Source organism: Vibrio sp. MOR3 (assembly GCF_001557775.1).
Lineage (GTDB): Bacteria > Pseudomonadota > Gammaproteobacteria > Enterobacterales > Vibrionaceae > Vibrio > Vibrio jasicida.
The window spans coordinates 458241-515911 of the sequence record NZ_LNRD01000003.1 but is presented as its reverse complement, the minus strand read 5'-3'; the positions used below and the strand labels follow the sequence as shown (position 1 = coordinate 515911).

The following is a 57671-nucleotide window of genomic DNA, read 5'->3' as shown; positions in this document are numbered from 1 at the left end:
GTCTAGAGTCTTCATTCGTAGCGGAAGTTAAATCTGACCTAATGGGTGAGCAAACTATCCTATGTGGCATGCTACAAGCCGGTTCTATCGTGTCTTACGAGAAGATGATTGCTGACGGTATCGACCCAAGCTACGCAGGTAAACTTCTACAATACGGTTGGGAAACAATCACTGAAGCTCTTAAGTTTGGTGGTATCACTCATATGATGGACCGTCTATCAAACCCAGCAAAAGTAAAAGCATTTGAGCTTTCTGAAGAGCTAAAAGAGCTAATGCGTCCACTATACAACAAGCATATGGACGACATCATTACGGGTGAATTCTCCAGTACTATGATGGCTGACTGGGCAAACGACGATGCAAACCTACTAGGCTGGCGTGAAGAGACGGGTGAAACCGCTTTCGAAAACTACCCTGCAGGCGACATCGAAATCTCTGAACAAGAGTACTTCGACAACGGCATTCTACTGGTAGCTATGGTTCGTGCTGGTGTTGAGCTAGCATTCGAAGCAATGACAGCATCAGGCATCATCGATGAGTCTGCATACTACGAGTCACTGCACGAGCTACCGCTAATAGCAAACACAGTTGCACGTAAGCGCCTATACGAAATGAACGTGGTAATTTCAGATACAGCAGAGTACGGTAACTACCTATTTGCTAACGTAGCAACACCGCTACTACGTGAGAAGTTCATGCCATCAGTAAGCACAGACGTAATCGGTAAAGGTCTAGGCGAGTCGTCTAACCAAGTCGATAACGCTACGCTAATCGCAGTAAACGAAGCGATTCGTAACCACCCAGTAGAGTACATCGGTGAAGAGCTACGTGGTTACATGACGGATATGAAGAACATCGCAGTAGGCGGCTGATTTCTATCTAAGTCAGTAAAGAACTCCGGATAGACTGGGGTCAATAAATACAACATACAACACAACATCTAATTAAAAGGCTTGGTCGCCGTTGACCAAGCCTTTTTGTTTTTATGAAGACGGACTGTTTCCTTCGAACCGTGGGAGTGCTTCGCTGTTAAAATCGGACGTGTTCGTTGGGATAGAATTGAAAGAAGTAGAGGTATATGTTGACTGGATTTGCCCTTAAGAAGGCAAAATTGAAGCGAATCCCGAATCCCGAATCCCGAATCCCGAAAACAAAAAGGGTTGACGTACATACGCCAACCCTTAAGAATTTTCTCGCTTCTCGCTTCTCGCTTCTCGCTTCTCGCTTCTCGCTTCTCGCTTCTCGCTTCTCGCTTATTTATCAGCTAGCTTTTCTTCAAGCTCAGCCAATTTCTTTTCCATTTCTGTCAGCTTTTGACGAGTGCGCAGCAGAACTTGAGTTTGTACGTCGAATTCTTCACGGCTAACAACGTCTAGCTTGTTTAGCTGACCTTGGATGACTTGGCGAACTTTTTGATCAACATCCGCGCCTAGTTCTTTTACTGGCTGTGGCATTGATTCGTGAATTTGTTTAGCGATTTGCTCTAATTTCTTTGGGTCAAACATAGTGGCTAAAACTCCTTTTGATTTGCCCACATTCTATTTAATTGATACGTGAAAGTCGCCATTTAGATGGTAAAAAAGAGAGCAGCAATAAAAAAGGTCACCGAAGTGACCTTTTTCTTAGTGCTTTTATACTTACTTGTTATCAGCTAATTCGCGGTGAGCTGCTTTCGCTTCATCCACTCGAGCTAGCTTTTCCAAGTCTTTGTCTTCAACAAACACTGGTAGTGGCTTGTGTTTCTCAGCAAGGTAGCTGTAAATCACTGGCAGTACGAATAGTGTAAATAGCGTACCGATCGCCAGACCAGCAACGATTACGATACCGATACTGAAGCGTTGCTCAGCACCTGCGCCTGTTGCGTACATCAATGGGATAAGACCTGCAATCATCGCTGCCGTCGTCATCAGGATTGGACGAAGACGAACTTTTGCTGCTTCCATTACCGCATCGATACGAGACAGTTTGTTGTGTAACTGCTCTTCTTTCGCTACCTCACAGATCAAGATACCGTGCTTGGTGATCAGACCAACCAGGGTAATCAAACCAACCTGCGAGTAGATGTTCATCGATGCAGTCCCCCACGCCAGAGCAATCAATGCACCACAAACCGCAAGTGGTACTGATACCATGATTACGATTGGATCGCGGATAGATTCAAACTGAATCGCCAGTACTAGGAAGATGATTGCTAGTGCCAAACCGAATGTTGCGTATAACGCACTACCTTCAGTTACGAACTGACGCGCTTCACCCATGTAGTCATGGTTGTAGCCTGACGGCAGTTTGTTTTGTGCCACGTCTTCGAACCAGTTGATCGCATCCCCCATTGCAACACCAGGAGCTGGTACAGCACCAACAGTGGCTGAGTTTAGCTGGTTGAAGTGAGGCAGTGCACGAGGCTCTGCGACCACATCAATTGTGATCAAACTACCCAATGGTACTGCTTTGCCGTCAACTGAACGTACGTAGTAATTCTTCATCGACTCTGGGTTTAGACGCCACTTACGTTCAACTTGAGGGATTACCTCGTATGAACGACCATTTAGGTCGATACGGTTTACATAACCATCGGCCATCATGGTACTTAACGTGACACCAATGTCTTGCATGGTCACGCCGTAAGCGCCGGCTTTGTCTTTATCGATGCTGATTTTCATCGTTGCTGAATCGTAGTTCAGATCCAGATCCGAATACACGAACAGTGGACTCTTCGATACATCGGTCAGAATATCACTTGCGATAGTAAACAGGCTTTCGAAGCTGTTTGGCGTAGTCACAACGAACTGAATTGGTAGACCTGAACCTGCACCTGGAAGTTCTGGCATTTGGAAAGCCGTTACTGACATACCTGGTACATGAGAAACTAAGTCACCCACACGTTTGGTAATGTCCGCTTGGCTTGCCTCACGCTCACTCCAAGGTTTCAGTGTTGCTAGACCGAATGCTTGGTTCGAGTTAGGTACACCGTTAAACACCTGAGCGTATTCTACTTCTGGCTGGTCAGACAGAATCTTGTTTACATCGTTCATGGTGCTTTGGATGTAATCCAAGTTCGCATTTGATGGGGCTGTACCCATTAAGACCACAACGCCTTTATCTTCCGATGGTGCTAGTTCACTCGGAATGAACTTAAACAAGATCGGTAGACTCGCGAACACGATGATCGCAAAAGCAATGATAACCGGACGATGAGCCATGACTGCAGTTAGCATCTTCTCGTAGCGGTTGGTCATGCCATCAAGAACGTGGTGAACTTTTTGCTCAAACTTGCTTGGCTCTTCGTTTGCCTTCAGCATTTTTGAACACATCATCGGTGACAGAGTCAACGCGATGATACCGGACACAAATACAGCACCCGCAAGGGTAAGAGCAAACTCTTTAAATAGTGAGCCTGTAATACCACCCATCAGAGCGATAGGCGCGTATACAGCACCTAACGTCAGTGTCATCGCGATTACTGGGACAGCAATTTCTCGTGTACCAATGATCGCAGCTCGGAACGGTGATTCCCCTTCCTTGATGTGTCGATCGACGTTCTCAAGAACAACGATCGCGTCATCCACCACCAGACCGATGGCGAGTACCATTGCCAGTAGTGTCATCAAGTTCCAAGAGAAGCCCATCGCTTGCATCACCATTGCCACACCAATCAATGATAATGGGATAGTAACGATAGGGATGATTACCGCACGGAATGAACCTAGGAACAAAGTGATAACGATAAGTACGATGACTGCTGCTTCAAGAATGGTTTTCACAACTTCGTGAATCGATTCGTTGATAGCAATAGTCGAGTCGTACATCACATTCATCTTGATGTTACTTGGCAAGTTACGCTCTAGTTGAGGTAACAACGTCAGTACATCTGCTGCAATATTGATCGGGTTGGCACTTGGTGCTGCGTTAATCGCTGCAACCACGGCTTCTTGACCATTAGCACTAGCACGGTAAATATCGTGGCTCTTCTCTAGCGTCACTTTCGCAATGTCACCAAGGCGAATTACATCACCCTCACCGGTTTTCACCACAAGTGCTTCTAGTTCCGCAACGTTGGATACCTGAGTATCTGCACTGCCGTTGTAAAGTACGAATTCACCTGTCGCCTGACCAGTTGCCGACTGATAGTTGTTGGCGTTTAGTACGGTCATTACGTCAGTTGCTGTCAGCTTAAGTGCCCCCATTTTTGCAGGGTCTAGCCATACGCGCAGTGCGTATTTCATACCACCGTATAGGTCAACTTTCGATACACCGTTTACCGTGAATAACTGCGGGTTGATTACACGCTCAAGGTAGTCCGTGATCTGGCTTGAAGACAGCTCATCACTGGTGAAACCAATATACAGTACTGCCGTTGTCGAACCTGTCGACATGGTTACCGTAGGGTCTTCCGCTTCTTTTGGAAGCTGCGAACGAACCGAGTTGGTTTTCGCCAGAATGTCAGACAGCGCCGCATTCGGATCAGTGTTTAACTTCATGTTTACGGTGATGGTAGAAGTACCGAGTACCGAGGATGAAGTCATGTAGTCGATATTATCGGCCTGAGCAACGGCTTGTTCCAAAGGCTGAGTAATGAAGCCTTGGATTAAGTCGGCGCTGGCACCGTAATAACTGGTGGTTACAGTAACCACCGTATTTGTCATTTCAGGGTATTCACGAACCTGCATCTTGAATACGGCTTGCAAACCAAGCAACGCAATCAAAAAACTGATCGATACCGCTAAAACTGGACGTTTAATAAAAACATCGGTAAAGCGCATGATGCCTCCAATTAAAGCATTGGTGTTTCAGCAGGTGGTGTCAGTGCCGAATCTTCAACGATGGTCACTTTCGCATGGTTACTAAGGCGTACTTGCCCCGACGTTACCACTACGTCACCTGGTTTCACGCCTTCTAGAATATGCGCGATGTCTTTAGTACGCTCACCCACTTTCACAACGTGTTGCTTAACGCGTTTTTCACCGTCTTCTTCAGTAATGATGTACACGTTGTCGCCGTATAGCGTAAAGGTGATTGCCGTTTGTGGCAGAGTCACTTGATTCTCTAGCTTAGGCAGGATGATGTTTGCACGTGCGAACATACCGCTGCGAAGCTTGCCATCGCTATTTGGAATGTCTGCTTGGACTTGAATCAAACCACTTTGTACGTTTACTGCTGGTTCAATCGCAGAGATCGAACCTTTGAAAGGCTTGTCAGGGTAAGCGTCTACAAAGATATCCACTTCTTGGTCTAGCTTAATGCGTGAGATATCTGTTTGAGGCACAGTGAAGCGTAAACGCATTACTGTTGTATCTTCGAGACGTACGATGTCAGTACCTGCTTGTAGATATTGACCTAGATACACATTACGAATACCAACCACACCAGCAAAAGGTGCTTTTATTTCACGGCGGTCGATGGTCGCTTTCAAGCTCTCAATGTCCGCTTTAAGTGAGAAGTAGTTTGCTTCAGCTTCGTCGTACGCTTCTTTAGAAATCGATCCTTTCTTATAAAGACCTTGGTAGCGTTTGTACTTAGCTTGAGCTGCTGGCAGTTTTGCTTGAGAGCTTTTTAGGTTTGCTTTCTCAACATCAGAGTCCAGAAGAACCAGAGGTTGGCCTTCTTCCACTTGAGTACCAGAGTCGAAAGAAATCTTATCAATCACACCGCTGGTTTCGTTTGCAACAGTGACACCTTGGTTAGGTTCGATAAAGCCAATCGCTTCGATGACAGGAACCCAATCTACCGCTTTTACTTCCGTAACGGTAACAGGGAACTCTGGCTCCGGACGATTCGCCATGTATTCAGCAATTTTCTGTTGCTTGAATAAGTTGAAACCTATCACGCTTCCGAACAGAAGAACCGCGATAAGCAACATAAAGAAAGTCCACTTTTTCATTCTATTAAGAACTCCAAGTTAGTGTTTAATAATTGCATCCCAACTGGCTTCAACGGCTGCTTCCAGCGCATTGTCGTCCAGCTGATAAAATCCCAAAGCATGTTTTCTCGCAAGCGCAACACTAGCTTCGAAACTTAACCCTGATAGAATTTCGTTATCGAGGGGTTTGAATACCCCTTCCGCTTTGCCTTGATTAAAAAGACGATCTACTTGGGCAAACATTTGCCTTTCAAGTTCCCTCGTCCCTTTACGATTTCCACAAGGCAGTGATTCATATTGGACACGATTACTTAAGGTGTCTAAATTTGATCCAGCAAGGTGCCAAATATTGAGCCACATGGTGCGGTAACGCTCTTTCAGGGGCATATCGTCATGAACATCCGCTTGAACGGCGTCCGCAATACGTTTAGTTACAGTAAGGCGAACCTCTTCCAAAAGATGTTCTTTATCTGAGAAATATCGGTAAATCGTGCCAGCTGCAACACCTGCTTCTGTAGCAAGTTTGTGCATGGAAAGACCATGAAAACCTGATTCAGCGATTAAGCGCTCGGCTGCTGCAATGATTTGTCCGTATTTATCTCCAGCAGTGTTATTGGACATAACGCCACCACCCAATGAATGAACGTTCATTCATTATAGCTTAAACTCTGGCCACGTATGCAACAAAATGTTGCATCTATCTGTGTAAAAATTACGTGAAAATCTCCGTAGCTTTCACGCGGTCACCCCTTTATCATAGGCGCCATAATTACCACCCGCAGAGAATTTCTATGAAGCTGAACCCTAGACAAGATGAAGCCGTTAAGTACGTATCAGGCCCATGCCTCGTGCTGGCTGGTGCAGGTTCGGGTAAAACTCGTGTAATTACCAATAAGATTGCTTATTTGGTTCAGCAGTGTGGCTACAAGGCACGCAATATTGCTGCGGTTACCTTTACCAACAAAGCGGCGCGTGAGATGAAAGAGCGCGTCGGTCAAACGTTAGGTAAATCAGAATCGAAAGGTTTGATGGTTTCGACCTTCCACACCTTAGGTTTGACCATCATCAAGCGTGAGTACAAGCATCTTGGCTTGAAAGCAGGCTTCTCCCTCTTTGATGATCAAGACCAACTTGCACTACTGAAAGAGCTGACAGAAAAGCAGCTAGATGGCGATAAAGATTTATTACGTCAACTACTAAGCAGTATCTCAAACTGGAAGAATGACATGCTGACACCAGAACAGGCAAAAGCGCTTGCTCAAGGTGAGCAGCAGCAATTGTTCGCGTTCTGTTTTGAGATGTACCAAAAGCAGATGAAGGCATACAACGCGCTCGACTTCGACGATCTGATTTCTTTGCCAGTGCAACTTCTGCGCAATAACGAAGAAGTGCGCCAACGCTGGCAAAATCGCATTCGCTACTTGTTGGTGGATGAATATCAAGATACCAACACCAGCCAATACGACTTAGTGAAGTTGATTGTCGGTGAGCGTGGTCGTTTGACTGTGGTAGGCGACGATGACCAATCCATCTATTCATGGCGTGGCGCTAAGCCGCAAAACTTGGTGTTGCTTGGTGAAGACTATCCAAATTTGCGTTTGATTAAGTTGGAGCAGAACTATCGTTCGACTAGCCGTATTCTGCGCGCAGCTAACATCTTGATTGCGAATAACCCACACGTGTATGAGAAATCACTGTTCTCGGAAATTCCTGACGGTGAAAAACTCAAAGTGTTGCTGGCGAAAAATGAAGAGCACGAAGCGGAGCGTGTGACGGGTGAATTGATTGCGCACAAGTTCCTAAACCGCACCGAATATAAAGATTATGCGATTCTATATCGTGGTAACCACCAATCACGTTTGATTGAAAAGTCACTGATGCAAAACCGTGTGCCATACAAACTGTCTGGCGGCACATCTTTCTTCGCTCGAGCTGAGATCAAAGACATCATGGCTTACCTACGTGTGTTGGTGAACTCAGATGATGACAACGCGTTCCTACGTATTGTGAATACGCCGCGTCGTGAAATTGGTCCCGTGACTTTAGAGAAGCTGGGTAGCTACGCCAACATGCGTGGTAAGAGCTTGTTTGAAGTCAGCTTTGAAATGGGACTAGAGCAGCACCTAACCGGTCGTGGTTTAGAGAACCTACGCCGCTTTACTCAATGGTTGGTTGCGATTGCCGATCAAGCTGAGCGTGGCGATACGGTTGAAGCGGTGCGTTCGCTTGTGCGTGATATTCATTACGAAGATTGGCTATACGAAACGTCAGCAAGCCCGAAAGCGGCTGAAATGCGTATGAAGAACGTTTCTGACCTTTACTCTTGGATTGTGGCTGACCTAGAAGGTGACAACTACGATCAAGAAGAGAAGACCATCAAAGAAGTCGTTCAACGTTTAACATTGCGAGACATGATGGAACGCGGAGAAGATGATGAAGACAGTGATGCCGTTCAATTGATGACGCTTCATGCATCGAAAGGTCTCGAGTTTCCTTATGTATATTTGATTGGTTCGGAAGAGGGAATTTTACCGCACCAAACCAGTATTGATGAAGATAACGTCGAAGAAGAGCGTCGATTGATGTACGTGGGAATTACGCGTGCTCAAAGAGAATTAACCTTTACGATGTGTAAAGAGCGTCGCCAGTTTGGTGAATTGATCAAACCGACACAAAGTCGTTTTTTAGATGAACTGCCATTTGATGACGTTGAATGGGAAGTAAACAAAAAACCAGTATCGGCAGAAGAGCGCATGGCAAAAGGCCAAGCTCACATCGCTAATATTCGAGCGATGTTTAAGAAGTAGGACAGCGTTGTTCTAATTTGCTAAAAACGAAAAAGGCTTGCCAAGTGGCAAGCCTTTTTCGTTGGTGTCTTTATTACAGACCTTCAATCATGTGGTCGATGGCTGCGATGATTTCGTCATCAGAACAGTCCATACACGTACCTTTTGCTGGCATTGCATTGAAGCCTTGGATCGCATGGTTGGTTAGCACGTCTTTGCCTTGTGCAATACGTGGTGCCCAATCCGCAGCATCACCTGTTTTTGGTGCGCCACTTACGCCAGATGCGTGACAAGCAATACAGAAAGTACCGTAAACCGCGGCGCCATCACGTGGGCCAGTTGGTTCTGCTTTTACTGGTTCTGCACCTGCTAGATAAACATCACCGACAGGTTTGATGCGTTCTGCGATCGCATCGTATTCAGTTTGGCTGATGTCAGAAGCTAAAGCTGCCGTAGAAAAAGTTAAGGCAGCGAACAAAACGCTAATCATTCGTCGAGACATATCCATTAAACCCACTTCACATTCCAAAGGTAAGTAACTTACCTATTTATATAGTTAGAGTATTTAGCCCTGTTGGATTCGGTTTTGCTGCATGGCCTGAATACTATGCAAAAAACCGTTCCTAACGGTCTAAAGTGATTGAACAATCTGGTTGCGACTGTTAAATCAATGTAAATAATGGGTGATTATATCCCGATAAGTTGTTGCAATAAACAACAAGTTATCCATGACAGGGCGTGAATCACATCAAAAATTCACTTTAAAGGCAGATAACTGTCGAAAAAGAGACCAAACGAGAAAAAAAGTAAAAAAAGTACTAGACGGCATAGTGTGATATCCGTATTATTCCTCTCCGCCGATGGGGCATGCGCCCGTAGCTCAGTTGGATAGAGCGTTGGCCTCCGGAGCCAAAGGTCGAAGGTTCGAATCCTTTCGGGCGTGCCATTCCGGAATACAAATTAACGGCACAAAATAGTGGTGGCTATAGCTCAGTTGGTAGAGCCCTGGATTGTGATTCCGGTGGTCGCGAGTTCGAATCTCGTTAGCCACCCCATTATTTCGGTAACTCATTAATTGATGAAGTTTCCAGTTTTGATTCAAATATCCCAAGAGTCGAAACAAAATTCGTCGGTGAATAGCGCAGCTTGGTAGCGCATCTGGTTTGGGACCAGAGGGTCGGGGGTTCGAATCCCTCTTCACCGACCATCATTTAGTTTATGGCTATACTAGAGCGGTAAACAACACAAATTGATGGTGGCTATAGCTCAGTTGGTAGAGCCCTGGATTGTGATTCCGGTGGTCGCGAGTTCGAATCTCGTTAGCCACCCCATTAATTTAAGGTGACTTCTTAGTTGAAGTATCCTGTCTGATTTGAGAGAATCAGCAAATACAGTTCGGTGAATAGCGCAGCTTGGTAGCGCATCTGGTTTGGGACCAGAGGGTCGGGGGTTCGAATCCCTCTTCACCGACCACCATTAGAAAGCCTGCTTCTTAGCAGGCTTTCGTCATTTTAGAGCTTATGATCTCGCTTTGACTATATAGTCGGCAGTATTTCAATGGGTTTGAACCTAAGTGGGCTTCGCCTGAAGTTAGAATATGGCTCTTCATCGACCGCTATTGAAAGCCTTAGTCGAAAGACTGGGGCTTTTTTACATTTCTCATCCTCAAAAACTCTCACGCCGCTTTCAATTCCACCAAAAATGTACAGCTTTGGGAGCTTTTGACCACCCATGATCCAAATGCTTTTTGAGCTGATAAAAGAAACCCCAGCACGGAGGCTGGGGCTTTGTATTTCTTGAGTTAAGTGCTTTATTGAGCGAGCGTTTTTAGAATTTCATTCAGCTCAACGGTCTCTTTCACTTCATAGTTTGGCTTGATGTCGGTTGGGTTTGCTGTGCCTGCCTCGTTAACCCACACACTCGGAATGCCCATATTGTTGGCACCCGCAATATCGGCTGGTAGAGAGTCTCCAATATGAATCACTTCTTCTGGTTTTGCGTCAACAAGGTTGAGTGCTTTGTGGAAGATACTTGCAGCAGGCTTCTCTTCAGGCTCTTCGCCACCGACGATGATGTGATCCACCCATTTACTCATTTGTGTCGCTTTGAGCTTTGGATGTTGCGAGAAGATAGGGCCGTTAGTGATTACCACCAACTTGTAGTGTTGGCGTAGCTCCGTCAGCATTTCCTTCACGCCAGGGAAGAACGTAAAAGCACCCATGCGAGCTGAATCGAAGAAGCTTTGTGCCTGCTGGGCTTGTTCTGCATCGATCTCGATACCTTGTTCTGCCAAGATGGTTTGGATTAAACCGCAGCGGAACGCATTTTCATTAGGTAGAAGAGAAATAAGTTGAGGGAATTCGTCGTTTAACTTCTTATATACGCCTTGCAAGTAGCGCTGTACGAAGGCTGTGGAGTCAGCGACCTGAGGGTAAGTTTGAGTAATCCAATCGGCAAACTCTTGCCCTGCCACTTTATCGGCTTGAGATGTGCCACATAAAGTCTCGTCCATATCAAAAAATATCGCTTTAAGCACAAGGGCTCCTTCATTCACTACTCGACGTTGGGCTTTAATTATCTCTTATCTTACTCAAAATGACAGTGGAAAGCGCAAAATCACCAGTTCAACACGTGCTTTTTAAGGGCTAATCAGGTTGCTGATACGGAGTTTTCTACTGCATCAAAATCACTTTAATCACAAAATCGCATAACTGACGCATAACCAAGGTTAGGTGACAGATTTCATTTGTTTTGCAGATCTGCTCACGTTTTCACCTCTATGTGTGTAGGGGGATTTTGGCTTTTTATATATGCAGACTATTTTGTTAGTAACATTTTATGTCGAAAAGTCCCAATGGGAACGGAATATTGTTTGGTAAATGTTAATGATGGTGCGTGAATAATAGGGATACTATCAATAGTGAGTTTATGCGTGAATTTAGAGCATTTTTCTGTTTTTATTGGTGCGTAGCGCACAAAAATGGTGTGTTATGAAAATGGTTAAATACTTGTTAATGCATTTCTATTCGCTCATTGTGCGTGTAAATAATGTTTTTTCGGCGGAATATACTTTAATTGTTGCTTTTTTGTGTGATTTTTGCCAAATTGTTTCCGCATTAAGATTTCAGAGTATTATTCTGAATTTGAACGGATTCATTCAGGTAATGAATGGCGCTTTTATTGCGCGATTCGATACCACAGACAAGGCAGTAGAGGTCTGAAATGTCACTATTAGAGGTGAAAAACCTTCGTATAGAATATCCATCCCGTCATGGTGTCCATGCGGCCGTGAAGTCGCTTTCTTTTCATATCGATCGTGGCGAAATTGTGGGTGTTGTTGGCGAATCAGGTGCGGGTAAATCCACCGTTGGTAACGCCGTTATTGATTTGCTTAGCCCTCCGGGTCGTGTTGCCAGTGGTGACGTGTACCTTGATGGAGAGAAAATTTCTGGTTTGACGCCAGAAGCGATGCGTAAGGTTCGCGGCTCTAAGATTGGCTTTATCTTCCAAGACCCAATGACCTCGCTTAACCCTCTATTTACGGTTGAGCAGCAATTGAAAGAGACCATCCACGCAAACATGAAGGTGTCGGATGAAGAGGCGTATCAACGTGCGCTTTCTTTAATGCAACAGGTTGGCATTCCGCAACCTGAAAACCGTCTTAAACAGTACCCACACCAATTCTCTGGTGGTATGCGCCAGCGTGTGGTTATTGCTATCGCACTGGCTGGTGAGCCAGAACTGATCATCGCAGATGAGCCAACTACGGCACTCGACGTATCAATCCAAGACCAAATCCTAAACCTTATCCGTGAACTGTGTATCAAGAACAACGTAGGTTGTATGTTGGTGACGCACGACATGGGTGTGGTTTCAAACGTGACTGACCGTGTTGCAGTTATGTACCGCGGTGATTTGGTGGAGTTTGGTCCAACCGCCAAGGTATTGGGCGATCCTGACCACCCATATACGCGCAGCTTGATTTCTGCGGTTCCTCGTTCTGACATTAAACTCGATCGCTTCCCGCTAGTGAGCTACATCGAAGAAGCAACAGAGCTACAAGAACTGGACATCAAGAACCACTGGTTAGGCCAAAGCCAAGACCAACGCGAATACACAGGCCCTCTATTGGATGTGAAGAACGTAAATCTACGCTTCGTGACCAAAGATTCGTTGTTTGAAAGCCGCCGTGAATACGTACAGGCTTCAAACAATGTTAGCTTTGAAGTGCACGAAGGTGAGACGTTTGGCTTGGTGGGTGAATCTGGCTCAGGTAAATCGACCATCGCACGTGTAATTGCTGGCTTGTATGAACCAAACTCAGGCCAAGTAAGCTTTGAAGGCATTGACCTAACGGCACTGAAATCAGAAAAAGCGCGTCGTCCGCTGCGTCGTCAAATGCAAATGGTCTTCCAAAACCCATACACTTCAATGAACCCGCGTATGAAGATTTTTGACATCATCGCGGAGCCAATTCGTTTCCATAAGCTCACTAAGAATGAAGCGGAAACGCGTCAGATTGTGAATGACCTGCTTGATCACGTAGGTTTGGGCAAAATGGCGGGCGTCAAATACCCTCATGAATTCTCCGGTGGTCAGCGTCAGCGTATTTCTATTGCGCGTGCACTGGCGACCCGTCCTCGACTACTGATTTGTGACGAACCGACATCAGCGTTGGATGTATCGGTACAGGCACAAATTCTGAACTTGCTAAAAGATCTGCAAAGTGAGCTCAACCTCACCATGCTGTTTATCAGCCACGACTTACCGGTTATTCGCCAAATGTGTGACCGAGTGGGTGTGATGCAGATGGGTACGCTACTGGAAGTGGCGCCAACTGAGCAGCTATTTACCGCTCCTCAGCATGAATACAGCAAGAAACTGATTTCTCTGATGCCTGAATTCACAGGTTTGAGAGAAGAAATCAAAACGGCATAAACCAAGTTTTTCGCTTGGCTGACCATCAAGGTCAACAAACCTTAGTCATAACAAAGACGCAAACACAACAAGGGATTCGAATTCCCGCATGAAGGAGTTATGCAAATGAAAACCATGAAAAGCAAATTAGCAGTGGCGCTAATGGCAGCGGGCCTAAGCTTTAACGCAATGGCAGCAGATATCAAAGTTGGCTACGCAGCTGACCCAGTATCGCTAGATCCGCATGAGCAGCTATCAGGCGGTACGCTGCAAATGTCACACATGGTATTTGATCCACTAGTTCGTTTCACACAAGACATGGACTTTGAACCTCGTCTAGCAGAAAGCTGGGAACGTGTGAACGATACAACGGTACGTTTCAAGCTACGCCAAGGTGTTAAGTTCCACTCTGGTAATGACATGACGGCGGACGACGTAGTATGGACTTTCGAACGTCTACAAAGCTCTCCAGATTTCAAAGCTATCTTCGACCCGTACGAAAAAATCGTGAAGGTTGACGACTACACAGTGGATCTAGTGACTAAAGGTCCTTACCCACTTGTGCTGCAAACGGCGACTTACATCTTCCCAATGGACAGCAAGTTCTACTCTGGTAAGACAAAAGACGGCAAAGACAAGTCTGAGCTAGTGAAGCACGGTAACTCATTTGCATCGACTAACGTATCTGGCACGGGTCCATTCATTGTGACTTCTCGTGAGCAGGGCGTAAAAGTGGAATTCGAACGCTTTAAAGATTACTGGGACAAAGAGTCGAAAGGTAACGTTGATAAGCTAACGCTTGTACCAATCAAAGAGGACGCAACTCGTGTAGCTGCGCTACTTTCTGGCGGCGTTGACATGATTCACCCTGTTGCGCCAAACGATCACAAACGTGTGAAAGATGCAGACGGCATCGATCTAGTAACGCTACCTGGTACTCGTATCATCACGTTCCAACTAAACCAAAACAGCAACGAAGCACTGAAAGACGTTCGCGTTCGCCAAGCGATTGTTCACGCAATCAATAACGAAGGCATCGTGAAGAAAATCATGAAAGGCTTCGCAACGGCAGCTGGTCAGCAAAGCCCGGCAGGTTACGTAGGTCACGATGACAAACTGGTTCCTCGCTACGATCTGAAGAAAGCGAAAGAACTGATGAAAGAAGCAGGCTACGAAGATGGCCTAACGCTGACGATGATCGCACCGAACAACCGTTACGTGAACGATGCGAAAGTAGCGCAAGCGGCGGCGGCAATGCTGTCTAAGATCGGCATCAAAGTTGATCTAAAGACCATGCCAAAAGCGCAATACTGGCCAGAGTTCGACAAGTGTGCGGCAGACATGCTGATGATCGGTTGGCACTCAGATACGGAAGATTCAGCAAACTTCAACGAGTTCCTAACCATGACTCGTAACGAAGATACTGGTCGTGGTCAGTACAACTGTGGTTACTACTCAAACCCAGAAATGGACAAAGTAGTTGAAGCTGCGAACGTAGAAACGGATCCTGCGAAACGTGCAGAAATGCTGAAAGGCGTAGAAGCAACACTATACAACGACGCAGCATTCGTACCGCTACACTGGCAAAGTGAAGCGTGGGGCGCGAAGTCTAACGTGAAAGCGGCAGACATCGTTAACCCAATGGTAATGCCTTACTTCGGTGACCTAGTGGTTGAATAATCACGGTTAGTCGATTTTGAGGAGGGATGGATGTCCCTCCTCAACTTAAAGCACTCGACTCAGTTTTGTTTCAGTCGGACTGAGTTGGTTTTACAGACTGAATTTTTTCTCTGAATAGAGATCTATGGATAGTTAAGGGGCAAGGAATGTTTTCGTTTCTGGTCAAGCGCCTGTTTCAGGCACTGATAGTGATGTTTGTGATCAGTTTGGTGGCGTTTGCCATTCAGGACAACCTGGGTGACCCGCTGCGTGAGCTTGTAGGTCAGTCGGTTTCAGAAGCGGAGCGTCAAGCGCTGCGTGACGAACTGGGCCTGAACGATCCCTTTATCACAAAGTACACTCGCTTTGTGGGCAATGCGCTACAAGGTGATTTAGGTACATCTTACTTCTTCAAGCGACCTGCGGTTGAGGTCATTCTCGATAAACTGGTGGCGACGCTAGAGCTCGTGTTTGGTGCGACGCTCATTATCATTCTTCTCTCAATTCCTCTTGGGGTGTACTCCGCGATTCATCCGAAGAGCATCTTTACCAAATTTGTCATGGCGATGAGTAGTGTCGGTATCTCGATTCCGGTGTTCTTAACCGCGATCATGCTGATGTATGTATTCTCCATTGAGTTGGGCTGGTTGCCTTCCTACGGGCGGGGTGAAACGGCTAATATTCTTGGCTGGGAATCTGGCTTTTTTACCATTGATGGCATCAAGCACTTGATTTTGCCGTGTGTGGCACTGGCTTCGATCATGTTGCCGCTGTTCATCCGTTTGGTTCGTTCAGAAATGCTGGAAGTGCTGAGCTCGGAATACATCAAGTTCGCCAAAGCAAAAGGCCTGAACTTAAACAAAATTTATTACCAACATGCACTTAAGAACACCATGCTACCTGTTCTGACGGTGGGTGGTGTGCAGATTGGTACCATGGTGGCTTACACCATTCTTACTGAAACCGTGTTCCAGTGGCCGGGTACGGGCTTTCTTTTCCTTGAGGCAATCAACCGTGTAGATACACCGCTGATCACTGCCTACGTTATCTTTGTTGGTCTGATTTTCGTGGTAACCAATACCATTGTTGATTTGCTGTACGGCATCATCAACCCAACAGTGAACCTAACTGGAAAAGGAGCTTAATCATGAGCCAATCAAATGTAACGGCCGCTCCTGAAGCAGTACCTTCTGCGTGGCAACGTTTTAAAAACTCGGATTTCTTGTACTACTTTAAGCGCGATAAAGTCGCGATGGCCAGTTTCACTGTCTTTATGGTGTTTTTGGTGTTGGCGATTGCTGCCCCTGTACTGGCACCGACAGACCCTTATGATCTCACGTCTATCGACATCATGGACTCGGAATTGCCGCCTTCTTGGATGGAAGATGGCGATGAGCGTTTTGTGTTAGGTACTGATGAGCAAGGCCGCGATATTTTATCGACCATTCTTTACGGCTCTCGCCTGTCTTTGACCATCGGTTTCCTTGCGGTTGGTCTTCAGTTGGTACTGGGTATCATTATTGGTTTGTCGGCGGGTTACTTCGGCGGTCGTATCGATAGCTTCTTGATGCGCTTTGCAGACGTACAGTTATCGTTCTCGACCATGATGGTGGCGATCATCGTCTCGGCAATCTTTAAAGCCAGCTTTGGCAGTGACTTCTACAGCCAATATGCGGTAGTCATGCTGGTGGTGATCATCGGTGTGGCAGAATGGCCGCAATACGCACGTACCATTCGCGCCTCGGTATTGGCAGAGAAGAAGAAAGAATACGTCGAAGCGGCGCGTGTGATGGGCTTTAAAGCACCTCGCATCATGTTCCGTCACATTCTGCCGAACTGTCTATCACCAATCCTAGTTATCTCGACAGTACAGGTTGCGAACGCAATCATGTCGGAAGCGGCACTGTCATTCCTAGGCTTAGGTCTTCCTGTGGACCAGCCGTCTCTAGGCGCGCTAATCAGCATCGGCTTTAACTACATCTTCTCTGGTGCATGGTGGATTACCGCCTTCCCAGGTATCGTACTCGTGACACTGGTATTGGTGATTAACCTACTTGGCGACTGGCTACGTGACGTGTTCAACCCGAAAATCTACAAGGGTTAATCACTAAAATACGCACCTATACGTTGCCTATTTCATAAAATTCTTTCTAAACTGAGAGCCGGATGCAATTCCGGCTCTTTTTTTGCTTATCACTTTTTATTCATGTTTTATTGACGCTTTGTCGCGATAATTTCATCACCTACTGTTCAGAGTGAAGCGTATGGAAATGAAGAAGGCACAACATTCCTCTCGTATCGTCCAATCCGGCTTGAGCCTTGGATTGCTGTTGGCGTGCACCCAATTTTCGACACCGGTATTCGCGGAAGGTTTTCTTTGCCAAGCCTCTCAAGCGAGTAACAAAGAACTGCCAGTACTTGAGCAATCTTGTCCGATCGGGAAAGGGGTATGGGGAAAGAAAGTGCCGCAGGGAGGCAATGATTTCTTCTGGATTCAATGTGGCTTGTTGCCAAAACCGATGTCTTTAGCCAAAGCCAAGCCGATCTACGGCAAAATCACCACCGATGTTTGGATGAAGCCGGAGCAAAAAGGCTACCGATGTCTTATTGGTCCTTATACTGAATTTGCTAAAGCCTCGCAGGACTTACAGCGAGTCAAAACCTTGTCGACATACAAAGAAGCCTTTATTCGTGTGGTTGGCAAAGGTACATCAGAGCCAGTGAAGCAAACTAAGCCAATGCCCAAGCCAGTTTCGAAACCAAAACCAGTCGAGCCAGTGGCCGCCTCTCGACCTGATACAGGGGCATTTCAGGCCAAAGAGGCACCCGCAAAACAAACTGTTAAGCAAACTTCGGCGACCCAAGTTGCCGAAAAGCCTGCCAAAATGACTAAGCCTGCTCAACCTGCGATCAACAGTAAGAACGTTCAGGTTCGTTTGAAAACTATCTTACAAGGTAAGACGTTTGTGGTGCCGTACTTGGTCGAGAATAACAACCAGTTCTACATGGAACATGGCAAACCGTGGAATCGCTTAAATTACGCGAGTTCGAAGCAAGTGTGTCAGCAATTGGGAATGAACTTGGCGAGCGCGCCTGAGTTTAAAACGTTGCGTGGCTCTGGTGTGATGGAAAAAAATAATTGGCCATTACAATTGCCGTACTGGGGTAAAGATAAGAAGGGGCTATTTGCTGACCGAGAGCCCAATCAGTTAACAGGCACCTCGTTGCTGAATGTGGTTTGTGTGAAATAGTTAAACTGATACAAAAGAGCCCCGCTTGAGCGGGGCTTTGTATTTATGAGCCTCTAGTTATCACTTTTCAAAACTAAAGATAATGCGTTCTGCTTCGTCGGTACGCTCTGGGGTCGCTTCGATAGTGTAAAGCCCCTCTGGAATCGCAACTGATTGATCGAAAGGCATTAAGTCGATGTAACAAGAGCCTTCAGCATCTCTATATTGTGGTTGGCTGCTGAAGTAGTTGTTAGCACTGTAGTTGTCACCGTGGACTTGGATACTACCGTAGTCGAGATAGATATCTTTTAGGATTTCACAAGTTTTTGCATTACGACCATAGATTGAAGCTGAAGTGTATGGACTGCCTTGGTAATCAAATTGTTGAACGATGCCAGAAACTTTCAGTTCAGTTACCACAATATCATTTGCGCCTTCTTCAGATGGCATCGCAATGAATGTTTCACGGTCTACCCAATTAGCATCTTCTTGAGATTCGCTAACGTCGTTGTTAAGCGCTTCTTCTACATATTGAGCATTTGTGTGGTAAGAATACAGCTCGGTAGATTTCTCATCGCCTTCTTCATCTGTGAATGACACGAGGAAATGCTCGTCGTCATCAAAAGAGTGCTGTTTGATGTCATCCAATGTCATTTTCATACCATCTTCTTGGGAGATAATTTTGCCATCAACGATTGTGTATGGAACACCTTCTGTAAACTCTGACATGTCTGTGTCACAAGTTGATAGGTTGTCGCTATCTCGATCGTTCCAGTACATCGTTTTCGTGTTCGCATCTAGGTAGATTGAATCACACCATGCTTTAGCGAAGTTGGTGCCATTGTGACCAATTTCTACGAAATGTAGGAACTTACCTTCTAACGGATGTCCCGCAGGAGGAGGAGTTACGTCATTAGCTGGTTGAACGTTTGGCAGTGTGATCGTTACGTATTCAGAAATTACGGCATCGTCAGCATCTGGGTTTACACCTGCTGCAATCACGAATGAACCGTTTTTCGTTGCACTAGTTGGTGTGCCAGAAACAGTCAGTGTGCCGTTGTTATCAATATCGACTTTTAGACCCGGAACGGTTGTTGCGTACTCATCTTCTTCTGTTCCAGCGTAGTATTCGATTGCACCTGACGTGTGCTGAGCTTCAAAGACTTCAGTAATATTGAAATCTGCATCAATAGCTTCACCAACTTTTAGTGCTGTTAGCTGTACTGTTATTTCTTGTTGAAGTTCTGCAAGATCACCGCGATCAATTTCAATCGATGCTTCAGGTTGTTTTTCAATGTCATCTAGCTCGAAGACTTTGTAAGTTGTATTGATACCGTCAAATGCAGAGATCGTGATTGTTTGACCTTCAGAGTAAACGCGAGACGGCTTACCTGTGATCTTCAGCTCAGTTAAGCCTTGTGTTTCTACAAGCTCAAGCATTAAGCCATCAACAGATGTGTATGCTTCAAATGCAAGCTTTTCGCCGTCAAAGAACAAGTTGTCAACACGGAATTGTTCATTCTGAACTTCAACACCTTGGTATAGCTCAATACTGTCAATCCATTTTTCGATTGTGTCAGCGGCTTCTTTGTTGATTGTTGGTGCTGGGTTTTCAACGTTTACGTGTAGGTCGAAAGCGGTTGTTACAGCACCAAAGGACTTATCTTGCTCTTGTGAGTTGTAGTCAGTTGCCGTTAGCTTGATTTGGTAAGCAGGACGAACTGGAGTCAGCTCACCTGAAATCGTCAACTTGCCACCATTGATAGCCGTTGTTGTTAGTTTTTTGACTACAGAACCATCAAGTGTGATGACACTTACTGTGATGTCGATGTTTTCGTTGTCGTCATCTTCAAAAAGAGCAAGTTCACCAATAGCGAGAGGTAGCTCTAGATTGATTGAGTGGCTTTCAAGAGGTGTCAGTTTTGTATTGATAGCTTTTACAACGCTCTCATTTGCAAATAACTTGCTGTTGATAACTGGTTCGCTCACTACGCCATTGTTGACTTCAATAACTGGTTTGAAGTTTGGATCGTCTAGTTTGTCTACGTTGTTTTTATCGTTCACGACGTCAGTTGCTTTATCCGCAATAGCAATAACGATTTCTGCAGAGTAGCTGTCTTTTGCTTGTGCTTTAGACTCGGTTAGAATCTGAGCCGTTTTATGTAAAGCGGTATTATTAGCGGCGATGACATCAGTAAATGCCGTATCACCTTCGATACCTAATGTCTCATTTACTTTGTCTTTCGCTGCTTGGATTTTTTCTGGTGTTGGGTTAGCGCCAGCTTGGATTGCAACAAGGTCAGTCAGCGGAGAGATAACTTTCTCACCCGGAAGTGTACGGAATACAACCTCATGAGCCATAGCTTGGGTTGGGTTGTCCATATCAACCGTGTATGTACCAGCAAAAAGTTGTGGATCGCGAGCAATCAGTTCAGCTTGAACAGTACCACCCGGAACAATGGTTTGAATCGCAAGATTCTTTTCAGCAGAGTATTGTTTGTCTGTTAGCGTCACCTTACCCTCATCATTGGTTAGACCAATAATTGGGTCGTTGCTATCTAGCTTTCCATTGTTGTTTACATCTTCAAAAACGACTGCTTCTTTGAAGTAACCATCAAAGCCTGTGATCACTACACCAGAATTACCACCGTTTGAACTACTATCTGAACCACCACAACCTGTTAGCGCGATAGCCACTGACGCTGCTAGTAAACTCACCTTATTCATTGTTTTTAATCCTTGTTTCGTTTCCGAATGAGAAAGTCGCTTTTTATTGTTTTATCTCCAAATCTCACTAGTGAGATTGGAAAAGCTGCGCATTTTGGATCGATTTTGGAAGCAGCTTCAAGATACGAAAAACCGCAAAAAAACCGTAAAAAAACTTTGAATATTTTTTTGTTGAGTAGATTAGTTGTTTAAATTATCAATAGTGGTGCTGATTATGGAATACAACGACTTATTTTGAGTTTTTAGTTAATTTTTGAGTGGTTTTCGTACCAAGAGGATCGTGATAAATCATATTGAGCTTAAGTTCTTCAACTTCACTGGCGTACTTAGGTAAGGGACGTAAAATATAGCTGTAAGCTTCCCCATGAAGAAAGACGTCATTGGCATGGTAATCATTGTTGAAGTAAACAAAGGCATACGCGGACGGTATTGGTGCAGTGGCACAATGGGTGTTGTTGGAATAAGACACGATATCATTGAACATGCCTTCGCCCGCAACAATTGAAGCGTCCCAAAATAGGCACATTTCATGACTGAAGAAGTCGCTATTGGGTGCACTTATGTTGAGGTCGGAGTCGAAACCATCGTAATACTCATCACCTTGAGCAAACCGTCTATCAAAAATGTAGTTGTTGGCGAGTGTATGGCGATAACCCCCTTCAGTCGGGATGAGCAAATCAAACAGTGTGAAGTGCTCAAGATCCTTTCCAGTATTGACGTTCAAACGTTCTTCCATCGAACGTTTGTTTTTCTGCATGGTGTAGCTTTCGAAACGATTATTGTCGAAGACAGTAATAAAGTAGTTTTCGGTTTCTTTATGCACACGCGAGGTATAGACCTTTTTGGTGGTCCATATTTGTTGCGTTCTGTCGGTTTGCACAATCAGTGAATCATCGCTGATCTGATAGCTGCCCACTTTCTTTAGTTCATTCTCTTCTGGGCAACGAGTTTTGTTGTTGGCTGCGGCATAAAAAACGTCGTCATCGATAAACTGAAATGCCTCGCAATACACGACTTCATACTCGAATTTTTTCCCACCAAGCAAAGTTGTGGATTCAAGACGATAGACAATGCCATCAATGAGGGGGTGCTCAGTGTTATTTTGTTCTTCAATCACCGCTGGCAGTTCAAAACGTGTGGTAACCCAAGCATGATCTTCCGAGCCATGGTGGTCATCTCGTGCAGATACAGCCAAGAAGGTGGTTTGGTCGAAGGCTTGTGGCGCACCTTGAAGCATGATTTGCCCCTGATTGAGCACACTTAACCCGTTGGCATTTTCTAGCCAAATACGAGTTGTGAGCAGGTCACCTTCCGGATCTTCAAATAGCTGATCTAACCCTAGCGAGTAGTTGATGGGGTTGTTTTGTGTAAGCTCCCAACCAAAGATGATCGTTTGTAGTTGTTGTTCCACGGCAAGGTTAATGATCGGTTTGCCGTTGTTTGTCGCATCGTTATTTTGGTTGCTACTGATGTAAGTTTGAGTCAGGTCTCCGGAGTAATTGACCACCGATGATCCAAAAGCATCTTGAACCTGTTCAGGTTGCTCTGATAACGCAGATTCGAGTGCTTTTTCAAAGGCAAGTTCGTTGTTTCGTTCCAAGACTGATGAGGTTAAGGCTTGCTTTACTTCAATCAACGAAGTGCGCTCACCTTGGGACGTTTTTCTCTTATCTAGGCCATTTTGTGCTGGCTCTATATTGGCAGCCGCAGCGGCTGCTTGTTCGTCTGAAAGCCAGTAGCTTGCCATTAAGCAAACACCCAGTGCGCCTGCAATCCAGTATTTTTTCGTCATGATATTACGCGTGCGCCATTCTAGATTGCAGCCAGCTGCGCGAGAACTTAAGGTCTTTTTCAATCAAACTGGCGCTGCATTCGAGCAGTTCACAGATCTCTTGGTTTTTCATGCCCATCAGATACTTGAGCTTTAATGCGTTAGATTGGCGCGGATAGCGTACACTAAAGTTGTCGAGCGCTTTGTCCATGATGATGAGTTGCTCGAAGCGATCTTCTTCCTCTTTCATCAAGGTGATGTGTTGGCGCTTCTGCGCTTGATGAGCACGTGCATTGTCGATCAAAATCTGGCGCATTACCTTGGCGGCCATCAAGAAGAAATCGCGCTTGGTTTCAATCTCACTCATGTCGCAACTAGACATCTTTAAGTAGGCGTCATGGATTAGTGCCGTGGTGCTGTTCACGCTGTCTGCCAGTACCTTATTGTCGGTGCCGTATTTTTCGGCATTGCGCTCGCGCTCTTGCTGAGCAATTTTACGCAATTGAAGATAAGCGAATTGGTATAACTCACTTTCCGCTTGTTTGTTACCAGCTTGCCATTGCTGAATGATTTGCGTCAGGGTGGAATTGGAAGCCATGGTTATACGTCCTCACTTACTTTTACAAACTCAGAGATGGTGTGGGTTTCAATACGGTCAGAGCCATCACGGTTACGACTGATGTCTTGCTGGTAGCGATACAAAATACCTTGTTCCCACGTTTTGCCTGCTGGCAGGTATTCCCACGTGGTGTAGTTGATTTCAGAAGGGGTTGGTGACCAACGTACCATCACATTCATCTGCGCTAGTTCTGCGCTCGGCTCATCGTTGTTGACCCACCACATATCCAAATAGTCGTTGGTGACATCTTGGGTATATAAGCGGGTGTCGGTAGGGCAGGTGATGGCATCAACAGGTAGACGCAATACTTGGTTGTAACGCATCAACAAACAAGATTGTTTCATTGAATCACGTAGGTACTGGGTTTGTTGCCACACACCTTGGTAGGCAATTTGGCTATCGATGGAATCGGGGTAGGTGAACCATAGCATTTCAGTACGGTTTTGGTGCTGGATGTGCTCGTTTTGACCTAACCCTTGCACTTTTTCCATCAAAAGTCGGGTGCTTGGGTCAAAGTTGAGGGCAACAGAACGATATTTCCAATCGCCTTCATCGTCGTAGTCTTCCAGTGAGAAACCGTTGAGATCGTTACGTGTGCAGCCGGTATCGGAACAGCCAACCAAGCTCTCCCATTCAGAAAACTTTTCGATAGGCTCGACAATGTCTTCGGTTATGCTGTGGTTACGTGCTAAGAAACAACCTTGGAAGTAATCACCAATGCTTGGATGCTGAATAAGAGACGTTTCGGTAATGGTGAAGTTAACCTCGCCAATCGGTGGGCGATAACGTGGATGATGTTGGTAACGAATATCAAATGCACAAGCGCGGCCTTGCCAGTCCTTTTTCTTGATGATGATGTTCTTAAAGCGCACGTTTTTGGGCTCAAAGATGATTTCATTCGAAGCAAAGTTTTTCTCAATATAGGTTTGGCTTTCATTGAGATGCTCCACCGCTTCTTCTACCGAAACCCAATCTAAGTTGAGCTGATGTTTGGCATTATCAATGACATTGAGATCGAGGCGTTTGAGTTGCGCTTGGAAGGCTGGGTCAGAGAGAACCTTGTTGGCTAACACAATCTCTTGACGATTTTCTGGTGTGCTATCGAGAGAAAGCAACAAGCGGGTCATATTGATACTGCGACTTGGCTTGGTGGTTGCCATGGTTGGAGTCAAGACTTCTTGGCTGGACATAGTCGTCAGTAGATAGCCTTTGTCGTCATTACCGAGGAAAAAGCTGATGACATCGCCTGGATGATAATCAAATGCACCTTTCTGCGTAAAACCAGAAAGGTTGGAGGTCGTTTTGTAATACAGTCCCGTCACCGGAGAGTCGATGAAAAAACCTTGCTTGATGGTAGGCGTGACTGCTTCTGACACCTCGGGTGCAGAAGTCATGTTCGCCCAAGCTGGGGCCATCGCTAAAGCGGATAGCCAAATCGCCATGGAACGTGTGTACATCTTTGTGTTTAAGCCTTTTTGTGTTTTAGCCTTTCTGTTTAGTGCGAATATCAGGTGCACAATTTGGCTGACAACTTATTGCGTTTGTTAGGTGCTTCTCTGGCACCGGTGTCATCATCGCCAATAACATTTTTTGTTTTATGTGTTTGGGGATATCTGGATTAGACAGAATCCGTCTACGTGTCAGCTCCATCATGGCACTGACGGACATATGCTCGACATTTTGCCCCTTGGCATGGAAGACAAGGCGTGTTACTTCGTACATGATGTCTTCTGCAATCTTCTTCTCTTGTTGCAGTTGGATGTTCTTTTGAATCAAAGTGTTACTAAACAGCAAACCTGACAACACTAAGATTGCGGACAATACCGATGGCAGCGGTCGGCGCTGTACTAGACGAAGTATGCTGTACAGAGGCCAGTGCTTCTTTTGTTCGATTGGACGGTGCTCAAGAATGTTCTCAATATCTAACCGTAAGGTGCGCACATTGCGGTAGCGTTGCTTTGCTATAGAGCGAGTTGCTCGACGGATCACCCAATACACATCAGACCAAACTGGTGGGTTTGGAAACATCAGCGCCAGAATCTTACCCAGTGAATACACATCACTTTGCTCCGTTAAGAACTGGCCTTTTTGTTGTTCGGGGCTGGCGTAATGTTCACTAAAGGCGATTAAGCCTGAATGCGATTCTTCAGAATTCGACTGCGCTTTTTGTGTTAGGTTAAAATCGAGCAGTTTTGGCCGCTTGTTGCGATCAATCAGAATGTTTTCCGGTTTGAGATCCGCATGCAAGACCTGATGCTGGTGGGCGTGTTCCATGGCCTCACAGATCTGCTTGAACAGCAGTAACTTATCGTCGTCTTCCATTGGCAGTAACGAAAGGTAAGCGTCCAGGGTTTGGCCAAAAACTCGTTCCATCACGATGTAAACCGAATCATCGTGTAGACCGCCATCGAACACTTTGGCAATGTATGGATGATTCAAGCGAGCCAGCAACTGCGCTTCATCAAACAATGCTCGTTGTCCTAAAACCTGACTCAAATTGCTTTGGATAAACTTGATTGCAAGGTCTTGCTCAAACGTCTCATCAGCGCGCTGTGCCGCGTAGACTACTCCCATGCCACCACGACCTAATTCATGGGTAAGGCGATATTTACTGATCACTTCTCCACTTAGATCGACTTCATGGTTCGTGGCCTGATGCGCGCAAAAACCGAGCAACTGAGTGAGTTGTTCCTGTTGTTGGTCGATAGCCAAAAGAGGGGCGATTTGGAGGTAAAGCTCAGGTTGACTCTTCTGCAATGTTGCCAGGTATTGCTGTTGTTGAGAGTCGTCCAGATCAAGCAGGTGATAGTAAATCTGGGTTTTGCTGGAGCCTAACTGCACTATACTTTTTATCTTATTTTTTTAGGTACGGCAGTTTATAAGAAACTTAATATTAATGTCATTTATTTATTCGGCTTTGAATCACAATTATGAGAGCGCAATTTGGTTACTGTGTTTTTATTAAGCTTATGATTTTGTTGATTATATGGTGAATAATCTCTACTTGGCTTGTCGCGAGCGGGCGTATTGGTCATAATGTTACTAGTAACATTACTGATAAATTAGATATTTATGGCTCAACATAATAAAAAATCACGAACGACATTGCAGGATGTCGCAGACAAAGTTGGCGTAACTAAGATGACGGTATCGCGTTATATGCGTAATCCGGAGTCTGTGGCAGAAAAGACTCGAGTAAAGATCGCCGCAGCGATTGAAGAGATGGGCTATATCGAAAACCGTGCTCCGGCGATGTTATCTAAGTCTTCCAGTAAAGCGATTGGTATCTTACTGCCTTCACTGTCCAACCAAATTTTTGCTTCTTTTGTTCAGGGCATTGAAACGGTCACTAAAGCTAATGGTTACGAAACACTGCTCGCACACTTTAGTTATGACGAATTGGAAGAAGAACGCAAAATCGCGTCGCTGCTTTCTTACCAAGTTGATGGCTTAATCCTAACCGAAAGCCACCATACCCAACGCACTTTACAGATGATCAAGAACGCCGGTGTGCCCGTGGTCGAAACCATGGAACTGCCAGAGCAGCCGATTGATATGGCGGTCGGCATGGATCACGAAGATGCCTCTTATAGCGTCGTAAAGCGTATGTTGGAATCTGGCAAGCGCACCATCGTTTACTTCGGCGCTCGCTTGGATACGCGAACAAAATTGCGTATGCAGGGCTATGACCGCGCAATGACTGAAGCGGGTTTGGAGCCAAAACACGTCCTAACGGGTGATCACTCAAGCTTTTCGCTGGCGCATGATTTATTAGAGCGTGCACTTGCAACTTACCCTGATCTTGATGGCGTTTTCTGTACCAACGATGATATTGCTATTGGTACCTTGTTAAGTGCTCAACAACGTGGCATCAAAGTGCCAGAACAACTTGCGGTCGTTGGCTACAACGCTTTAGACATTGGTCAAAGCATCAGTCCAAAACTGACCAGCGTGGATACGCCGCGTTTTGAAATTGGTGAAAAGAGTGCAGAGTTGTTGATTGCGCGTCTAAAAGGGGAAGCTCAAGAAGACAAAATGGTCGATATGGGTTACCGAATTACCGCAGGCGAGAGCGTTTAGTCCGCCATTATTTCAGTTTCATCACTAGGGTGCCGTTATGCCACATCAACTTGATGCGCTAGACCTCAATTTAATGCGCTTACTCAAAGCCGTGGTGGATAACCGCAGCATCAAGTTGGCGGCGATGCAGCTTGGTATTTCGCAACCCAGTGCCAGCCGTGGTGTGATGAAGCTGAAAGACGTGTTTGATGATCCATTGTTTGTGCGTAAAGCGCACGGGGTGGAGCCATCCCCAATGGCAATTCGCTTAGCTGCGGAGTTTGATAACATGCTGTCGCCGCTAGAAAAAGTGGTCCAGGAGTTTTCGGACTTTGACCCGCTCGAATACCAAGGTCAGATTGCGATTGTGACCGACCCCTATTTGATGGATGAGCAAGGTCAGCGTTTATTGCGCGGTTGCCATCAAGCCTTTCCTCAAGCTTCATTTGTCTTCTCAAGTTGGAACATCTATTCCCAAGACGAGATGTTAGAGGGTGAGCATGACTACTGTATTCTCGACCAAGAAACTGAGTTGTCGAAAGACATCTACATGCGTCCATTGTTTGTCGAAAAACGGGTGATTTTGGCTCGTAAAGACCATCCAACCTTATCTCAAATCAGCAATGACTGGGATACGGTGTCGGAATTGCCACTGGTCTCTCTGCCTGCTCCTGCGTCTTACAATCCACTTTGTACAGTTGAATCTGAGTATCGCCGTATGGGTTACGAGCCTGTCGTACTACTTAAATCCTACAACTTGCGCGTCGCTTGCCAAATGCTGCTTGAGACCGATGCCATCATGTATGCTAGCCAAAGTACCGCGCACTTGATGCACGAACTTGCGTCTTACCCAATGCCAATGGTCAACCGAGAGTTCAGCCAATTTGTTGTTTCGGGGGGGTATTTACAAACTTATCGCAACCACCCATTGCATCGCCATTTGCACCAAGTGGTGCAGCAAACCCTCAATACGCCATTAACGTGATCGGATAAGCAAACTGTCCTTTGAGATATTCAAAAATGAATATCTCAATTACCTGTCTGTTTTACTGAAGAAGGGCTAATCTGACTGCAAATAGTCAGGAGAAGCGGCTCTTTTTATATAATCAATTCTTTGAATGTCTGATTCTTAAAGGACATTCACCATTCTCCGTTATGCAGTTTTTTAATTTCTGGGGAGGATGAATCATGCTCATTGCACGTCTATTTTTATTGCTTGCCATTGTTGCCGAAGTTGCTGGCACCAGCACCATGTCGTATATCGGCGAAAGTAATGCGTGGGAAGGCTATCTGGTGATGTACGTTCTGATCGCCATTTCCTATTACTTCCTGTCGAAAGCAGCAAAGAAAATCTCTATCGGTGTCGCGTACGCAACGTGGGAAGGCTTGGGTATCGCCTTGATTACCCTAGTTTCTATCGTTTTATTTGATGCCAACTTAAGCGCGCAGCAGTTGCTTGGTTTGGCGTTGGCAGTGGTCGGTATCGTGTGTGTGACGCTCGGCGAATCACACGGTCAGCCTCAACAAAAAGATGAGTTGTCACGCTCATCGAATGCGAGGGGTTAATCATGAGCCAATTTTTTACTGTTTCATTTGGATTTGTTGTTATGGCGGCGTTGGTCGACATTATGGCGAACATGGCGCTGACTCGCTCTAAAGGCTTTAAGCACAAAGGGTGGGGCATCACTGCGATTGTATTGGTGATGGCGGCGTTTACCTTGCTTGCTCAAGCGGTAAAAGAGATTGACCTTGCGATCGCATACGCCTCTTGGGGCGCGATAGGTATCTTAGGTACCGCGATTGGTGGTGCTTTGCTGTTCAAACAAAAGCTTAAGCCGATTGGCTGGTTTGGTATCTTTGTGGTGATTGCAGCAGTTGTGGTGATGAAGACGGCTTGATGATTGAAAGTTATCTACGAAGCAAAAAGCGGAGTGCACAACACTCCGCTTTTTCTGTTTTTGAGGGGCTTCCCGCCCTACACAATAAAGCTTGCGCCTTCTTCTGCGCTCGAAACGCTCTGACGAATCACGCTAAAGAAACCACGACCCCAAGTCTGTTGTTTCGCTTCAGTGTCCATCTCTAACAGTTCACGACCCGCAACGTCGCTTAGGTTATTCAACTCGCCAGTTTGGCAATCAACGCGGATGATGTCGCCATTGCGCACCAAGCCAATCGCGCCGCCACGAATCGCTTCTGGAGAAACGTGGATTGCTGATGGAATCTTACCGGATGCACCCGATAGTCGACCGTCCGTCACTAGCGCGACTTTAAAGCCCGCTTTCTGCACGTTGCCTAGGATTGGCATCAGTTTATGCAGCTCTGGCATGCCGTTCGCTGCAGGACCGTTGTGCGTCACAACCACGATGCAATCTTGGTTTAGCTCACCGCGTTTGTACGCTGCTTCCACTTCGTGTTGGCACTGGAATACGATCGCAGGCGCTTCGATGATGCGCTGCTCTTCTTTCACCGCAGACACTTTTACCACGGCTTTACCCAAGTTACCGTTAAGTACGCGAGTACCACCAGTGTTTTGGAAAGCTTGCGTTGGCGCAGCAATCACTTCGCCGTCTTGGCTGCCACCACATGGTGTCCAAGTCAGTTTACCGTCAACTAGCGTAGGTAGCCTCATTTGGTCTTCGAATTCGCCGAATACCGGTTTCACGTCCCGGTGAAGCAAGCCTGACTCGTCCAAACGATGCAATAGCGCAGGTACGCCGCCCGCTTCTTGGAACGCGTTCATGTCAGCTGGACCATTCGGGTAAACGCGCGCCAATAGTGGCACGACTTCAGATAGGTCACTGATGTCTTGCCATGTCAGAATCAAACCCGCTGCACGCGCCACTGCCAACATGTGGATAGTGTGGTTGGTGCTGCCGCCCGATGCCAACAGAGCAATAATACCGTTGATCAGGCTCTTTTCTGTGACCACTTCAGACAATGGACGGAAGTTGGCTGAACCTGCATTCATTGCCGCGATTTTCAGAGCTGCATGATCGGTTAGCGCCTTGCGTAGCTCAGTATGTGGATGGATGAACGCCGAACCTGGCAGCATCAAACCCATGGCTTCAAATACAAGCTGGTTGGTGTTTGCCGTGCCGTAGAAAGTACACGTGCCCGCTGAGTGGTAAGCGCGACACTCCATATCAAGCAGTGCGTCTTTGCCAACTTCGCCCGCCGCGTATTTTTGGCGAACGTCGACTTTCTCTTCATTGCTGATGCCCGTTGCCATTAAACCTGCTGGCACAAATGCCGTTGGTAGGTGTGCGTAAGACAGCGCGCCCATCAATTGTCCTGGTGCGATTTTGTCGCAGATCCCCAGAAGCAAAGTCGCATCGAACACGTTGTGGCTCAGTGAAAGTGCCGTCGATTGAGCAATTAAGTCACGAGAAAACAGTGACATGTCCATACCGGCTTGACCTTGAGTCACGCCATCACACATTGCCGGAACGCAGCCAGCAACTTGCGCAGTGTGACCGTAGCCAGACAGCACTTGTTTGATTTGATCAGGGTAGTGTTGGTAAGGCTGGTGGGCACTCAGCATATCGTTGTAAGCACTGATCAGCGCCACATTCGAATGAGTGAAATTCAGAATGCTTTTCTTTTCTGAAGAACATGATGCTGCAACAGCGTGAGCCAAGTTACCGCAAGACAGACCTACACGACCTTTGCCCGCTTCGGCTTGGACTTCAGTGCGAGCAAGAAACGCTGCACGCGCCTCTTGGCTGCGCTCAACTAAGCGCTGGGTAACGTCTAAAATTACTTGATGAGTCATGCCATTGCCTCGTCTTGCACTAGGATTAACTCAGCGGCATTCGACACAACGTCTTCGATGGTTGCATCAATGCTGACGAAAATGGTGCGAGGCTCATCTTCTGGGCGTTCTAGGGCTTCGAACTGGCTGTTGACCATGTTCTCTTTCATGAAGTGACCTTGGCGAGCACGCATGCGTTCAAGGATCAATTCTTTGCTGCCGTCTAGGAATAGGAAACTAACATTTTCGTTACCGTCGCGGATTTGGTCACGGTAAATCTTTTTTAGTGCCGAGCAGACAATAATGCCGTGCTCGTTTTTGCTTTCTAAGCTATAAGCAGCGTCGCGGATACGTTCTAGCCATGGTTTGCGGTCGTCGTCATTCAGAGGCTGACCTGATGCCATTTTCTGAATGTTTGCTCGTGGGTGAAGGTTGTCTCCATCAATGAATTTACGTCCTAGCTTTTCTGCTAAGTGCTCACCAATTGTGGTTTTGCCACTCGCACAAACGCCCATAACGACGACACTACTACCAGCCATAACTTATCCTCATAACAAATTTGCGCGTGATCTCAATTTTTGAATTCACTTTAAAATATGGGTTTATCTTATTCATGTTATCGGTAACATGTTACCGGTAACTCAAATAAATGTGAACCACGACACAAACAATAATTCTTAAAGGTGAACCCATGGAACAGCTAACCCAAGCTCCAGACCCTACGTTCCTACTAACGATTGCCGTCCTCGCGATTGCAGCGTTACTTGTATTGATTATTAAGCTAAAAGTGCATGCTTTTGCTTCCCTAACTATGGTGAGTTTAGGTACTGCGATTGCGACTGGCGTTTCTTCTGACCAAGTTGTCCCAACCATGATGAGTGGTTTTGGCGGCACGCTGGCTTCAGTTGCATTGCTGGTTGGTCTTGGCGCAATGATCGGTAAGATTTTGGAAGTAACTGGCGGTGCGCAAGTGCTGGCAGATACTTTGATTGGACGCTTCGGTAAAGAGCGCGCACCATTTGCATTGGGTGTGGCTTCACTACTGTTCGGTTTTCCAATCTTCTTTGACGCTGGTCTAGTGGTAATGATGCCAATCATCCTAAGTGTGGCAGCACGCTTTGGTGGTTCGCCAATCAAATACGCACTACCAGCAGCGGGTGCGTTTGCCGTAATGCACGGCTTTGTTCCTCCGCACCCAGGCCCTGTTGCAGCAGCAGAATTCCTAGGCGCAAACATTGGTCTACTGCTTGTTGTTGGTATCCTAGTAGCTATTCCAACTTGGTACCTAGGTGCTTACCTATTTGGTCTGTACGCGGGCAAGAAATTCGATATCCCACTATCAAAAGCGTTCTTCAACGGTGAAACACAAGTTGATGAATCTAAGCTGCCAAAATTTGGCACAGTAATGACCATCCTAGTACTGCCTGTACTGCTAATCTGTTTAGACACAGTACTGAACACGCTAGCGGTTGCGGGTGTGATTGATGGCAAAACAGCACTGGTTGAGTTCCTACGTATGCTAGGTAAAACGCCAGTAGCCCTTCTAATTACTCTGCTTGTGTCTCTTGCGGTATTCGCGAAAGACTACGGCATGGCAAAACTTGAGAAGCTGTGTGGCGACTCATTGGCTCCGATCTGTGGCGTTATCCTAGTAACCGGTGCGGGCGGCATGTTTGGTGGCGTACTGCGTGCAAGTGGTATCGGTGATGCACTAGCAGACGTTCTGACTGACACAGGTATGCCAGTTATCGTAGCAGCGTTTGTTATCTCTACCTGTCTGCGTGTTGCTCAAGGCTCAGCAACCGTGGCACTAACGACAACTGCAGCACTTATCGCACCAGTAGTGGCAGCATCAACTGGTTTGAGCGAGCTAGACCTATGCTTTATCGTTATCGCGATTGCAGGTGGTGCAACAGTGCTTTCTCACTTCAACGACTCTGGTTTCTGGCTAGTATCTCGTCTACTAGAGATGGATGAGAAAACAACGCTAAAAACTTGGACGGTAATGGAAACTTTACTTGGTAGTATCGCGTTTATTATCGTAGCAACATTAAGCTTTATTCTTTAGAGGTTACCCATGACAACACTTGAACAACGATTAAGAGAAATCAAAATCGTCCCAGTTATCGCAATCAACGATGTAGCACACGCTCTGCCACTGGCAAAAGTGTTGGTAGAAAACGGTTTACCATGTGCGGAAGTGACATTCCGCACTGAAGCGGCGGCTGAGTCGATCCGCATCATGCGTGAAGCGTATCCAGAACTGTTGATCGGTGCTGGTACAGTGCTGACAACAGAGCAAGTGGACATCGCGATTGACGCTGGCGTGGACTTTATCGTGAGCCCAGGTTTCAACCCAACTACAGTGAAATACTGTCAGCAACGCAACGTGACAATCGTACCGGGCGTGAACAACCCAAGCTTGGTTGAGCAAGCGATGGAAATGGGTCTACGTACCCTGAAGTTCTTCCCTGCTGAGCCATCAGGCGGCGTGAACATGCTTAAAGCACTAACGGCAGTTTACCCAGTGGAATTCATGCCAACAGGTGGTGTAAGCCCATCTAACGTGGAAGATTACCTAGCGCTGAAATCGGTTGTCGCTTGTGGCGGTACTTGGATGGTTCCAACCGCTATGATGGACAACGGCGATTGGGAAGGTATTGCAGAATTGGTTCGCGCAGTTAAGTAAAACGCGCAAACGGCTCCGAAATATCCCCGAACGTTTTAAAACGTGAATAGAAAAAGGGTCATCAAGTAATTGATGACCCTTTTTGTTTATCCAGACAAAGCAATTTTGCGATTGAAGCCTAAATTGCGCAAAATTATAATATTATGCAATCAAAGACGTAGCGATTACATATTCACGATGCGGAGTATGGCTTAATTTCACCATGGCGCTAGCATAGAACGACAAGAGGCTTTCAGAAGATGCTACCTATAAATGATCTAATTGATATAAAAACGCTTTCTGAATCCTCTGAGCTTGAGTTTAAGCTTGCTCAAGGAAAAGATGGTGGCGGGAAGCTTCCTGATGACTTTTGGTCCACATATAGTGCTATGGCTAATAGTCGTGGTGGGTATGTTGTACTGGGAGTAAGGGAAAAAAGAGGGCAGTTCAATGTTGTTGGTATACAGAACGTAGAAGTCGTCAAAAAGCAACTTTTTGACATCGCTAATAACAAGAAGAAAGTTAACGTTAACTTACTAAGTGATAATAATGTTAAAGAGATGAAAGTCGATGGACATTCTCTTCTTGTTGTGGAAATACCAGCAGCACGACGAGAGCAAAAGCCGATTTTTCTAAACAATCAACCGATGACAGAAACGTACATACGTTTGTATGAGGGAGACTGTCGATGTTCTGAAGAGCAAGTCAGGCGTATGCTTGCGGAACAAATTGAAGATAGTCGTGATAATCGAGTGTTACAAAACTACGATATGTCGGATATCAATTTGGACAGCTTGCAGGCATATCGACGATTGTTGTCCGTATCTAAGCCTGGGCACCCAGCTTTGGAGTTAGATAACTTTGAGTTTCTTCGCAGTGTTGGAGGATGGAAAAAGGACAGACAATCTGGTTCTGAGGGAATGACATTGGCAGGCGTTTTGATGTTCGGAACTTGGGAGGCCATCCAAGACGCCGCTCCGAATTATTTTGTTGACTACCAAGAAAGACCTGAAGCGAAAACTGAGAGGCGATGGATTGATCGAATCTGCCCTGATGGGACTTGGTCTGGTAACGTATTTGATTTTTATCGTCGAACATATAGAAAGTTAACAGAAGATTTAAAAGTGCCGTTTGAGCTAAAAGATGGTATTAGACAAGATGAAACTCAGGTACATACAGCACTACGTGAAGCTTTAGTTAATACGTTAGTTCATGCTGATTACACCGGCCGCCTATCCATTTTAGTTGTTAAGAGGCCTGACCTATTTGGCTTTCGCAACCCTGGTCTTATGCGTATTCCTCCAGAACAAGCCATCAAAGGTTATGAGAGTGATTGTAGAAACCGTCTAATGCATCAAATGTTTCTTCTAATAGGTGCTGGTGAGAGGTCTGGCTCAGGGATACCTAAAATATATAGTGGCTGGAAGTGGGCTAATTGGCGAGTACCTAGACTTCATGAGAAAGAAGAGCCCGAACAAACTTTACTTGAGTTATCCATAGTCAATTTAGTTTCTCAGGAGACTGCTGACTTACTGCATAAGAAATTTGGGGAAAAGATAGATACTCTGAGCGATTTGGAGCGTAGTATTGTCATTACAGCTGCAGCTGAGGGGTGGGTTGACCATGAAAGAGCTTGCCAGCTTACGAGTCAGCATTCTAGAGACGTTACATTAGCGTTGCCTAAACTTGTTGGTGGCGGATTTTTAACCCCTCATGGAGAAAAAAGGGATAAATCTTATACATTACCCGGTGTTAAACTGCCTTCTCCTGACGAAGTTTTTGCCTCTAATCCGTTATCAATAGAGAGCAACATCACGGATAGTGGGAAAATGATCACGGATAGCGAAGATTTGATCACGGATAAGCAGCTGACCACTCAACTTGACCGAGATGTGGAGGGGCGTTTTATCACTGACAAGCTACCGCATCCCTATATAGATGACTTTGAACGCCTTAGTTCATCATTGCAAAATAATCTCAGCGCAATTTCCCAACCTGCAAGAGATAAAAAACGATTACCAAATGAAGTGATGGATAGAATTGTTTTAGAGCTGTGTCGCGGCCACTTTATACCGCTAAGTATTATTGCTAAGTTGGTAGATCGTACTCCTCAGAACATTAGAGAAAAGCAATTATCGCCTTTAGTAGCACAAGGTAAAATGAAAATGGCGTTTCCTCATGCCAAGCGGCATAAAAATCAGGGTTATATTGCAGCGCTATAAATACGAAAAGGGTCATCACGTAATTGATGACCCTTTTTGTTTATCTGCTTAAATCAGCAAAGCGATCCACGCGTGATTAACGCATTGTCACGAACTCTTCAGAGCCTGTAGGGTGGATAGCCACAACAGAGTCGAAGTCTGCCTTGGTTGCACCCATCTTCATTGCTACACCGAAGCCTTGAATCATTTCATCAACGGTAAAGCCGATGCCGTGTAGACCAACAACCGTTTCTTCTTCGCCAGCACATACTAGCTTCATCTTACATGGTTGACGGTGCTTAGTGACAGCTGTGTACATCGCAGTAAAGCCAGACGTGTAGACTTTGATGTTGTCTTTGCCGTATTTCTCTTCTGCTTCTTGAGTCGTTAGACCGATAGTGCCGATTGGTGGGTGGCTGAATACCACGGTTGGTACCAAATCGTAGTCCATCTTCGCGTTTGGTTTGTTGTTAAACAGACGCTCAGAAAGTTGACGACCCGCTTTAACAGCCACTGGTGTTAGCTCGATACCACCTTCCATGATGTCACCCACACAGTAGATGCCAGGAACGTTAGTTGTTTGGTATTCGTCTACCTTAATGTAGCCACGGTCGTTCGTTGCAACGCCAGTTGATGCTAGGTTGATAGCATCTGTAGCTGGGTGGCGACCGATTGCCCAGATTAGGGTATCTACGTTTTGGCTTTCACCGTTTTCTAGGTGCAGAGTGAGGCTGCCGTCTGCTTCTTTCACCACTTCTTTTGGTACAGAGTGGGTGTGCAGCGTTGGGCCTTCCGCTTCCATTACTTCTACTAGCGTTTCGATGATCATTGGGTCGAAGCTACGTAGCGGTGATTCTTTACGGCAGAACAGGTGTGTTTCTGTGCCAAGTGCATGTAAAACGCCCGCGATTTCAACCGCGATGTAACCCGCGCCGATCACTGCAACGCGTTTTGGTTGCTCAGCAAGCTCGAAGAAGCCGTTTGAATCGATGCCGTATTCTGCACCTGGAATGTTTGGAATCGTTGGACGACCACCCACTGCGATCAGGATATGATCCGCTGTGTAGTGTTCACCGTTTACTTCAACTGTTTTCTCGTCAACGAACTTAGCAAAACCTTTGATAACGTTTACTTTGTTGTTGCCAAGAACACGGTCGTAAGATTGGTGGATACGACCAATGTAAGCCTGACGACTCTCAACCAGTTTGCTCCAGTCGAAACCTTTTACATCTACATCGAAGCCGTAGTCTTCTGCGTACAGGTTCATTGCTTCTGCAACTTGCGCGCCGTGCCACATGACTTTCTTAGGCACACAACCAACGTTTACACACGTGCCGCCAAGGTCTTGAGCTTCGATAAGCGCTACTTTAGCACCGTACATTGCCGCACGGTTTGCTGATGCGATACCGCCGCTGCCGCCGCCGATACAGATATAATCAAAATGAGTCGCCATTACTTTCTCCAAGAGCTTATTAATTTTGTCTGACAATAATTACATTGGGGTGCTGGGTGATGAACTCAACAGCCCAACGGAATTGTTGTTAATTCCATGTCCCTATCATAAATCGAGTCTAGCAATTTCCTAAATGGGAAAAAGTGACATTGCTTATGACAAATAGCGATGAAAGGATAGCAAAGCGGAATAAGGCGCTATTCCGCTTGGTGTTTTTCATGCTCAGGGGAGAGGAAAAGCATTAACCGCAGCAGCTTGATGTGCCACAGCCTGACTGGGCTTGCACGTCCTTACCATCTGCTAGATAAGTGTTGGTGAGGTAGAAGTTGCTAAACAGCTGCACGAAATCTTCCGATACAGTCTTCTCTACCAATCCTGATTCTAGGATGTGCTTTTGCCATGCCTGCATTTTTGGCAGACCACAGAAGAAGTCGTAACCAGAATGCGCTTTGACGATGGCAGCGCGATGCAGAAGCGGCAACCAAGCCATGTCCACATTGCTTAGTTCATCGGATTTGAAGAACTTGGTTTCACCAGACAGTTGGTTTTCTGCTTTTTGGAACGCTTTGATCAGCTTCTCTGCTCGTTCTTCAAAGGTTGCTTGGTCTTTGCTGCTCATCGTGCCGCATTGTGCCAAGTAGTGTTTAGAACCTAGGTAGCTCCATGCTCGGTCTAGTGCGCGTTGTTCGTTTGTCACGCCTTGCTCTAACGGACCGTATTCGTCTTCGATGTATTCGATGATGGCATCAGACTCAAACAGTGCCGTGCCAGATTCTGTCACCATCACAGGCACTTGACCGTTTGGTGAGATATCTAGGAACCATTGTGGCTTATCTTTTAGGTTGATGTATTCAATCTCGTAAGGGATCTGTTTTGCATCTAGTGCCGCAGTTACGCGTTGAACAAATGGGCAAATTTTAAAACTGATAACTTTAAGCATGGTCATTTCTCTCTATGTTTTAGCTTGTTTACATCCCTAAGACGTAGGCAAAAAAGAAAAGACGAAGCGAAGACGAAAATTTTTTTTTAGAAAATAAATAAAAAAAGCGCAACGAGGTCATCGTTGCGCTTTAAGGTTATGAAATTCGGTGTTTTTTATTCTGGAACGATCCAGTCGACTTTCCAGTGACCCGTTGCTGGCGCGATCGCTTCTTGCAGGAATGGCAGAATTTCTTTCATCTGGCTTTCCAGTTTCCACGGTGGGTTAATCACGATCATGCCCGATGCCGTCATGCCGCGCTCGTTGGTGTCTGGAGATACGCCCAATTCGATTTGCAGAATTTTGCGAATGCCAAGCCCTTCCAAACCTTCAATCATGTCTTCGATGTCATGGCGGTTTACTACTGGGTACCAAATCGCGTAGATACCCGTAGCCCAACGTTTATGGCTTTGGTAAATCGCTTGCACGACGTCGCGGTACTCTTTCGCTAGCTCGTATGGTGGGTCAATCAGCACCAAACCACGACGCTCTTGCGGTGGCAGACTGCCTTTTAGACGCTTAAAGCCATCTTCTTTGTAGATGCTTACTTGGCGATCACGATGGAACTCTTGCTCTAGTAGCGGGTGATCGGCTGGGTGCAGCTCAGTTAGAACCATGCGGTCTTGCGGGCGGATTTGCGCACGTGCAACACGCGGTGAGCCTGGGTAGTAACGCAGATTCTCGCCGTTGTTCAATGTTTTGATTGAATCGATGTAGCTTGCGATCTCTTCAGGGATGTTTGAGTTATCCCAAATGCGCGCGATGCCTTGTTTGTATTCGCCCGTTTTCTCAGACCATTCGTGAGTCAGATCGTAGCGTCCCACACCCGAGTGGGTATCGTGATAAACAAACGGCTTATCTTTCTGCTTTAGTGCATCAAGAATGAGGCTTTGAACGATGTGTTTTACCACGTCAGCATGGTTGCCAGCGTGGAAGCTGTGGCGGTAACTTAACAAATTAAACTCTCGAAACACTCTTTGATTGAGTGTGGTCTGTGATTTTTGCGCGATGGCGGTATTATACTCAAGTAACTTGAAGATGTAGAACTTCGATTCAAATCAGTTGAACTGATAGAAGGATGGTATTGAAATTTCTTTAAGTCACCCATACTTAGTATGAGTAAACAAATTGAACCTAAGTCGAATTGCCATGCTCCAACAGAGTGCTTAGCTTGACTTAGGCATAACAACACTCAAGGACAGAGTAAGCTCTCTTTGGCCCCTTCGGTCATCGCAGCATAGAGAAAGGGAACGGAAATCCCCCCATCCATGTTGTTGGCTTGCCTGTGCATTGGGTGCGCTTATTTTTATGCAAATACGAATAGGCAATTACAGAGCCAAAACACAAAAGGAATTATTCATGTCTAATCCACTTCTTACGTTTACGGATCTTCCTCCGTTTTCGCAAATCAAACCAGAACATATTAAACCTGCAGTCGAGCAGGCGATTGCGGATTGTCGTGCCAAGATTGACGAGGTACTGAAAGACAACGCCAACCCAAGCTGGGTAAGTGTTATTGCTCCTATTGAAGAAGCTGATGATCGTTTGAGTCGTGTTTGGTCCCCTGTCGGCCATATGAACTCGGTCGTAAACAGTGAAGCGTTACGTGAAGCGTATGAAAGTTGTCTCCCAATTTTGTCTGAATACGGCACTTGGGTTGGTCAGCACAAAGGTCTGTACGAAGCGTATAAAGCGATCAAAGCAAGTGAAGAGTACACGACGCTGACGCGTGCACAGCAGAAGACTATTTCTGATTCACTGCGTGACTTCGAGCTTTCAGGCATCGGTTTACCATCAGACGAGCAACATCGCTACGGTGAAATTAGCAAGCGTATGTCTGAGTTGAGCTCAAAATTCTCTAACAATGTGCTGGATGCCACCATGGGATGGACTAAGCACGTTGCCGACGAAAAAGATCTTGCGGGTATGCCAGAGTCAGCGCTTGCTGCAGCGAAAGCCGCAGCAGAAGCGAAAGAGCTCGACGGCTACCTAATTACTTTAGATATCCCTTCTTACCTGCCAGTCATGACGTACTGTGACAACCAAGAACTACGTCGAGAGTTGTACGAAGCGTACGTAACGCGCGCTTCTGATCGTGGCCCTAACGCAGGCAAATGGGACAACTCAGAAATCATCACAGAGCAGCTAAAACTGCGTCATGAAATCTCTCGCATGTTGGGTTTCAACACTTACAGCGAAAAGTCACTGGCAACCAAAATGGCCGAGAATCCTTCGCAGGTACTTGGCTTCCTAAACGATTTAGCGACCAAAGCGAAGCCACAAGGCGAACGTGAAGTGGAAGAATTGCGTCAGTTTGCTGAGAGTGAATTCGGTGTGACTGAGCTAAACGTATGGGACATTGCCTATTACAGCGAGAAGCAAAAGCAGCACTTGTTCCAAATCTCGGATGAAGAACTGCGCCCTTACTTCCCTGAATCAAAGGCAGTAAGTGGTTTGTTTGAAGTGCTAAACCGCGTATTCGGTATGACTGTGACTGAGCGCGAAGGTGTGGACACTTGGCACGAGTCAGTGCGCTTTTTCGATATCTTTGATAGTGAAGGCACATTACGAGGCAGTTTCTACCTAGACCTTTACGCACGTGAGCACAAGCGTGGCGGCGCATGGATGGATGACTGTCGTGGTCGTCGAGTGACGCTATCTGGCGAGCTACAAACGCCGGTTGCTTACCTAACGTGTAACTTCAACCGCCCTGTAGGTGATAAGCCAGCGCTGTTTACGCACGATGAAGTGGTGACTCTGTTCCACGAGTTCGGTCACGGCATCCATCACATGCTGACGCAAGTAGAAACAGGCGCGGTATCGGGTATCAATGGTGTGCCTTGGGATGCGGTTGAGCTACCAAGTCAGTTCTTAGAAAACTGGTGTTGGGAAGAAGATGCGCTGGCGTTCATTTCTGGCCACTACGAGACTGGCGAGCCTCTACCAAAAGCGATGTTAGATAAGATGCTTGCGGCGAAGAACTTCCAGTCGGCGATGGGCATCCTACGTCAACTTGAGTTCGGCTTATTCGATTTCACTCTGCACACAGAGTACGACCCAGAAGTGGGTGCTCGCGTTCTTGAAACCTTGGCAGATGTGAAGCAGAAAGTTGCGGTACTGCCTGCGGTTGAGTGGGCTCGATTCTCACACAGCTTTGGTCATATTTTTGCTGGTGGTTATAGCGCGGGTTACTACAGCTACCTATGGGCAGAAGTATTGTCTTCAGACGCGTTCTCTCGTTTCGAAGAAGAAGGTATCTTCAACAAAGAAACGGGTATGAGCTTCCTGAACAACATCTTAGAAATGGGTGGCAGTGAAGAGCCAATGGAGCTATTTAAACGCTTCCGAGGTCGTGAGCCAGAAATCGATGCACTACTGCGTCATTCCGGTATCGCAGCATAATCTCGATTGAGAATGAAAAAGGGCAGCCAAGTGGCTGCCCTTTTTATTTTTTGATTCGGCTTTTATTTTATGGATTCAGCGTTTTATGGATTTACGTTGCGATTAATTGGGTTTTGCAGCGAAATCAGGGTTTCTGTAGATTGGACTTCATCAATAGCCTGCAGCTTATCAATCAATACAAACTGCAGTTCTTCAATCGATTTGCACATCAATTTGACGAATATGTTATACGCGCCCGTGGTGTAGTAAGCTTCCACCACTTCATCGAGGGCGTTGAGTTTTTCCAACGCAGAGTGATAGTCACGTGCGGCATTGAGATTAATGCCAATAAAGCAACATACGTCATATCCTAGCTTTTTGGTGTTGACGATCACCTCAGTACCTTCGATGATGTCCGCCGCTTTCATTTTCTCGATACGAACGTGGATCGTTGCAGGGCTAACATCAAATTGTTTTGCCATTTCTGCATAAGGCGTTCGAGCATCGGCCATCAGCGTTTTTAGAATCGCGCGATCAAGATCGTCGAGTTTCGGCAGCGTCGCATTCATACAATGTTTTCCGTTGGGTATGAGGTGTAAAATTCATTTTATACGCACAACGGGCCGGATTCACAAGGTTTTAGCAGGGATAACCGCGAGGTAGCTCTGATGTCATGGAGTTGATGTGCCACTTTTTCTGTTTTTTATCGCGATGTTGTTCAGTGCGATCGTATCGGCGCAAGAGCAAAAAGTACTTGTTGTACATTCCTACCACCAAGGTTTCTTTTGGACCGACTCTGTTCAGCGCGGTTTTGCCCAGCAACTTGAAGATCACCCACTCGATATTCGAGTTTTGTACCTTGACTCTAAGCGCAGCCAAAGCCAGCAGTTCTTCAATCAACTCGAATCACTTTATCGCACCAAGCTGAGCGAAGAGCATTTCGATGCGATTGTCGTCAGTGATAACAATGCACTTGCTCTGATGCAGCGTTTGTCAGATGTATTGCAAAATACGCCAGTCATTTTTAGTGGCATCAACAATTACATTCCTACTTTGCATCAGGGACTAAAAGCCACAGGCGTGATCGAAGATATTGATTTGTTTGCCAACCTTACGCTTATCGAGCGATTACACCCAAAGCATAAGCAGATTCTTGTCGTTAGTGATCATTCGGTCACTGGATTAGCGCTTCGAGCTCAAATAGAAGAATTTCTTGATAAAAACCCGCAATATCGCGACAAAGTTCGTCATCTTGTTCCAGACAATGTCGATATGTTGAAACAGGAAGTTTCGCGACTGAACATTGAGAATGTGGTGCTATTTTGGACTTACTACCGCGATATTGATGGCAATGTTGCCACGGACAAAGATTGGCGAGACATCAATCAAGCATCGAACGCGCCTTTATTTATGGTGCATGATATTGGGTTGGGTCATGGTGCTGTGGGTGGTGTGATTCAAAGTGGTTATCGTCAAGGTTTTGAGGCGGCAAAGTTATTGGCCTATGTGCTGGATAACCCAACGCAGCCGTTGCCAGCGGTAGTACGCGCGGAATCGGACATTAAACTCGATTACCAATCGGTCGTTCGCTGGGGATTGGGGGCTGAACAAGAGGCATCGTCGGTGTTCTTCAATAAGCCCGCAGAATTTACCGAGCGCTATGCAAAAGAGATCAAATTGTTTGGTAGCCTATTTATCGTCATGGTGATGGTGATTGTGCTGCTGAGTTACTACTTGCAGCGTATTCGCCGTAGCGAGAGCATTGCCCGTGAAAGCCAAGCGATTTTGGAGTCGGTATTCGACCAGAGCATGCAGTATATGGGGATTCTCGACCACCATGGTTTGCTCAACTCGGGCAACGATCGTCTGCAGTCTTTGCTTTATCATCAGGATATACGTCTCGATCGTCCACTTTGGCATCATAAACACTGGAGTGAAGACGCACGGCAGTTGCTCGCCAACTATTTTCAGTCTCAGAATCGTAATGTGGCGACCTTTGAAGCTGAAGTTTGGAGCACAGAACATGGCGCGATGGTACTGGAAGTGTCGTTAAAGCCGTTTTCTCAACAAGTGGGTGACCAAGAACAATACTTGTTTGAAGCGCGTGATATCACTAGCCGAAAAGCAATGGAAGACAAGCTTTATCAGCGTGAGTCGAGCTTGCGTAGTTACTACGAACAGCAACCTGTGATGATGGTGACATTAGATAATAATAATCGGATTCAAGAGGTGAACCGCTTTGCTCAGCAGCTTTTAGGTTATCAACCGTTGGATATGCTGGGTCATCACTTGTGTGCATTCTACTCTGACGAAAAAGCACTGTACCCCCGCCAAGTGCTACTTCAACCACAGCAAGTGATGCATGGGGTTTGGCGTCGTGAAATTGAGTATCGTCATGCCGATGGTCATTCTGTTTGGGTTCGTGAAAATATCCGTCCATTGAGGGATTCTGACCAATTGCTGATCGTCGGTGAAGACATTACGGAAACCAAAAAGCTTGCTAAACAACTGGAATATCAAGCAAGTTACGATCTGCTGACTGATACCTACAACCGCAACTATTTTGAACTCGAACTGCAAACGGCGTTACGAGAAGTGGAAAGCCATCGTCGTGTGCATGCCATGCTTTATCTCGACCTCGATCAGTTAAAAGTCTTGAACGATACGGTGGGACATGACGCAGGCGATGCGGCCATTCAGTTTTGCGCTAGCATGCTTGAAGAAGTGCTGCCTCATAACGCGGTGCTTGCGCGCATGGGCGGTGATGAATTTGCCGTATTGCTCAAGGATTGCGATGAATATGGCGCGATCAGCGTTGCTAAACACATTATCTCAACATTAAGCGAGCAGCTATTTCGTTGGGAAGACACGCGTTTGTTCATGAGTTGCTCGGTGGGCATTCGTATTATTGACCACACCGCCGAGACACCACAAATGGTTCACGCTCAGGCAGACTCTGCGTGTCACGTCGCCAAAGAGCAGGGTCGTAATCGCTATAACCTGTTCAGTTTAGACAATGAAGAGCTGCAGCGTCGCCAGCTCGAAATGCAGAGCGTTAACTTAGTGCATGAGGCATTGTCGAATAAGCGTTTGGAACTGTTTGCTCAGCAAATACTGAATTTGCGTGGTGAAGGTTCGCCGCTGTGCTTTGAGATTCTAGTACGTATCCGTGATGCTCAAGGCAACTACTTGTCTCCAGGTATTTTTATGCCAGCTTCAGAGCGCTACAACATCGCGCACTGGATTGATAAGCAAGTTATCACCCAAACACTTGAGTGGTTTGAAGCGCGTCCCGAGGTGGTGGAAAAGCTCGGTCGCTGCGCGATTAACTTGTCCGGCCAATCGATGGGTAATCAAGAGTTTATCGACTTCTTATTGGAGCGTTTGCAGCTGTCTTCTATTCCTTGTGAGAAGATTTGTTTAGAGATCACCGAGACCGCTGCGATGAGCAATATTGACCAAGCGCTTGGCTTCTTCACTCGGGTTAAAGCGTTGGGATGCTTGATTGCATTGGACGATTTTGGTTCTGGTCTGTCTTCTTTTGGCTACTTGAAGCAACTTCCTGTCGATATCGTGAAAATTGATGGCCTTTTCGTGCGAGATATCAACACGAACGAAATGGATCGTGTCATGGTGCGCTCGATTAACGACCTTGCGAAGCAATTAGGTAAGGTCACAGTTGCTGAGTTTGTGGAAAACGACCAAATTACCGAACACTTAAAAGCACTGGGTGTGGATTACGGACAAGGCTATGCGATTGGTCACCCTCAGCCATTGGCTGAATTGGTCGAAGCACTTCAACCACTTTAAACGGACGACACTATTCTCTACCTAGATTGTCCTCAACCTAGCAATTGGAGGCGGGTTGGGGATACACTCAGCGCCAGTTAAACCGATTTTTACTGGAGCCTCCTTTTGCAACTGCAATTGATTTGTGAAGACCCATCTCAACAGTCTCACCTTGATGAACTCGCTGCGCGTTGGCAGCTTTCTCACACAGACGACAGTGACTTTGCTTTAGTTCTAACGACAGATCGTTTAGAGCTACGTAAAGTGGACGAGCCAAAGCTGGGTGCGATCTTTGTTGATTTGATTGGTGGTGCAGTGGGGCATCGCCGTAAGTTCGGTGGCGGTAAAGGGCAAGCGATCGCAAAAGCGGCGGGTCTAAATAAAGGAGCAACACCAACCATTCTAGATGGCACGGCCGGCTTGGGTCGTGATGCATTCGTTTTGGCGTCATTAGGTTGCAAAGTCCAAATGGTGGAACGTCACCCTGTGGTAGCAGCGTTGCTGGATGATGGCTTGGCTCGCGCGAAGCACGATCCAGAAATTGGTGCTTGGGTGTCAGAGCGTATGTCGCTGATCCACGCTTCTAGTCATGACGCCCTCGACCAATTAGCGCAAGACAAAGACTTCGTGCAGCCAGATGTAGTCTACCTTGATCCAATGTACCCTCATCCTGAGAACAAAAAGAAATCGGCACTCGTGAAGAAAGAGATGCGTGTGTTTCAATCGTTGGTGGGTGCCGACCTTGATGCAGATGGCTTGCTGGCACCAGCAATGGCATTGGCGAACAAACGTGTGGTGGTGAAGCGCCCTGATTACGCCAACTGGTTAGATGAACAAAAACCAAGCATGGCGATTGAGACCAAAAAGAATCGTTTCGATGTCTATGTGAAGGCGTCTATGGCGTAATTCAACTAAACGACTGACAATAAAAAACTTCTTCTTACAGCGCCCGATTTGGCGCTGTATTTGTATCTGGCGTTTGCTCAGCTTATTGATACTTTTCTCTTGCTAATTCGGTACTCTGACTGTATATCTAACTAAGAATTATTATTATTACACTTTGTTTGATGCAGTCGCTGATAGTCAGAAACTAGATAGCTGGAGTAGTAGCATGGCGAAACGTTTATGTAAGATGAGCCGAAAGCAAATCGCTGAGAGTTTGGGTGATATTCACCGCTTGGTGGTTGCGCCTAAATTCGTTTGTCGTTCTTGTGCCCGCTCTTCTGCGTCAAAAGATTCTTTGTGTAAGCCTGCTGCGATTCCTCCTCAGAGTTGCCAAGATAAACCAATTGCCGAACAACAAGCTTGTGGGTTATTGGCAGAAGCGTTGCCAAGTCATTCTCTTGCTCAAGAGGCACCTATTATGATGACGGCTGAGCAAAATATTGAAAAAGCGGCGATCGTTAAGCGCGTAGTGGAACGAGTTAAAGAGAAAAAATTGGCAGCGAAAGTCGCAGCCGCAACTACCCAGCTAGAGACGCCAGCTATGTTTGATTTGTCAGATAAAAAAGCGCTGAAAAAGGCGAAGAAGGCGGTTAAGAAACACTATAAGCAGCAAAAGAAGTTGCTTAAGTTAGCCAAAAAGCAGCAAAAATTGCTCAAACGTCAGCGCAAGCTTGAAGCGCGTAATGCCAAGCTAGAAGTATTGTTACCAACGCCATCCACTGCGTTGATGAGTGCAAGCTCGCAAGCCAAAATGCATTAATCGAATCAACAAATAAAAAACGCTCTCCAGTTGGAGAGCGTTTTTTATTGTTGGAATGTTTGTTGGGATCGATGTGTTACTTATTGGCGTAACTCATCTCTACGCGCTTCTTCACCCAAGTCTCGTTAATCCACAGCGACAGCATGATGATCGCGCCGCCAATGGCGAGTCGCATTACATCAACATCACGGTTCCAAATGACAATGTTCACTATCAAACCTGCTGGAACTAACGCATTGTTCATTACCGCAAGTGCACCTGCGTTGACCATGGTTGCCCCTTTGTTCCACGCAAAGTAACCAAAGCCTGATGCAATTAAACCAAGGTAAGTCAAAATGCCCCATTGCGTTGCTGTTGTCGGCATCTTGTCTAAGTTGCCCATCAAAGCAAAGGCGACGGTCGCTACGCACAATGCCCCTAAATAGAAGTAACCAAATACTGTGTGCTGTGGCAATTCCACAGGTTCGGTTTCCATAATGTATTTATAACCTACCTGGCCAATAGCAAAGCACAAATTGGCGCCCTGTACGACCAAGAAGCCGATCAAGAAGTTCTCATTGATGCCTGCAAATTTAATCCACGCAGCACCCAGTACTGCAATTGCTGCTGTGACCAAATACCAAGGCGAGAAACGGCCTTTCAAAAAGTCATAAATCAAGGTGACGTAAATAGGGGTAAATACGGTGAACAACAGCACTTCTGGTACAGAAAGGAGTAAGAAAGATTGGTAGTAGAAGCAATACATTAACCCGAGTTGGAAGCCACCAACGATCATCAATTTCGCAATCAGAGATTTGCTTACGCCACGGAATTTTAAGAAAGGTATGAACACGACGCTCGCCAGTGCGACACGCATGAAGACAGAAAACCAAGAATCGACCTGACCGGCAAGGTAAACGCCGATCAGGCTAAATGAGAATGCCCAAAGTAGGGTAACTGCGGATAGATAAGCCATAATAGATGAGAATCTTTATCAACAACAAAGGTGCCCGCAGTCTAACCAAGTTTTATCGTTGCGCCAATCCAAATTAGTCTTTTAGCGGTACGACCAGCATATCGACAGGCGAGCAGTTAATAAGTTGACGCGTCGAGGACAGAATCTTGCTCCAGAAATCTTGGTGGTGCCCACAAACGACCAAATCGATGTTGTAGTCTTGAATGGTATCGCACAGCTCATTATTCAGATCCCCACTACCCACTAAAGTATGCGTAATTGGGTATTCTGCGAACTCTTCAAAATTGGCCAGCTGTGTACGGGATGCTTCCATCGCTTGATGTTGTGCCTCGGCCATATTGATATCGATAAGACCCGTGTAAAGCTCGGCGTAATTCACATCGATATGAATGAAAGAGACTTTCGCATCAAGAGGCTTAGCCAGTGATACGGCTTTCTTAATCAATACTTTACTGTCGTCTGAAAGGTCGACTGCCACAAGTATGTGTTTATAACTCATATTGATATCTCCTTGATAAGGTCATAGTGTCAGATTAGCACTAAGTGTCAGATAATTTTGCTGAAGTGATCTCATATCAATATCGTGGGTACAAACTCTTGCCTCAGTAATCATGTTATAGTGGGTTATACCCAAGTGACTTTAGACCAATCATCCTCGCTGAGCCTGCTCAGCTCGAGGTTACTTGGGTATATTGCATGCACATTAATAGGAGTTAACATGCTGTCTCAAACTATGGTTGAACAATTGAATGAGCAAATTAACCTAGAATTTTTCTCATCCAATCTATACTTACAAATGAGTGCTTGGTGTGAAGACAAAGGTTTTGAAGGTGCGGCTGAATTTTTACGTGCACACGCCGTAGAAGAAATGGAGCACATGCAACGTCTTTTCACTTATGTAAGCGAAACCGGCTCAATGCCAATCCTAGGTGCAATTGAAGCTCCTAAGCATGATTTCGCAAGCCTAGGCGATGTTTTCCGTGAAACCTACGAACATGAGCAAATGATCACGGAAAGAATCAACAAATTGGCGCATGTTGCATTTACAAGCCAAGACTACTCAACGTTTAACTTCCTGCAGTGGTACGTGGCTGAACAGCACGAAGAAGAGAAGTTGTTTAAAGGGATTTTAGATAAGATCGAATTGGTAGGTGAAGACGGCAAAGCATTGTTCTTCATTGACAAAGATCTGGCACAAATGGCAAAAGAAGGTTCATCTTCAATTATGGATGCTCCAGCTGCATAACGCGTTCTCAACGCGCTAAGTAGCGGGTAAAGGACGAAGCATTGATCGTCTTTTTCTCTTGAGCATCATTGAAGATGTAGGGAGGAAAAGATGATCAGTGGAGACACAATCTTATTTGCGCTAATGGTGGTGACGGGAGTTAATATGGTCCGTTATCTCACCGCTCTTCGTTCTCTTATTTACATCATGCGTGAAGCGCATCCTTTGCTTTATCAGCAGGTGGATGGCAATGGATTTTTCACCACCCATGGCAATGTCACTAAACAAGTGAGGTTGTTCCATTACATCAAAAGTAAAGAGTACGACCATCATCATGACGAAGTCTTTACTGGCAAGTGTGAAAGGGTTCGCGGATTATTCATTTTATCGACCGCTTTACTCGGTGTGACCCTACTGGGGGCCTTTATTCTCTAGGTCATCAAGCAGTGCTTGGAATTTAAGCGCTTTTCCCATTCGACATTTGTCGTTAGAATAGCGCCCGCAGAAAGCAAGGATGTGCAATGAGCACATCCTTTTTTATTTGTGGACTTATATACCCAAGTGACTTCAAGATGCAGAGTTCAGAGCATTGTCATTGATTTGACTTCAAGGAAAACAACGCAGCGTAATAGCCAGCTCTTTCCAAGTTGTTTGACGTAGAAATCGGGTCAATGACACGCTCCCGAAGGGCGAGTTGCCTTGGTTTGTATACTTTGTTGTCGATTTTTGATTTAGACCCACTAAACCTTTAAATCGCCGCCGCGTCTACAAACCAAGTCATCCTCGCTGAACCAAGCATCTCGAGGTTACTTGGGTATAAACCAATTTAAATAAGTAATTGAGCGTTACCAATGAGTAAGAAATTTGATGTTGTTGTAATTGGCGCAGGTGCGGCAGGTTTGATGTGTGCGGCAGAAGCCGGCAAACGTGGACGCAATGTGCTCGTACTGGATCATGCAAAAAAGCCAGGACGTAAAATCCTTATCTCAGGTGGTGGTCGTTGTAACTTCACTAACTACGACGTCTCAGCGAGCAACTACTTATGTCAAAACCCACATTTCGTGAAATCGGCGCTATCGCAGTACACCAACTGGGATTTTATCTCGATGGTCAGCAAGCATGGCATTGAGTTTGAAGAGCGCGATCATGGACAGTTATTCTGTGTTGATGTGTTTACTGCAAAAGACATCGTTAAAATGCTACTAGCAGAATGCGATATGCCAAACATCCAACAACGCTACCAATGTGATGTACATTCGATTGAGAAAACCGATGCGGGTTTCCGTCTGCATGCTGGTACTGAAAACATCGAATGTGAATCTTTGGTGGTAGCGACGGGCGGCCTGTCGATGCCTAAATTGGGTGCGACGCCATTTGGCTACAAGATTGCTGAGCAGTTTGAGCTTCCGGTGATTACTACTACGGCAGGTCTAGTACCGTTTACGCTGCATAAAGAAGACAAAGAAGATTTTGCTGAGCTATCGGGCATTGCGATTCCAGCAGAAATCACCGCGCAAGACGGCACCATGTTCAAAGAAGCGTTGCTGTTTACCCACCGCGGCTTGTCGGGCCCTTCGGTACTACAAATCTCTTCGTTCTGGAGAGCGGGTCAAAAGGTGACGATTAACCTCGTTCCAAACGACGACATCGCTGAACTACTAGAACGCAGTCGCGAGAAGCATCCGAACCAATCCCTAAAGAACACGCTAGCAAAAGTGCTACCAAAGCGTTTGGTTGAAGTGTTGATTGAACGTAAAGAATTAGCAGACAAACCACTTAAGCAGTTGAACCAGAAAGAGATGACGACCATCGTTGAGCGTTTAGAGAGCTGGGCAGTAGCACCAAACGGTACGGAAGGTTACCGCACTGCAGAAGTGACCCTAGGCGGCGTAGATACTGATCACCTGTCTTCAAAAACCATGGAATGTAAGAACATCAAAGGCTTGTACTTCATCGGTGAAGTGATGGACGTAACCGGCTGGTTAGGTGGCTATAACTTCCAATGGTGCTGGTCGAGCGGCTTTGTCGCTGGGCAGTGGGTGTAGTTAACAATTTATACGCAACAGCGATGGGCTCATAATGAAGACCATCGCTGTTGTTCAATACCACATTAGACTTTGCCGAAACCTAAGGGCTCATGATGCTTTGCTTGTTGGCGGGTTGCTTAGTTCTACACAACGGCCTCGATATAAAATCTCACTGTTTGGGTCGCGATTAGCGGTCACTAGCAGTTCAGAACTGTTTTTAAGCGTTTGCCACTCAGTTGGCGACATATAGCGGACGTTATTTACATTTTCTAGGCTATCAATGAGTTTGAGCTCACCGGTATTTCCATCTCTCATCCACACCATTGCTCTATCCATAGGTACTTTCGCCATCGCACGATTTCGCTGCATGCGGATGCTTGATTGCCCAGGCTTTTCTCCTTGATAGGCGACCAAAGCAAAATGGTCTTTTTGGCTCTCAGAAGACATCATGGCTAAGTAACTAATAGGGCGCACCTGTGCGATTTCTGTTGGTTGCGAGGTTGGTGATACAAAAGGTTGTAGCGACAACCCTATGAGCAGAGAAAAAGCCATGCTAATAGGGATCCACCACCAACGCATAGTTTGAGTCTGCTTCGGTGGTTTGATTGTTTGGGATGCGATGTTTTTCCATACTTGGCGTGGCGGAGGTTTCAAGTTGCCTTCAGAATGTGCCATGTTGACTGCTGGGTTTAAGTTAGACAAATGCTGATGCCAAAGGTCGATGTGTTCCCACCAAGTGGGATCTGATCGCATGAGCGTTTCCAATCTCTTTCGTACGAGTGGCGTTAATGTTCCCAGAACGTATTCGCCGGCAAGTTTATCTCTTAGCTCTTGATTTTGATAACGTGCGTTTTTTAATTGGTTAGGCATCGTTTTAGCTCCTGTAAACCTCGGCGAATCCACGATTTCACTGTACCAAGTGGAGTGCTCACATGGTGGACGATCTCTTGATGACTCATCCCGTGCTGATAGGCCAAGATAATCGCATTCCTTTTTTCTTCAGCGAGCGAGTTTAGGCAATATGATAAGTTGGTTCCTGAGTCAGATGTTACTTCAAGCGCGACCTCTTCTGGTGGCTTTACCAGTTGTTCTTCCCCTCGATTGTTCCGCTTTCTAATTTCATCTATAGCGAGGTTTCTCATACTTTGGCATAACCAAGCCCAAGGGTGATTTACTGGATATTGCTGGTTTTTGTGCCAGAGCTTTACAAACCCCTCTTGGAGTATATCTGCTGCAACGTGTTCGTCTTTAACGACGCCGAGGATAACGTTGAAAAGCCGGGTACTAGTCAACTGGTATAGCGCTTCGAACGCAGCTTGATCTCGAAGCGCTACTTGGGAAAGCAGTAAACCTATCTTATGTTTATCGGTGTTCACGCTTTCCCCATTATTGTTCTACAATGTGCCAGACTTGTTTTACGCCATTGCCGCTAGTGTCGCCGGGCTTTTGGTCTTTTATCCAACGATAAAGTGGTTTGTTGTGATATGTCCATTGATATGAGTCGTCGTTGCGCTGAGTCACACCAAATCCCCCCGTCAGCTTTAGATTTTCTATCCCCTTTTGAGTTACCTCTGTATCCACAAGAGCAGGTGGCCACTTGGAGGCGCAATCATCGTAGCAAACGGATTGGTTTGTCTTGTCTTTATCAAAGGTATAAAGAGTCTTATTATGGCTATCGACCAGATAACGTTGCTTACCATCATTGAACAGTCTGATGGTGACATCATCCGCTCGGGCTTGCGGCCAAACGCCTTTGATGCCCGCACCTGTGATCTCTCCTTTCTGAGAGTCTTTAAGCCAGCGATAAAGTGGCTTTCCGTTCAAAGCCCATTGTTTGTTGCCGTCTTCTCTTGTTATTTGGCTGAAGTCTGCTTGCGTACCGAAGTGCTTGCTGGATTGTGCGGTTACAAGAACAGGCGGCCATAACTTCTCACATTGGTCAGTACATACAGATTTTCCAACTGGATCTTTGCTAAAGGTATAAAGTGATTTGCCTGAGGCATCGGTGTATACCTCTCCAACTGACGTAGTTGTTGTTGGCGCAGCAAAACTAGTTGAGGTGACCAGTAATGCCGAAAATAATAGTTTTTTCACGGTCATTTTCCTTATTAACGAGTCCAACCTTCGCGAGTGAAAAAGGTTTCTCCCTCATTGCTGTTAACGAAATCAATGAAAGCTTGAGTTTGTGGATCTGCACCTTTTGCCTTTGCTAGGGTGAGATCTCGGTAGATACGTCTTTCTGGCTCAATTTCTACATAGTCGACTTTATCGGCATGGTTGAGTGGCCAGTGAATCCAAGTGATCCACGCATCAGCCTTTTGCTGTTGAAAAGCTTTGAAACTTGCTCCGCTGCCTTTGGCGTAAGCAATGATTTTTTTGCGAAAGTTCTGTACGTCAGCCAGTGAACCTGTGCGCCCTGCGACGTCTTCCCAAACGCCTGTACCGGAAGTGTTGTAAACACCTAAACCTTCAGTCACGACTATTCGTGCTGGTTTTTCGAGTAGGTCTTTAATCCCGTTGATATTTTTTGGGTTCCCCTTTGGGACCGCAATCACTGCACGGCGCAAGTACACTGGCTCTACATCTTGATCGGTAATAAAGGGGTAGGTTTCAACAAAAGCACTCATGGATTGTTCCGAGGATCCAAAGATTAGATCAGCATTTTGCTGTGCGTCTTTCGTCCACTTTGATTCAGGCCCAGCGATCACGTTTACCGTCACCTTACTTTTTTTACTGAAAGCTTCTGCGGCATGACGAAGAGCGGTGTCGGGGCCTCCTGGGCCATAGATATTGATTTCTCCATCGTTTGGTTTATGGATAATGCTTGGGTCGAGCAGTGGTGACGCAAGTGTTGAAGTACTAGTGAGCAGAGCGGTCAGTCCTGCCGCGATTATGTGATATTTCATGTTTTCTCCTAACCATTAATGGAAACAAGCGGATAAGAGACGAGAGAAACAGTCGATTGGATGCAGGTAAGTAAAAAAAATTTTGTATAACTAAAAATGGGCGCGTTGTTCTGGGAAGTAACCATTTGTGGAGAAAGTGAAAGACCGAGTCAGTGCTCGGTCTTTTTATTTGAACAACTTCTCGGCGCGAACTGGGGCGCTAAAACGGAAGCCTTGCCCGTAGATACAGCCGTGCTCATATAGGTATTGTGCTTGTTCGTCGGTTTCGATGCCTTCCGCGACTACCTTAAGTGATAGGGTTTGGCCCATGGCGATGATGGCATTCACAATCGCGTTGCTGTCGGTGTTGCTTGGTAGATCGCTAACAAAAGAACGGTCGATTTTCAGCTTATTGATTGGTAAGCCTTTCAAGTACGACAATGACGAATAACCAGTACCAAAGTCATCCAAAGAAATCTCAATACCTAACTCGCGTAGTAAGTTAAGTGATGCGATCGCTTGTTGTGGATCTATTAATAAGAAGCTTTCGGTGATTTCTAACTCTAAACGATGAGCTGGGAATTTTGTCTCTTTAAGAATGACGCCCAGCTTAGTAATAAAATCGGATTGCTGAAGTTGGAGTGCCGATACGTTAACCGCGAGCTTACCAAAATCAATGCCGCTATCTAGCCAAGCTCGCCCTTGTAAACATGCTTGTTCAAGTACCCATTTTCCAATGCTTTGAATAAGGCCTGTTTTTTCTGCAATTGGAATGAAGTCTGCCGGAGAAATAACCCCAAGCTCTGGGTGCTGCCAGCGCAGTAATGCTTCGACGCCAACCAACTCGTTCTCACTGAGGTTGTACTGCGGTTGGTATGCCAAATGCAGTTGGTTTTTCTCGATGGCTTCATGCAAGGCCGATTGCATTCTGACATGAGTGACCGACTTATCTGTTAAGTCTGGAGAGTAAAATGCGTAGCCATTTCGACCGTTTTTCTTCGCCAAGTACATAGCGGTGTCTGCATTCTTCAACAAGGTTTCGCTGTCTTGGCCATCTTGCGGGTAACGTGCTACGCCCACGCTGGTGGAGATGCGTAACGCTTCGTTTTTACTGACTTCAAAAGGTCGATTGAATAAGCTAAGAATGTCTTCAATGGTGTCGATAAGTTGTGATTCAGAGTCGATATTCGGCAATATGATGACAAACTCATCACCGCCTATTCGTGCAATGTGCGCGCGTAAATGTAGGACTTCTTGAAAGCGTTCTGCGAGTTTCGTTAGTAATTGATCACCACAGAAGTGCCCCATGCTGTCGTTGATGTGTTTGAAATGGTCAATGTCGAGGAATAACGTTGCAAAGGCGTGGTCGTGCTTTTGTCCACTTTCAATGTGTTGCTCGAGAAGGCTAATCAGATGTGTTCGGTTGGGAAGGTTTGTTAGTGGGTCATAAAATGCCATGCGTTGCAGCTTTTCTTCGTGCGCTTTACGTACTGAGATGTCTTCGAACACGCAGATGTAGTTTATCAGATGATTTTTATCGTCCATCACCGCACTGATAGTGGCTAATTGCGGGTAAATGCTGCCATCTTTTTTGCGGTTGATGAATTCGCCTTTCCATTGGCCTTTGGTTTCCAATTGGTGCCAAAGTGTCTTGTAAAAGGCTCCATCATGATGCCCTGAGCGCAGAATATTAGGGTTCTTACCAATCACTTCTTCGGCTGCATAGCCTGTAATATGAGTAAAGGCACTGTTTACATCGAGGATGTTCGCTTTGCGGTCAGTAATCACCATACCTTCATGGGAGTTGTCGAAGATTTTCGATGCGAGTGAGAGCTGAGTTTCGACCATTTTTCGGCGTGTGACGTTTCTTGTCATCCCCAAAATACCAATTAATTCACCACTGTGATCTCGGATCGGCGATTTGATGGTTTCAAGCCAAGTGGGGTTGTTGTTGTCATCTATCAGGGTGCATTCTTCAACGGTGTTTTGGCTGCCTGTCGCGATCACTAATTGGTCGGTGTCGATGAACTTCTTAGCTCGTTTGCTGCTGAACAATTCAAAGTCATTCTTGCCAACAATGTCGCTGCCGGTCATTTGCCATGAGTTTTCCACGCTGCGATTGGTCATGGCATAGCGACCGTCGGTACTCTTTATCCACGTATGATCTTCTAAACAATCGATGAACTCTTGCAGGGTCGGCAGCGATTCTGGCAATTGAACTTGATGGCGCTGTTGTTCTTTAAGGTAGGTTTGGCTTATGTCAAAGCTAATTCGTCCAGCGATGGCGCTTAACCAAGCCGCCACCGTTTGCTTCTGTTGGTTTGGATGAACCAAAGCCAGAGCTGCAAACAATTTTCCGTTGGGCAACCAAACAGGGCAGTAGCTTAATGTTTGTGACTCAAAGGAAACTTGTTCAGCATCGAAGTGAGCAGGTCGGAATCGGTCGGTCGCGATATCTAAAATCGCTACAATTTCGCGGTGGTGCTGCGGTGATGTGGCGACTTCACTCAATCGCCATTGATGAGTGTAGCTAAATTTATAGAGCTGACCGTGCGCCTTAGTGGCATCACAGCACTGTTGCAGAGCGAGTTTCCAGTCTGTCATCAATGCAGGAGAGATAGCGAAGCGAAACATAGTTAATAAAGCATCCTGAGCGCCCTTGGATTTGTGTTGTTAACATCTGATTAGACGTTCATATCGGGCTTTGGCTATATCGTATCCAAAGCCCGAACAAATCCAAGCAAGGAACACTTCATTAATCGAGTAAACTGTTAGCTAGCTCTCTTTTTTATAAATCCCGTCTCATTTTTGCAATAGTTTCGGATATGACTACTGGGCAGTATTCGCTTTTTTTTGCTTTCTGCCAAACTTCACTTGCTGAATGACTAAGCCGCTGATGATCAATACCAAGCCAATCAAAGTGGATGGATGAATGTCTTCGCCAATGATGGTGGCAAGCAGCATTAAAGAGATAAATGGTGAAGCGAAAATTAGGTTGCTGATACGCGCGGTATTTTCGGTCAGTTT

At 46.0% G+C, this 57671-nt stretch carries 46 protein-coding genes and 5 tRNA genes (2 of these 51 cut by a window edge); 26 read left to right on the top strand and 25 right to left on the bottom strand.

Translation table 11 applies throughout. From position 1 onward, the window contains the following. A protein-coding gene (gene ilvC, locus ATB76_RS09725) for a ketol-acid reductoisomerase (protein ID WP_038879763.1) crosses the window boundary here: on the top strand, positions 1-872 show its 3' portion. The gene continues 613 nt to the left of window position 1, outside the view; only the last 872 of its 1485 coding nucleotides appear in the window; the start codon falls outside the window, past its left edge; it ends in the stop codon at positions 870-872. Positions 873-1253: 381 nt separating this feature from the next. Here the strand turns inward: ilvC and ATB76_RS09720 are convergent, their stop codons facing one another. The 4 genes from ATB76_RS09720 to ATB76_RS09705 form a co-directional block, all read right to left on the bottom strand. Beyond that, the gene (locus tag ATB76_RS09720) at positions 1254-1505 is read right to left on the bottom strand and encodes an accessory factor UbiK family protein (protein WP_005427244.1); all 252 of its coding nucleotides are present in this window, start codon (positions 1503-1505) and stop codon (positions 1254-1256) included. A gap of 132 nt (positions 1506-1637) precedes the next feature. Next, entirely contained in the window at positions 1638-4760 is a 3123-nt protein-coding gene (gene vmeD / locus ATB76_RS09715) for a multidrug efflux RND transporter permease subunit VmeD (protein WP_038869922.1), read from the bottom strand. An 11-nt stretch (positions 4761-4771) separates the two neighbouring features. Next, a complete protein-coding gene (gene vmeC, locus ATB76_RS09710) occupies positions 4772-5878 on the bottom strand; it encodes a multidrug efflux RND transporter periplasmic adaptor subunit VmeC (RefSeq protein WP_038869923.1) in 1107 nt (368 codons plus the stop codon). A gap of 18 nt (positions 5879-5896) precedes the next feature. Next, positions 5897-6478, bottom strand: a complete 582-nt coding sequence (locus ATB76_RS09705) for a TetR/AcrR family transcriptional regulator (RefSeq protein WP_050566713.1) — start codon at positions 6476-6478, stop codon at positions 5897-5899. A 170-nt stretch (positions 6479-6648) separates the two neighbouring features. Between ATB76_RS09705 and rep the strand changes: the two genes are divergently transcribed. Continuing rightward, entirely contained in the window at positions 6649-8664 is a 2016-nt protein-coding gene (gene rep, locus ATB76_RS09700; RefSeq protein WP_061035081.1) for a DNA helicase Rep, read from the top strand. Positions 8665-8737: 73 nt separating this feature from the next. On the opposite strand, the gene ATB76_RS09695 is transcribed toward rep, so the two are convergent. Continuing rightward, positions 8738-9151 (bottom strand): cytochrome c5 family protein, encoded by a 414-nt coding sequence (locus ATB76_RS09695; RefSeq protein WP_038882194.1) that lies wholly within the window; start codon positions 9149-9151, stop codon positions 8738-8740. A gap of 361 nt (positions 9152-9512) precedes the next feature. Here ATB76_RS09695 and ATB76_RS09690 point away from each other — a divergent pair. The 5 genes from ATB76_RS09690 (at position 9513) to ATB76_RS09670 (ending at position 10116) form a co-directional block, all read left to right on the top strand. After that, a tRNA-Arg gene (locus tag ATB76_RS09690) sits at positions 9513-9589 on the top strand. A 33-nt stretch (positions 9590-9622) separates the two neighbouring features. After that, positions 9623-9698, top strand: a tRNA-His gene (locus ATB76_RS09685). 75 nt (positions 9699-9773) lie between these two features. Then, a tRNA-Pro gene (locus tag ATB76_RS09680) sits at positions 9774-9850 on the top strand. 48 nt (positions 9851-9898) lie between these two features. After that, positions 9899-9974 (top strand) — tRNA-His (locus ATB76_RS09675). 65 nt (positions 9975-10039) lie between these two features. Continuing rightward, positions 10040-10116, top strand: a tRNA-Pro gene (locus ATB76_RS09670). Between the two features lie 337 nt (positions 10117-10453). Here the strand turns inward: ATB76_RS09670 and ATB76_RS09660 are convergent. Beyond that, complete coding sequence (locus tag ATB76_RS09660; RefSeq protein WP_042600463.1) at positions 10454-11179, bottom strand: HAD family hydrolase; 726 nt, start codon at positions 11177-11179, stop codon at positions 10454-10456. 686 nt (positions 11180-11865) lie between these two features. Here ATB76_RS09660 and ATB76_RS09650 point away from each other — a divergent pair. The 5 genes from ATB76_RS09650 to ATB76_RS09630 all read left to right on the top strand — a co-directional run bounded on the left by ATB76_RS09650 (position 11866) and on the right by ATB76_RS09630 (position 18470). After that, on the top strand, positions 11866-13581 hold the full coding sequence (locus ATB76_RS09650; RefSeq protein ID WP_038869931.1) for an ABC transporter ATP-binding protein: 1716 nt from the start codon (positions 11866-11868) through the stop codon (positions 13579-13581). A 105-nt stretch (positions 13582-13686) separates the two neighbouring features. Then, positions 13687-15240: an ABC transporter substrate-binding protein gene (locus ATB76_RS09645; protein ID WP_061035079.1), complete on the top strand. Its 1554-nt coding sequence runs from the start codon at positions 13687-13689 to the stop codon at positions 15238-15240. Positions 15241-15386: 146 nt separating this feature from the next. Next, positions 15387-16364 (top strand): ABC transporter permease, encoded by a 978-nt coding sequence (locus ATB76_RS09640; RefSeq protein ID WP_038869935.1) that lies wholly within the window; start codon positions 15387-15389, stop codon positions 16362-16364. A 2-nt stretch (positions 16365-16366) separates the two neighbouring features. Then, positions 16367-17323 (top strand): ABC transporter permease, encoded by a 957-nt coding sequence (locus ATB76_RS09635; protein ID WP_038869936.1) that lies wholly within the window; start codon positions 16367-16369, stop codon positions 17321-17323. A gap of 160 nt (positions 17324-17483) precedes the next feature. After that, complete coding sequence (locus ATB76_RS09630) at positions 17484-18470, top strand: SPOR domain-containing protein (protein WP_061035078.1); 987 nt, start codon at positions 17484-17486, stop codon at positions 18468-18470. 60 nt (positions 18471-18530) lie between these two features. Here ATB76_RS09630 and ATB76_RS09625 read toward each other — a convergent pair whose 3' ends face one another. The 5 genes from ATB76_RS09625 to ATB76_RS09605 all read right to left on the bottom strand — a co-directional run bounded on the left by ATB76_RS09625 (position 18531) and on the right by ATB76_RS09605 (position 26407). Further along, entirely contained in the window at positions 18531-21176 is a 2646-nt protein-coding gene (locus ATB76_RS09625) for a hypothetical protein (RefSeq protein ID WP_061035077.1), read from the bottom strand. Between the two features lie 229 nt (positions 21177-21405). Next, positions 21406-22968: a hypothetical protein gene (locus ATB76_RS09620; protein WP_042600469.1), complete on the bottom strand. Its 1563-nt coding sequence runs from the start codon at positions 22966-22968 to the stop codon at positions 21406-21408. A 4-nt stretch (positions 22969-22972) separates the two neighbouring features. Continuing rightward, entirely contained in the window at positions 22973-23545 is a 573-nt protein-coding gene (locus tag ATB76_RS09615) for a sigma-70 family RNA polymerase sigma factor (RefSeq protein WP_038877068.1), read from the bottom strand. A gap of 2 nt (positions 23546-23547) precedes the next feature. After that, entirely contained in the window at positions 23548-25023 is a 1476-nt protein-coding gene (locus ATB76_RS09610; protein ID WP_038869943.1) for a hypothetical protein, read from the bottom strand. A gap of 25 nt (positions 25024-25048) precedes the next feature. Then, positions 25049-26407 carry a serine/threonine-protein kinase gene (locus tag ATB76_RS09605; RefSeq protein WP_061035076.1) on the bottom strand — a complete coding sequence of 453 codons (1359 nt, stop codon included), beginning with the start codon at positions 26405-26407 and terminating at the stop codon, positions 25049-25051. Positions 26408-26638: 231 nt separating this feature from the next. Here ATB76_RS09605 and ATB76_RS09600 point away from each other — a divergent pair, with 231 nt between their 5' ends. The 4 genes from ATB76_RS09600 (at position 26639) to ATB76_RS09585 (ending at position 29523) form a co-directional block, all read left to right on the top strand. Continuing rightward, positions 26639-27646: a LacI family DNA-binding transcriptional regulator gene (locus ATB76_RS09600; RefSeq protein ID WP_038869946.1), complete on the top strand. Its 1008-nt coding sequence runs from the start codon at positions 26639-26641 to the stop codon at positions 27644-27646. Positions 27647-27683: 37 nt separating this feature from the next. Continuing rightward, complete coding sequence (locus tag ATB76_RS09595; RefSeq protein WP_038869947.1) at positions 27684-28610, top strand: LysR family transcriptional regulator; 927 nt, start codon at positions 27684-27686, stop codon at positions 28608-28610. 203 nt (positions 28611-28813) lie between these two features. Then, entirely contained in the window at positions 28814-29191 is a 378-nt protein-coding gene (locus ATB76_RS09590; RefSeq protein ID WP_038869949.1) for an SMR family transporter, read from the top strand. Between the two features lie 2 nt (positions 29192-29193). Further along, on the top strand, positions 29194-29523 hold the full coding sequence (locus ATB76_RS09585; RefSeq protein WP_005429986.1) for an SMR family transporter: 330 nt from the start codon (positions 29194-29196) through the stop codon (positions 29521-29523). Between the two features lie 77 nt (positions 29524-29600). Here the strand turns inward: ATB76_RS09585 and edd are convergent, their stop codons facing one another. Continuing rightward, on the bottom strand, positions 29601-31397 hold the full coding sequence (gene edd / locus ATB76_RS09580) for a phosphogluconate dehydratase (RefSeq protein ID WP_042600476.1): 1797 nt from the start codon (positions 31395-31397) through the stop codon (positions 29601-29603). Then, complete coding sequence (locus ATB76_RS09575; RefSeq protein WP_061035075.1) at positions 31394-31915, bottom strand: gluconokinase; 522 nt, start codon at positions 31913-31915, stop codon at positions 31394-31396. The genes edd and ATB76_RS09575 overlap by 4 nt, the downstream gene beginning before the upstream one ends. A gap of 152 nt (positions 31916-32067) precedes the next feature. On the opposite strand from ATB76_RS09575, the gene ATB76_RS09570 reads away from it, so the two are divergent. The 3 genes from ATB76_RS09570 (at position 32068) to ATB76_RS09560 (ending at position 36266) form a co-directional block, all read left to right on the top strand. Further along, complete coding sequence (locus ATB76_RS09570; RefSeq protein WP_009701097.1) at positions 32068-33444, top strand: GntP family permease; 1377 nt, start codon at positions 32068-32070, stop codon at positions 33442-33444. A gap of 9 nt (positions 33445-33453) precedes the next feature. Next, on the top strand, positions 33454-34065 hold the full coding sequence (locus ATB76_RS09565) for a bifunctional 4-hydroxy-2-oxoglutarate aldolase/2-dehydro-3-deoxy-phosphogluconate aldolase (protein ID WP_042600482.1): 612 nt from the start codon (positions 33454-33456) through the stop codon (positions 34063-34065). Between the two features lie 239 nt (positions 34066-34304). Continuing rightward, complete coding sequence (locus ATB76_RS09560; RefSeq protein ID WP_042600484.1) at positions 34305-36266, top strand: RNA-binding domain-containing protein; 1962 nt, start codon at positions 34305-34307, stop codon at positions 36264-36266. Between the two features lie 76 nt (positions 36267-36342). Here ATB76_RS09560 and gorA read toward each other — a convergent pair whose 3' ends face one another. From gorA to ATB76_RS09545, 3 genes are all read right to left on the bottom strand, one after another. Further along, a complete protein-coding gene (gorA, locus tag ATB76_RS09555) occupies positions 36343-37698 on the bottom strand; it encodes a glutathione-disulfide reductase (protein WP_042600486.1) in 1356 nt (451 codons plus the stop codon). A 241-nt stretch (positions 37699-37939) separates the two neighbouring features. Further along, the gene (locus tag ATB76_RS09550) at positions 37940-38644 is read right to left on the bottom strand and encodes a glutathione S-transferase family protein (RefSeq protein WP_179946834.1); all 705 of its coding nucleotides are present in this window, start codon (positions 38642-38644) and stop codon (positions 37940-37942) included. A gap of 149 nt (positions 38645-38793) precedes the next feature. Next, positions 38794-39633 (bottom strand): 23S rRNA (adenine(2030)-N(6))-methyltransferase RlmJ, encoded by an 840-nt coding sequence (locus tag ATB76_RS09545; protein WP_005434590.1) that lies wholly within the window; start codon positions 39631-39633, stop codon positions 38794-38796. Positions 39634-40036: 403 nt separating this feature from the next. On the opposite strand from ATB76_RS09545, the gene prlC reads away from it, so the two are divergent. After that, positions 40037-42079, top strand: coding sequence for an oligopeptidase A (gene prlC / locus ATB76_RS09540; RefSeq protein WP_042600488.1), 2043 nt, complete (start codon positions 40037-40039; stop codon positions 42077-42079). 83 nt (positions 42080-42162) lie between these two features. On the opposite strand, the gene asnC is transcribed toward prlC, so the two are convergent. Then, on the bottom strand, positions 42163-42627 hold the full coding sequence (asnC, locus tag ATB76_RS09535) for a transcriptional regulator AsnC (RefSeq protein WP_038869962.1): 465 nt from the start codon (positions 42625-42627) through the stop codon (positions 42163-42165). Between the two features lie 115 nt (positions 42628-42742). On the opposite strand from asnC, the gene ATB76_RS09530 reads away from it, so the two are divergent. The 3 genes from ATB76_RS09530 to ATB76_RS09520 all read left to right on the top strand — a co-directional run bounded on the left by ATB76_RS09530 (position 42743) and on the right by ATB76_RS09520 (position 47552). Continuing rightward, positions 42743-45868 (top strand): EAL domain-containing protein, encoded by a 3126-nt coding sequence (locus ATB76_RS09530; protein WP_061035074.1) that lies wholly within the window; start codon positions 42743-42745, stop codon positions 45866-45868. 105 nt (positions 45869-45973) lie between these two features. Further along, positions 45974-46753: a class I SAM-dependent methyltransferase gene (locus ATB76_RS09525; protein WP_061035073.1), complete on the top strand. Its 780-nt coding sequence runs from the start codon at positions 45974-45976 to the stop codon at positions 46751-46753. Between the two features lie 205 nt (positions 46754-46958). Further along, positions 46959-47552 carry a hypothetical protein gene (locus tag ATB76_RS09520; RefSeq protein WP_045399507.1) on the top strand — a complete coding sequence of 198 codons (594 nt, stop codon included), beginning with the start codon at positions 46959-46961 and terminating at the stop codon, positions 47550-47552. A gap of 76 nt (positions 47553-47628) precedes the next feature. On the opposite strand, the gene ATB76_RS09515 is transcribed toward ATB76_RS09520, so the two are convergent. Both ATB76_RS09515 and uspA read right to left on the bottom strand, forming a co-directional pair. Next, a complete protein-coding gene (locus ATB76_RS09515; RefSeq protein WP_038869969.1) occupies positions 47629-48507 on the bottom strand; it encodes a carboxylate/amino acid/amine transporter in 879 nt (292 codons plus the stop codon). A 73-nt stretch (positions 48508-48580) separates the two neighbouring features. Beyond that, on the bottom strand, positions 48581-49006 hold the full coding sequence (gene uspA, locus ATB76_RS09510) for a universal stress protein UspA (RefSeq protein ID WP_038869971.1): 426 nt from the start codon (positions 49004-49006) through the stop codon (positions 48581-48583). 219 nt (positions 49007-49225) lie between these two features. On the opposite strand from uspA, the gene ftnA reads away from it, so the two are divergent. The 3 genes from ftnA to ATB76_RS09495 all read left to right on the top strand — a co-directional run bounded on the left by ftnA (position 49226) and on the right by ATB76_RS09495 (position 51777). Beyond that, positions 49226-49753: a non-heme ferritin gene (gene ftnA, locus ATB76_RS09505; protein WP_038869973.1), complete on the top strand. Its 528-nt coding sequence runs from the start codon at positions 49226-49228 to the stop codon at positions 49751-49753. A 90-nt stretch (positions 49754-49843) separates the two neighbouring features. Next, positions 49844-50167 carry a universal stress protein UspB gene (gene uspB, locus ATB76_RS09500; RefSeq protein WP_038869975.1) on the top strand — a complete coding sequence of 108 codons (324 nt, stop codon included), beginning with the start codon at positions 49844-49846 and terminating at the stop codon, positions 50165-50167. A 416-nt stretch (positions 50168-50583) separates the two neighbouring features. Further along, the gene (locus tag ATB76_RS09495; RefSeq protein ID WP_061035072.1) at positions 50584-51777 is read left to right on the top strand and encodes an NAD(P)/FAD-dependent oxidoreductase; all 1194 of its coding nucleotides are present in this window, start codon (positions 50584-50586) and stop codon (positions 51775-51777) included. Between the two features lie 90 nt (positions 51778-51867). On the opposite strand, the gene ATB76_RS09490 is transcribed toward ATB76_RS09495, so the two are convergent. From ATB76_RS09490 to ATB76_RS09465, 6 genes are all read right to left on the bottom strand, one after another. Next, the gene (locus ATB76_RS09490; RefSeq protein ID WP_038869979.1) at positions 51868-52629 is read right to left on the bottom strand and encodes a hypothetical protein; all 762 of its coding nucleotides are present in this window, start codon (positions 52627-52629) and stop codon (positions 51868-51870) included. Then, complete coding sequence (locus ATB76_RS09485) at positions 52614-53135, bottom strand: sigma-70 family RNA polymerase sigma factor (RefSeq protein WP_061035071.1); 522 nt, start codon at positions 53133-53135, stop codon at positions 52614-52616. The genes ATB76_RS09490 and ATB76_RS09485 overlap by 16 nt, the downstream gene beginning before the upstream one ends. 10 nt (positions 53136-53145) lie before the next feature. After that, on the bottom strand, positions 53146-53853 hold the full coding sequence (locus ATB76_RS09480; protein WP_061035083.1) for a hypothetical protein: 708 nt from the start codon (positions 53851-53853) through the stop codon (positions 53146-53148). Between the two features lie 14 nt (positions 53854-53867). Continuing rightward, positions 53868-54665, bottom strand: a complete 798-nt coding sequence (locus ATB76_RS09475) for a substrate-binding domain-containing protein (protein ID WP_061035070.1) — start codon at positions 54663-54665, stop codon at positions 53868-53870. A 165-nt stretch (positions 54666-54830) separates the two neighbouring features. Further along, the gene (locus tag ATB76_RS09470) at positions 54831-57278 is read right to left on the bottom strand and encodes an EAL domain-containing protein (protein ID WP_061035069.1); all 2448 of its coding nucleotides are present in this window, start codon (positions 57276-57278) and stop codon (positions 54831-54833) included. Positions 57279-57473: 195 nt separating this feature from the next. Further along, positions 57474-57671, bottom strand: the 3' portion of a protein-coding gene (locus ATB76_RS09465) for a DMT family transporter (protein ID WP_045399501.1). It continues 711 nt past the right edge of the window; only the last 198 of its 909 coding nucleotides appear in the window; its start codon lies beyond the right edge, outside the window; its stop codon occupies positions 57474-57476.

Bases quoted from the DNA above. Each gene is read 5' to 3' on its own strand.
- ftnA (WP_038869973.1), top strand. From the start codon at position 49,226: ATGCTGTCTCAAACTATGGTTGAACAATTGAATGAGCAAATTAACCTA.
- ATB76_RS09590 (WP_038869949.1), top strand. From the start codon at position 28,814: ATGCTCATTGCACGTCTATTTTTATTGCTTGCCATTGTTGCCGAAGTT.
- ATB76_RS09640 (WP_038869935.1), top strand. From the start codon at position 15,387: ATGTTTTCGTTTCTGGTCAAGCGCCTGTTTCAGGCACTGATAGTGATG.
- ATB76_RS09565 (WP_042600482.1), top strand. From the start codon at position 33,454: ATGACAACACTTGAACAACGATTAAGAGAAATCAAAATCGTCCCAGTT.
- ATB76_RS09470 (WP_061035069.1), bottom strand. From the start codon at position 57,278: ATGTTTCGCTTCGCTATCTCTCCTGCATTGATGACAGACTGGAAACTC.
- ATB76_RS09615 (WP_038877068.1), bottom strand. From the start codon at position 23,545: ATGGCTTCCAATTCCACCCTGACGCAAATCATTCAGCAATGGCAAGCT.
- ATB76_RS09625 (WP_061035077.1), bottom strand. From the start codon at position 21,176: ATGAATAAGGTGAGTTTACTAGCAGCGTCAGTGGCTATCGCGCTAACA.
- prlC (WP_042600488.1), top strand. From the start codon at position 40,037: ATGTCTAATCCACTTCTTACGTTTACGGATCTTCCTCCGTTTTCGCAA.
- gorA (WP_042600486.1), bottom strand. From the start codon at position 37,698: ATGGCGACTCATTTTGATTATATCTGTATCGGCGGCGGCAGCGGCGGT.
- ATB76_RS09610 (WP_038869943.1), bottom strand. From the start codon at position 25,023: ATGTACACACGTTCCATGGCGATTTGGCTATCCGCTTTAGCGATGGCC.
- ATB76_RS09600 (WP_038869946.1), top strand. From the start codon at position 26,639: ATGGCTCAACATAATAAAAAATCACGAACGACATTGCAGGATGTCGCA.
- ATB76_RS09620 (WP_042600469.1), bottom strand. From the start codon at position 22,968: ATGACGAAAAAATACTGGATTGCAGGCGCACTGGGTGTTTGCTTAATG.
- ATB76_RS09515 (WP_038869969.1), bottom strand. From the start codon at position 48,507: ATGGCTTATCTATCCGCAGTTACCCTACTTTGGGCATTCTCATTTAGC.
- ATB76_RS09720 (WP_005427244.1), bottom strand. From the start codon at position 1,505: ATGTTTGACCCAAAGAAATTAGAGCAAATCGCTAAACAAATTCACGAA.
- ATB76_RS09490 (WP_038869979.1), bottom strand. From the start codon at position 52,629: ATGCCTAACCAATTAAAAAACGCACGTTATCAAAATCAAGAGCTAAGA.
- vmeC (WP_038869923.1), bottom strand. From the start codon at position 5,878: ATGAAAAAGTGGACTTTCTTTATGTTGCTTATCGCGGTTCTTCTGTTC.
- ATB76_RS09585 (WP_005429986.1), top strand. From the start codon at position 29,194: ATGAGCCAATTTTTTACTGTTTCATTTGGATTTGTTGTTATGGCGGCG.
- ATB76_RS09630 (WP_061035078.1), top strand. From the start codon at position 17,484: ATGGAAATGAAGAAGGCACAACATTCCTCTCGTATCGTCCAATCCGGC.
- rep (WP_061035081.1), top strand. From the start codon at position 6,649: ATGAAGCTGAACCCTAGACAAGATGAAGCCGTTAAGTACGTATCAGGC.
- ATB76_RS09520 (WP_045399507.1), top strand. From the start codon at position 46,959: ATGGCGAAACGTTTATGTAAGATGAGCCGAAAGCAAATCGCTGAGAGT.
- ATB76_RS09650 (WP_038869931.1), top strand. From the start codon at position 11,866: ATGTCACTATTAGAGGTGAAAAACCTTCGTATAGAATATCCATCCCGT.
- ATB76_RS09570 (WP_009701097.1), top strand. From the start codon at position 32,068: ATGGAACAGCTAACCCAAGCTCCAGACCCTACGTTCCTACTAACGATT.
- ATB76_RS09705 (WP_050566713.1), bottom strand. From the start codon at position 6,478: ATGTCCAATAACACTGCTGGAGATAAATACGGACAAATCATTGCAGCA.
- ATB76_RS09645 (WP_061035079.1), top strand. From the start codon at position 13,687: ATGAAAACCATGAAAAGCAAATTAGCAGTGGCGCTAATGGCAGCGGGC.
- ATB76_RS09595 (WP_038869947.1), top strand. From the start codon at position 27,684: ATGCCACATCAACTTGATGCGCTAGACCTCAATTTAATGCGCTTACTC.
- ATB76_RS09495 (WP_061035072.1), top strand. From the start codon at position 50,584: ATGAGTAAGAAATTTGATGTTGTTGTAATTGGCGCAGGTGCGGCAGGT.
- ATB76_RS09635 (WP_038869936.1), top strand. From the start codon at position 16,367: ATGAGCCAATCAAATGTAACGGCCGCTCCTGAAGCAGTACCTTCTGCG.
- ATB76_RS09550 (WP_179946834.1), bottom strand. From the start codon at position 38,644: ATGACCATGCTTAAAGTTATCAGTTTTAAAATTTGCCCATTTGTTCAA.
- ATB76_RS09475 (WP_061035070.1), bottom strand. From the start codon at position 54,665: ATGAAATATCACATAATCGCGGCAGGACTGACCGCTCTGCTCACTAGT.
- ATB76_RS09560 (WP_042600484.1), top strand. From the start codon at position 34,305: ATGCTACCTATAAATGATCTAATTGATATAAAAACGCTTTCTGAATCC.
- edd (WP_042600476.1), bottom strand. From the start codon at position 31,397: ATGACTCATCAAGTAATTTTAGACGTTACCCAGCGCTTAGTTGAGCGC.
- ATB76_RS09695 (WP_038882194.1), bottom strand. From the start codon at position 9,151: ATGGATATGTCTCGACGAATGATTAGCGTTTTGTTCGCTGCCTTAACT.
- asnC (WP_038869962.1), bottom strand. From the start codon at position 42,627: ATGAATGCGACGCTGCCGAAACTCGACGATCTTGATCGCGCGATTCTA.
- vmeD (WP_038869922.1), bottom strand. From the start codon at position 4,760: ATGCGCTTTACCGATGTTTTTATTAAACGTCCAGTTTTAGCGGTATCG.
- ATB76_RS09575 (WP_061035075.1), bottom strand. From the start codon at position 31,915: ATGGCTGGTAGTAGTGTCGTCGTTATGGGCGTTTGTGCGAGTGGCAAA.
- uspA (WP_038869971.1), bottom strand. From the start codon at position 49,006: ATGAGTTATAAACACATACTTGTGGCAGTCGACCTTTCAGACGACAGT.
- uspB (WP_038869975.1), top strand. From the start codon at position 49,844: ATGATCAGTGGAGACACAATCTTATTTGCGCTAATGGTGGTGACGGGA.